Raw genomic sequence first — 57,671 nt, 5'->3', positions numbered from 1 at the left:
AGGAGACGGTCCGGCGGGCCAAGGGGCTGGCCGCCACGGTGGTGGTGGCGGTGCACTGGGGTGTTCCCTGGTGCTATCTGCCCAGCAACCAGGGGCCGTTGGCGGAGTACCAGCAGCCGCTTGGACGGCGGCTTGTCGACGCCGGGGCGGATCTGGTGATCGGACACCATCCGCACTGCCTCCATCCGGTCGAGCGGTACGGGGACGGCCTCATCCTCTACTCGACCGGGAACTTCCTGTTCCATCCCTGCGAGGAGGTGGCTCCCGCCGACCGGCGCCCGCCCTCCCGCTACAAGCAGCGGATGTTCGACCGGCCGTGGTTCGAGAGCGCGGTGTTCGAGGTGGCCCTGGGGGACGGCCCGCCCCGGCTGCGCCTCCATCCGGTCGAGCTCACCGCGGACGGCGAGCCGGTGATTCCCTCGGCCTCGACGGCGCGGCGGATCCTGCGGCAGGTCGAAGAGGTCTCCCAGGAGCTGGCCCCCGCGACGAGGGTCGACGGGGACGGCCGCGTCCGTTTCTGACGACGCCGGTGTCACGCCGGGTGACGGTGGCCACGGGACGGGTCCCCACCGGGGTGGCTGAGCCTGGATGCCCGATCCCATCGGAGAGGAGACAATCGTGGCACGCGTTTCGCGCATCACTCTGGCTCTCACCGCCCTGCTCGGCGTGGCCGTCCTCGGCGCACCGAACGCGGCTTCGGCGGCCGCCCAGGACAACCCGACGGCCTTCAACACCAGGGAACAGTTCCTGGACGCCCACCCCACGCCCATCATGGACAAGGTATGCATCGACCGCCGCATCCAGCTGGCAGCCGGCAACTACGACTGGAAGCAGATTCTGGGGGACGCGAAACGCTTGAACGTGTACCTCGGCGCGGACTGGTACACGTGGGAGGACTGCCTGATCCCGGATGATGGCTTCTATCGTCAGGAGACATCGCTGAACCCCGACAACTCCGACTGGGACACGATCAGGCTCGAGGACAGCGAACGACTGTCGCAGTCCGCCGTCTTCACGTGGGGCTCGTTCCTCGACCCGCTCTGACCAGTCACCGCGCGGTGGCGCGGGGGCAGTCCCGTGGCCCCGGCGCCACCACGGGGTCAGTTGCCGTAGACGCGCTCGGGGTGCACGAAGACCGCGGCGCGCCGCTGCTCGGCCATCACACGGTCGTAGGCCGCCCAGTCGTCGTGGGTGCCGCCCGCGGCGGTGAAGATCTCGCGCAGCAGCAGCCGCAGACGCTCCGGGTCGATCCCGGGGAACGGGTCGTCGGGCCCCGCGGTCTCGGTGCGGCCCTCGACCGCGGCCCAGTTCCATCCGGCGCGGAAGACCACGGTGGCCCGCGGGCGCGCCCGCAGATGGGCGAGTTTGGCGGGACCGTAGGTGACGAAGGCGACCACCTGGTCACCGGAGACCGGATGGCCGACGATCCCGGCGTTGACCACGGATGCCTGGACCGAGCCGTCGGCACGCGTCGTCGACACGACCGCCAAGTGGTGGTCGGCCGCGGCGATGCGGTCCACTTCCTGAAGATCCGTCATCGGGTGCCTTTCTGGGCGGACCGGTTCCTCCACCATGACTCCCCCGGCCCCTACCCGCACCCTGATGCGTCCATGCCGGTGAGCCCCGGGCGGGGCATGGGGGTGTAGCGGGCTCCACCCTCGAAGGGGCGGCCCGCTCTCCCGCGCGGGCCCGGCCGGTCTTCTAGCCTCGTCGGTATGGGTAGGCGAATGCGGCACGCGGCACGGGCCACGGCCCGGCTGGCCCGGCGGGTGGAGGAGCTGGCGGACACCCGGGCTGGTGCCATCGCCTCACACGGTGCCGAACTGCGCCGTATCGAGCGGGAGTTGCACGACGGCACCCAGGCGCGGCTGGTCTCCCTCTCCCTGCGGATCGGACTGGCCAAGCGGGCGTACGACCGGGATCCGACGGCGGCGCGCAGGATGCTGGACGACGCGCAGGACCTGGCCGACGAGGCCCTGGCGGAGCTGCGCCATGTGGTGCGTGGCATGCATCCGCCGGTCCTCACCGACCGTGGTCCGGCCGGGGCGGTACGGGCGCTCGCGGCGAGCAGCGGGCTCGATGTCACCGTGCGGGTGGACGGCCTGGAGGACGGCGCACGGGCACCGGCGGCGGTGGAGGCGGCCGCGTACTTCGTGGTGGCGGAGGCGCTGGCGAACGTGGCCGGGCACAGCGGCTCCGACCGGGCCGAGGTACGGCTGGCCCGTACCCCGAGCGGGATGTGTGTCTCGGTGCGTGACGAGGGACGAGGTGGCGCCGAGGCCGCCGACGGCGGGTCCGGTGCCGGGGAGACGGGTGGCCCGGGACGTGGCCCCGGACATGGCGCCGAACGTGGCCTCGGGCTGCTCGGGATACGCCGCCGGGTCGCCGCGCTCGATGGAACGGTGACGGTGACCAGCCCGCGCGGCGGGCCGACGGTCATCGCGGTGGAGCTGCCCTGCCGGTGGCGAGCGCCGGGAGCGCACATGGCCACCGCCACTACGACTGGCCGGACGCCTCGATCAGGTCGCGCAGCTGGGAGCGGGCGGTGACGCCGAGCTTGGGGAAGCTGCGGTAGAGGTGCGAGCCCACGGTGCGGGGAGAGAGGAAGAGCCGTTCGCCGATCTCGCGGTTGCTCAGGCCCTGCGCGGCCAGGCGGATGATGTGCTGCTGTTGTGGGGACAGCGAGGTGAGGGCGTCGGGGCCGGCGGGGGCGGATTCGACACCGGCGGCGCGCAGTTCGGCCTGGGTGCGGTCGATCCAGGAGGGGGCGCCGAGACGCCGGAAGGTTTCCAGCGCGGTGTTCAGCTGGTGGCGGGCCTCGGTGATGCGGTGGCGGCGGCGCAGCCATTCGGCGTGGTCCAGCAGGATCTGCGCGCGTTCGAACGGCCATTGGCCGCCCCCCGGTTCGGCGAGGGCCGCGGTGAAGTGCGGCTCGGCCCGGGACGGTTCGAGCAGTGCGCGGGCGCGGTGGATCAGGATGCGCATCCGGGGCGAGGGGTCCTCGGCGAGCCGGTCGGCCGTGCGCTCCACGATGGCGGCGGCCTCGGCGCCGTGGCCGGTGCGGACGGCCGCTGCGGCCAGTTCGGCGACCCCCGGGTAGGAGCACGCGTAGTGGACGGGGTCGCCGTCGGCGGTGAACAGCAGGCGGAACTGCTCGTACGCGCCGACATGGTCGCCGTCGGCCACCGCCGCCATGCCCAGCGCCCACCGGGCCCGGACGGCGACGGCCCGGCTGCGGTGCGGGTCGACGAGGGACAGCGCGACCGAGCCCGCGGTACGGGCCTCATCGGTCCGTCCGGTCAGCGCGAGCGCGGCGGCCTCGAGCGACCGTGCGGCGGCGTCGAGATGCGGCAGTCCGGCGCCCGCGGAGTTGGTGTTCACGGCGGCGGTACGGGCCTGCGCCCACCGCCCGTGGTCCAGGTACGACCACCCCGCCGAGCAGCCGAGACCGATGGGCAGGGAGCCGCCCAGCCGCCAGCGGTGGAGGGCGTCGTCGAAGATCCGCACCGCGAGTGCGGTCTCGTCGAGCAGCCAGGCCATGGCGCCGAGCGAGATGAGCCGGGCGGGGTCGCCGTCCGCCCGCTCGACCAGCGCCGGGATCGCCGCCACCCGCTCGGACCGGTGCGCGGTGGGGTCGGTCACCGCGAGCGTCCAGGGATCGTCGTGTGCCCGCGCCTGAACGGTGCGGCGGTATTCCTCGTCGCCCGAGTAGAAGCCCGCCACCGACGCCGAGGAGAGCGCGACCCGGCGCAGCTTGGGGTCCTCCGCCGCCCGCAGCAGCAAGGACATCGCGGTGTCGTGCTCGGTGCTCAGCGTGAGCACCTGGCCCACGCGCAGGGATGCCTCGGCCGACAGCTCCGGGTCGTCGGTGAGCGCGGCGGCCTGCGCGGCGAGCCTCCGCACCCAGTGCGGCTGTCCGGTGGACACCGCGGCGCCCGCCGCGGCCACCAGGCGGCGGGCCCGGTCGCGCCGACCGGGACTCAGCTCGGCGGCCCGCTCCAGCGCGGTGGTGGCGGCGGTGTATCCGCCACGCTCCCGGGCCCTGGCCGCCGACTCCTCCAGCGCGGCGGCGATCTCCTCGTCCGGCCCCTCCGCGGCCGCGGCCAGATGCCAGGCCCGGCGGTCGGGCTCGGCACCGAGCAGCGTGGCGAGGTCGCGGTGCGCCTGACGGCGGGCGGCCAGCGGTACGGAGTGGTAGATGGCGGACCTGATCAGCGGATGCCGGAAGCGGGCCCGCCAGCCGTCGCGGCCACCGCCGGTGATCCGCAGCAGTCCGGCGGCCTCGGCCGGGGCCAGTGCCTCGGCCCGGCCCGTCACCGCCCGGTCGTCCGCCGCCACCAGGAGCAGCGTTTGCCGGGTGGTCTCGGGCAGGGCCTCGAGGTCGGCGGCGAAGACCCGCATCAGGCGATCGGTGGGCGGCAGGAGCTCCCCGTCGGCGGAGCCGGCCGTGTCCGCGCCGCAGGCGCCGTTCGCCCGAGCCAGTTCGATCAGCGCCAGCGGATTTCCGGCGGCCTGGTCGAGGATGCGCAACCGGCGGCTGCCGGTCGGCGGATACGGCTGCCGGTCCAGCAGGAGGCCCGCGGCGGTCGCGTCCAGCGGGTCGAGGTCAAGCAGGGGGAAGCCGGAGAACGGCGCCGTGGCCCCGCCCCGGGCGCCCTCGCCCGCCCGGTCCCTGGCCCCGGCCAGCACGGCGAGGGGTTCGTCGCCGATGCGCCGGGCGGCGAAGGCGAGCAGTTCCAGCGAGCCTGCGTCGATCCACTGAAGGTCGTCGGCGACCACGAGGACGGGCGACTGCCGGGCGAGGTCCGACAGCAGGGTGAGCAGCGCGACCCCGAGCAGCAGCCGATCGGGCGGGCCGCCGCGCCCGGGGTCGTCACGGCCGGTGTCGCCGACCCCGACGCCCCCGGGGCGGACGTCTTCGCACCCGGCGCCCCCGAGGCCGGTGCCGTCGCGCCCACCGCCCCCGAAGCCTCCGTCCCCGGAGCCGGGACTCCCGAAGCCGCCGCCCCCGCCGCCCTCGAAGTCGTCCCCCAGGCCCATGGCCCCCAGCAGCGCCGACCGCTGCCGCCCCGGCAGCCGCGCGGCCTCGGCCAGCACCGGACGCAGCAGCTGATGCAGCCCCGCGAACGTCAGGTTCGCCTCGCTCTCGCTGCCCGTCATCCGCAGCACCCGGCCCCGGTGACGATCCGCCGCGAGGCCGAGCAGGGTGCTCTTGCCCGCGCCCGGTTCACCCGTAAGAATCAGTACACCGCTGGTCAGACCGAGTACGGCCGCGCTCTCGCTCTCCCGCCCGACCATGGTCATCCTTAGACTCTAGTCCGTGGTGCAGTCATCTGACCGATACCGCCGGGCGCCCGCCGGCGCGCAGGCTGGAGACATGGACACCATCACCCTTGGAAACGTCGAGATCACCCGCGTGGTAGAGGTGGCCCCGAGGGGTCTGCCACGTGGCTTCATCTTTCCCGACGTGGCCCCGGAGCACTGGAGCGCGCACGAGAGCTGGCTGGCCCCCGAATTCCTGGATCCGGCCGCCGATGAGATCCGCACGATGATCCAGACCTGGCTGCTCCGCAGCGAGGGCCGGACGATCCTGATCGACACGGGCATCGGCAACGACCGGGAGCGGCCGGGCATGCCGGCCTTCCACCATCTGCACACGAACTACCTCGGGGAGCTGGCCGCGGCCGGGGTCCGCCCGGAGGATGTGGACCTGGTGATCTGCACCCATGTGCACGGGGACCACGTCGGCTGGAACACCTCATGGGCGGACGGTGAGTGGCGGCCGACCTTCCCCAACGCGGAGTACCTGCTCCCCCGCGTCGACTTCGACTACTGGAACCCGGAGAACGGTCACCGGACCCGCTCCGGCCCCCGGATGACGAATGTGTTCGAGGACAGCGTCGCCCCGGTCCACCGGGCCGGGCAGGCCGTGCTGTGGGAGGGCGACCACTACGACGTCGACGCCCGGTTGCGCATCGAGCCCGCCGCCGGCCACACCCCCGGCTCGTCGGTGGTGCGGCTGCGGTCGGGTACGGATCGGGCGGTCTTCGTGGGCGATCTGATGCACAGCCCGCTGCAGATCGTGGAGCCGGACGCCTGTCCCTGTTTCGACGAGGACGAGTCCCGGGCGCGGGTCTCCCGGCGCCGGGTGCTGGGCGAGGCCGCGGACGAGGGGGTGTTGTTGTTCCCCGCGCATTTTCCCGGTGCGAGCGCGGCCGAAGTGCGGCGTGACGGCGAGCGGTTCGCGGTGAAGGAGTGGGCGGCATGGCGATGAGTGTGTTCCGGAACATCCCGTACGCGGCCGGGCCGACCGGTGCCGCGCGATTCGCCGCACCGGCCCCCGTGCCCGGCGTTCCCGCCGCACCTGGCGCCGACGGGTCCGGGCCGACGGCTCCGGCACCCGAGCGGCGGTTCCCGGCGGACCTGAGCCCGCTGATGGGTCCGGGCTGGGTGCGTGGCGAGGACTATCTGACGCTCAACGTCTGGACGCCACGGACCGACGGAGACGCCCCGGTGATGGTCTTCGTGCACGGCGGCGCGTTCCTCTCCGGCACCGGCCAGGCGCCGGCGTACGACGGGACGTCCTTCGCCCGCGACGGCGTGGTCCTGGTCACCCTCAACTACCGCCTCGGCGCCCTGGGTTGGCTCGATCTGCCGGACGCCCCGCGCAACCGGGGCCTGCTGGACGTGCTCGCCGCGCTGCGATGGGTGCATGAGCACATCGCGGACTACGGCGGGGACCCGGACCGGGTCACGGTGTTCGGACAGTCGGCCGGAGGAATGATCATCAGCGCGTTGCTGGTGACGCCCGAGGCCGCCGGGCTGTTCCGGGGCGCCATCAGCCAGAGCGGTGGGCTCCACGCCCTGACCGGCGCGGAGGCGGCGGAGACGACCCGGGCCCTGGCGGACCGGCTGGGCGTTCCGGCCACGGCCGAGGCGTTCGCCGACATCCCCGACGAGCGTCTGGTGTCCGGCCTCGCCGAGGTGCCCGGGGTGGGGCCGAGGCTGTCGCCGCTCGGTGTGGTGCTCGACGGGCTCGACGACACGCCGCCGCCGCATCCGGTGGATCTGCTGGTGGGCACGAACACCCAGGAGTCGCTGCTCTACCAGCGGCCGGAACAGCGCGCGGCCATCGACGCGATCTTCCGCGACGCCCGTGAGCGGCTGGTGTCCCGCTCCGACAAGGCGTTCACCTACGACTTCGACTGGCGGGGTGGGCCATTCGGCGCATGCCACGCCGTGGAGCTCCCGTTCGTCTTCGACACCACCGATCTGCCCGCGCTCCGTACGGCGAACGGACTGCTCGGACCGGACATCCCGCCGTCGCTGGCCGCGGAGATGCACGGGGCGTGGGTGCGCTTCGCCATGAGCGGGGATCCCGGCTGGTCGGGAGCGCACCGGTTCCACTAGGACACACGGGGTGCGGCGGGGTGGCCGTGGCGGCGGTCCGGTGTCCGTTCCGCGCGCGGGTCACGGCCGCCTCGTCGTGCCCCGCAACGGTCGTGGATTCACCACTCGCGGTACTCCCGCCGGCCGTGGCGCGGGGCCGGGCGGCTCGTCCGGGCCCGAGCGGGCTCCTCCTCCGGTGGCCAGACCGGCCAGACCGGCCGGGGCGGTGGTGGCGGGGTCCTGCGCGCACTGTCCGCCTTCTTCTCGTTCCACTCCCCCTCGCCCAGGACGAGCAGCGGATCGAACATGATGATGGTCCCGGCGATCACCAGGAAGATCACCGGGCCGATCAGCATGGGGAGGATGAGCGAAGCGGGCGCCTCGCCGCCCACGGAGGCGCTGAGCACATCGTCCAGCCGCACGCTGACCGCGGCCATGCCCGTGTAGTGCATCCCGGTCACGGCGACCCCCATCACCAGGCTCGACGCCACGCTGGCGCGGAAGCCGTGGATGGTCACGGCGGCCCAGAGGGCGGCGGTCGCGGCCACGACCGCGATCAGGACGGAGAGCAGGACGGTCGGCACGGAGTACTCCAGATGCCCCTGCATGCGCATCGCGGACATCCCGATGTAGTGCATGCCCGCGACGCCGAGTCCGGTGAACACACCGGCCGAGAGCAGCACCCCCGGGGAGGTGCCCCGGTAGCCGACCATGAAGACGCCGATGCCTACGACGACGATCGCCACGACGAGACTGAGAAGGGTGATCGGTATGTCGAAGCCGATCGGGGTCTCCTTCACATGGAACCCCATCATCGCGATGAAGTGCATCGTCCAGATGCCCGAGCCGATCGACGCGGACCCGAGCGCGAGCCAGCCCGCCTTCCAGGAGCGCTGGGTGCGCACCGACCTGGCGGTGCAGCGTAAGCCGAGGGCCGCTCCCAGACAGGCCATGAGGTAGGCCGCCAGCGGGGTGGCGGCCCCGTAGTTGAACCCGTCGATCGTGCCGTACATGTACGTTCCACCCTTTTCGCCGCGGGGATCCTGTGCAGAAACGTTGGGTCACCGGCGAGAGTAGGGCTCGGTCGAGCACGCCACCCACACATTTGGTCACGCATCGGTAAAGGTGTCTCACCGGGCGTGACGGGATGTCACGCGATTCACCTCATGTCCGTTTTCCCCTTTGCCGCAGGTGGGCGGGGTTGTGCCGGGGGCACGTGCCCGGCCCGAGGGTCACCCGGGGGCGGTCCGGGAGCCATCCGCGCCGCCCTCGCCCCGGAGCGTGTACGCCGCGGACGAGTCCGACCGGGCGATTCGCGGACGTCTTCTGGTCGGTTTCCGGAAAGAGCGATCAAAGGACTCCTGTGCTCGCGCGGATGGGCGGATGATGAGAGCGGCATGACGAAGGGGGACGTTTCATGCACGGCAGGGACCTCGCGGCATTACGTGACCGCGCCGAACGGGCCGCGGCCGACGCGCTGGCGTGGATCGCCCCGCCCCCACCCGAGAGCCCGGCGGCCGGCGCCGGTTCGAAGGGCCCCGGTTCGAAGAGCGCCGGTTCCAAGGGCCCCGGTTCGGACGGCTCGTCCGACGGCCCGGCGGCCACGCGAGCGCCCGACGGCACTCGGCCGCCCGCCACCGCCGACCCCGCCCTGCTCGACCAGCGCATCGCCGAACTCGACCACCTGGAATCCGAGTTGGCGGCGGCCGTACCGGACGGGGACGCGCTGCTGTGCACCGTACGCGCCCGGCTCGGCGGACTGTACGCCGAGCGCTATGGGCGCAACCCCACGGACGACGACCGGAGTAGGGGCCTGCGGGTGCTGCGGGCCGCCCGCGCCCCTGAGGCGCTCGAACCACGGGACGAGCGGGCCGCCGCCTTCCACCTGGTGCGGTTGCTGCTGACGCCCGGCATGACGGCCGGATGGGACGGCACGCTGTCCCGTCTCCTGGAGTCCTTCGACATGGGGCGCCGAGTGGCGTTGGGGGACCCTGAGCTCACCGCCGATCTGACCGAGCTGCGCGGTCTGGTGGCCGACCTGGCGCCGACGCTCCCCGAAGACGCCGCCGAATCCCTGTTCTGGGCGGCCGACATCCTCGAGCGGGTGCCCGCCGTCGTGCGCTCCCGGGACCTCGAGCAGATGGCCGACCTGGCCGCGCAGATGGCGCAGCGGCTGCCGGGCCGCAACTCCGATCTGATGCGGGCCCTGAGCGGCCTGGCCGCCGAGTTCTCCGGACCCGGGGAGGCGGGCGAGGCGGGCGAAGGCGCTGCGGCGGAGTTGCTGACGGAGCCCCCCGAGGAGACCGCCCTCACCTTCGCACAGGCCGCCCTCATGCTGGAGCTCGAAGTGCCCGGCACCATCCGGACCGAGGATCTGGAGGCCCTGGTCAATGAGGTGAGCAAGGGACCGGCCGGTGAAGAGGCGGAGACCGCGATGCGCGCCGCGATGAGCCGCATGGCGCACGGCATGCGCACGGGGGACGCCGACCGGCTGGCCGAGGCGGCCGAGTTGATCGACACGGCCGCCGGTGCGGGATCCGGCCGGGTGGACTGGATGGCCGGGGTCATATCGCCCGGACTGCTGGCCGCGGCCAACATCCTGGGCGGCAACCTCACGGACCGCGACCAGGCGCGTGCCCGCCTCGACGCGCTCTTCGGCCCCGCCTCCGCGGTGTTCGAATCCGCACACGCGACCGGGCCCGGCGCGGAGGGGCTGAGGCTGTGCACCCGCAGCATGCACCTGCAGCTGCGTCTCAACGAGGCGCTGGACGAGCGGGACACCGAAACGCTGGAGGACCTGCTGGACGAGCTGCTCGACCTGCTGGAGGAGACCGGCGAGAGCAGCGAATGGCAGTTCCTGGTGCTCTTCCTGCTCGGCCAGGCCCAGTTGAGCCTGGCCACGCTGGACGGCGGGATCCCCGCGCTGCGGGCCGGCGTGGCCTACTTCGAGGAGGCGGTGAACCACCCGAGGCTTCCGACATTCGCCCAGCCCCTCATGGACGCGCAGTGCGCGCCCCTGCTGGCCCTCATCTCCATGATCGAACCGGATCCCGCGCGGGTCTCCGAGGCCGTGGCCAGGGCCCGCCGGGCCCTGGACGGCCCCGCCTCGACCCCCGACCAGCGGGTGTGGATCCGGCAGGGGATCGGGCTGGCACTGCTCACCGTCCACAGGTCGACCGGCGACCGCTCCGACCTGGAGGAGGCGGTCGGGGAGCTGGAACGGGCCAGGGGGGAACTCACCGAGCGCACCAGCCCGGACATCCGGCAGAAGCTGCTGTGGGAGCTGGCCGAGGCGTACCGGCTGCGCGACGACCGGGAGCGCGACGACACGGGAGCGGCCGTCGCCACCGCCCATGCCTCGCTGTGGGTGCTGGCCGAGGACGTCCTGCTGCAACTCGGCGCCGAGCACGGCCTCGAGGTGGCCAGGGCGGGGGCCAGCCGTGGGCTGCTCGCCGCCCACTGGGCCGCCGTGGACGGCCGGATCGAGGAGGCCGTGACGTCGCTGGAGAACGGGCGGGGGCTGGTGCTGCGCGCCGCGGCCGCGGCCGCCGGGGTCCCGGAGCAGCTGGCCGCCCGCGGCGAGGCGGAGCTGGCCGAGCAGTGGCGGACCGCCGTACGGGACCTCCCGGCCCAGGCCGCGCCGGCCGGCGGCGGACTCGCGCCCGGCATCGGCGGCGGCACCCCGGAGGAGGTCCGGAACACGCTCGCGCGGGTCATGCCCTCCGGGGCCGCCCCCGGCGTCGAGATCCCCAGCACGCTGCGCCGCCGCGCGCTGGACGTGCTGCGGCGGGACAGCGGCGAGGCGCCGCTGCGCGGGCTGCTCGGCGCGCCCGGCATCGGGGAGTTGCGGGACGGGCTGCGCGCCACCGGCGCCGATGCCCTGGTGTATCTGGTCCCCGGGCAGGGCACCGCCGATGGCGTGGCCGTCCTGGTGCGGAGCGCCGGCGAGCCGACCGCCCTGCCGCTGCCGGGGCTGGGCACGCTCGGCCGCGAGCCGCTGGAGCGCTATCTGGACGCGGGGGCCCGGCGGTCCGCCATGTCCGAGCAGGGCATGGACGCCCACGCCGAGGCGCATCGCGACTGGGAGACGGCGCTGGAGGCGCTGTGCGACTGGGCGGGCCCGGCCGTCCTCGCCCCCGTCCTGGACACGCTGGACACGCTGGACGCCCGAGCGCAGGACGCCCAAGCGCAGGACGGCGGGCGCGGGAAGGCGGGAGACGGTCGCGGGGAGCGGGAGGCGCCGGTCCGGCTGGTCCTCGTGCCGTGCGGCAACCTCGGTGCCGTGCCGTGGCACGCGGCCCGCCTCCCCCGGCCACGGGCCAACGCGCGGCGCCCGTACACGTACGCCTGCGAGGGCGCGGTCATTTCGTACGCCGCGTCCGGCGGTGAGTTCCTGCGGGCCGCCCGGCGCGGCCGGGTGCCCGCGAGCGAGCGCGCGGTGCTGGTGGCCGACCCCAGCGGGGATCTGACCTGGGCGCAGGACGAGGTGACGGCCCTTCGCACCGCGTACTACACCGAGGCCCTGCTCTACGGCTGGCACGAGGACGCGCCCGGGAACGCGCTGGGCACGCCCGATGACGTGCTCTCCCACCTCCCCGGAGGCCCGGCCGCGCCCGCCGCCTCGCTGCTGCACCTGGTGGTGCACGGCCTGGCCGGGCTGCGGCCCACCGACTCGGCCCTCCACCTGGCCGGCCCGGACACCTCGGACGCCCCCGACCCCGCGGACACCCCGGACCCGGGCAGGCTGACGGTGACGCGCATTCTCGGCGTACCCACCGGGGAACGGGCCGCCACCGGGCCGCTGATCGTGCTCAGCGCCTGCGAGACGGACCTCAGCAGCCGTGACCACGACGAGGCGCTGACCCCGACCACCGCACTGCTGGCGCGCGGCGCCACGGATGTGGTCGGCTCGCGGTGGAAGGTCTCGGACAGCGCCTCCGCCGCGCTGATGGTGGTCTTCCATCACCATCTGACCGTCGCCGGGCTGGCCCCGCCGGACGCCCTGCGCGCCGCCCAGCTGTGGATGCTCGACCACGACCGCCGTCCCGTCCCCGGGCTGACCGGACTCCTGCTGGCCGAGACGCAGAGCGACGCGGGCGGCCTGGTCCGGGCCGTCTCCTGGGCCGGATTCATCCACCAGGGCAACCCCGCTCCCCACGCACCCGTGGAAGGACGACAGTCATGACCACCGACGATCTCCTGGAGCTGCTGCGCCGGCATCTGCCGGAGATCCGCGCCTCGCTCACCGCCGCGCAGTTCAGCGGTTTCCAGGACAGTGTGCTGCGGCTGCGGGCCGCCGAAGACGACGCCAGGGCCATGCGCGGTGCGGTGCGGCAGGTGCGGCTGGCGCTGCTGCCCCTCCCCCGCGAGATGGAACTGCGCAGAAAGCTGGACCAGTTCAGGTCCGGGGGCGCCGCGCCCTCCGCGGTCCTGCCGGACACCGACCGGCTGGCCGAGCTGATCCGGCTGCTGGACTCCGTGAACTGGCCGGCGCTGGACCCCGAGAGCGCCGAGATCGCGCGGGCGGTACGGCAGCGGCTGCTGACCGCCCCCGCGCGGGGCCCGGAGCAGCTCACCGGCACGGCCGCCGAGGATCCCACCGGGGCCGGGCTGATCCGGCTGTCCGATCCCGAACGCGGCGACCGCTACCCGGAGTTCCAGTTCGACCCGGACACCGGTGAGCCACGGCCGGTGGTGCAGCGGATCAACAGAATGCTGCTGTCGGACCAGGACCCGTGGGGGGCCGCGGACTGGTGGCTCGGCGGCAACACCTGGCTGCGCGACGCGCCCGCCGCCCTGGTGGGGCGGGTGCCGGACGCACGGCTGACCGAGGCCGCCGCCGCGCTGATCGGAGACGGCGGATGGTGAGGCAGGCGCCCCCCGAGGGCGCGCGGATGAGCCCGAACCTGTTCGTCCTGAGCGCGGGCACCGAGCTGTGGAGGTGCCATGAAACCGCCTACGCCTGCGCCGAGTTCAACCCGAAGCCCGCGCACTCCTTCTTCGGCGGCAACCGCTTCGACGCCACCACCGAGGACCGGTACCCGTATCTCTACGCGGCCGTGGCACCGACCACCGCCCTCGCCGAGGTGATGCTGCGGGACATGGAGTTCACCGGGCCGGAGGGGCGGCGTCAGGTGCCGTGGGCGCTGGCGGCCCCCCGCTCGCTGTCCAAGGTTCGGGTGACCGAGGACCTGGTCCTGGTACGGCTGGTCGAGGAGGAGGACCTGGCCGCGGTGTTTCAGACCTCCTGGCTGCTGGAGACCGACGAGTACGCGCAGACCCGCGCCTGGGCGAGGGAGATCCGGCGCCAGGTGCCGGACGCCCAGGGGCTGGTGTGGCAGTCGCGGCGGCACCGCCCGCACCCCGCGCTGGTGCTCTTCGGCGACCGCTGCGGGGAGGAGCCGCTGAAGGCGGTGCCCGGCCAGGCCCACAACCTGGGCACGTTCGAGGGGGCGGGCGAGGCCAACCAGCTGCTGGCACCGCTGCGGGCGGTCGTCATTCCGCCCGGTATGCGGGTATGACACAGGCTCTCAGCGCGCGGGGCGGCACGGGGGTCCGCCCCGCGACCCCGCCCGGCACCGGCTCAGCCGGTGCCGGGCTCCGGTCCGTACAGCCGTATGGCGAAGCTGACCCGCAGCCCGAGCCGCAGCTGGTCGCCGTCGCGGACGGGGGTGCGCACACCCGCCGCGATCCGGGCGCCGTTCAGATACGTACCGTTGCGGCTGCCCGCCTCGGGCTCCTCGACCCAGGCGGTGCCGTCCGGCTCCACCGTGATCGAGGCATGATGCCGGGAGACCTTGTTCCAGCCCGCGAACGCGGCGGCGGTCCGCGGCGCCCAGTCCGGGTGGCGGCCAAGGCGCAGCGGTGGGCCCGGCCCGTGGCGGAGCTCCAGACAGGGCTCGGTGCAGACCAGCAGCGCATGGGTGCGCGCACGGCCGCAGGACGCGCAGCGGGTGTCCCGGGGGGCCACCGGCGCACGGCAGTTCCAGCAGGGCGCGGACACCTCGACCCCGGCCGGGGGCGGTGCGGGCCGGGGTTCTGGCCGGGGTTCTGGCTGGGGTTCGGGCCGGGGCCGCGCATCCGGGGCCTCCGCGTCCGCCTTCCCCGCCGCGTCCGCGTCCGCTTCCGCCGGTCCCGCCGGTTCGGCCGCTTCCGCCGGACCCGCCGGTGCTTCCCCCTCCTCGTCGTCCGGCTCGCGCCACCACCCCGCCGGAGCGGCCCCACCGCTCATCGGCCGCCGCCGGGACCGGGACCCGCGGCCCCGGTGCGTACCACCCGCAGGTCCAGGGCCACCGTCCCGTCCGTGGCCGGCCGCACACCGGTGACGGTGACCGCCGTGCCCGCCAGCTGCTCCTGGTCGAACAGCGCCCGTGCCAGCGGGTTGATCAGATGCGTCTCCAGCAGCATGCCGATGCCCCGGCCGCCGTTGTCGACATCCGCCGTGCAGTAGGTGGACAGCGCCTGATGCGCCTCGTCGGAGAGGCGCAGATGCACACCCTGGTCCTCGCGCAGCACCCGCTGGATGTTGCCCACCTGGGAGTCGAAGATCTCGGCGGCCACCTTGGCGTCGATGTAGTCGAAGACCACCACATTGCCGCCGAACCGGTTCATCAGCTCAGGACGGCCGATCCCCTCCACGAAGTGTTCCTTCACATTGGCCAGGATGATCTCCTCCAGCTGGTGGTACGGCATACCGGGCTCGGCCACCCGCCCTTCGCGGCCGCCCTCGCCGGTCCGTTTCCTGACCCCGAGGTTGGAGGTGAAGATCAGCACGCATTCGCTGAAGTACGTGGTGACCCCCTGCCCGTCGGTGAGCCGGCCGTCCTCGAGTACCTGGAGGAACTTGTCCAGCACCCCCTTGTCGGCCTTGTCGATCTCGTCGAACAGCACCACCCGGAAGGGGTCGTTGCGCACCGCCGTGGTCAGCTCGCCACCCGCCTCGTAGCCCACGTAACCCGGCGGTGCGCCGAGCAGCCGGTCCACCGAGTGCGGTGCGGAGAACTCGCTCATGTCGAAGCGCAGACAGGCGTCCTCGGTGCCGAACAGCAGCTTGGCCACCGACTTGGCCAGCTCGGTCTTGCCGGTGCCGGTCGGCCCGGCGAAGAACAGCACACCGCGCGGCCGGCTGCCGGGGTGGGACGCCTGGGCGCCGGAGAGGCCGAGCGCGGCGCGCTTGAGGATGTCGAGGGTCTTGCCGACCGCCTTCTCCTGGCCCTTCACCCGCGCCCGCAGATCCGCCTCGCCCTTCTTGATCTGCTCGCGGATGTAGTCCGCCTGCCACGGGTTGTCCTTGACGCCGAGCTGGTAGACCCGGACCGCGTCCCGCATCTCGGCGAACGACAGCCCGCGGTCGAGCGCCATCCGGGCGCTCTCCCGCATCGCGCGCAGGGTCAGCCCGGCGGTCGCGCGGGCGAAGGTGTCGAGGTCGTGCTCGTCCGGCGGCCGTCGCTTGTCGAGCCGCACCGGCCCGTCGTCCCCGCTGTCCTCGGGCGCGGACGCGGCGGTGTGCTCCTCGGCCAGCAGCTCGGCCATCCGCCGTCTGCTGCCCAGGTCGGGCAGCGGGATGCCGATGGTACGGACCCGTTCGCTGCCCGCCACCAGCCAGGTGGGCAGGTCGCGCTCCCCGTCAGCGAGCCAGATCACGGGGTTGAACAGCCGCCGTCCGCTGCCCGGTGAGGAGATCGGCCGCGCGTCCTCGGCCAGCTTCAGGCAGTTGAGGAAGAAGTCCCGCTCCGCATCGCTGAGCCGGGTGACATCGGTGGGGATCCGGGCGGCGTAGTCGATCAACAGCACCACCCGGTAGGGCTGTTGGCGCTGTGCGGTGTCCGGGCGGGGGCGTCCGTCCGGTGTCTTCTGCTGCCGCCCCTGCTGCTTCCAGCCGGTGACGATGTCACCCAGGGTCCGCTCGGCGTCGGCCAGGTGGACGGGGGTGTCGGCGCGGCGGGCGCGCCCGGGTCTGGTGGCGTCCCGCCCGTGCAGCAGCTCGCGGACCTCCTTGGCCGCGGGGCCCGCGACGACGGTGAAGCCGTCGGCGATGTCGAAGCGGATCAACGCCTCGTACCCCTCCTGCCACAGGGCGTTCCACAGCACCTCGGTGAGGGTGTGGTGGGCGTCGTACGTCCGCTCGGGACCGCCCTCGTCGGGGTCCTTTTCGTGGCGGACGAGGTGGATGTCCCGGATGCTGCCGTGCAGGACGTACTGGGAGTGGACACTGAGCGTGCCGACCAGCTCCTCGGCGAAGGCCGGGAGGCTGCGGTCTCCGCGGTCCGGGGAGGTGGGTGCCTCGGTCATACCTACGTCTCCTGGTCACGGTGGCGGACCTTGGGTCCGGTGCGATGGTCATGGGCGGGGCGGGCCGCCGTGCGCGGGACCGGCCGCGCGGGTGGCTCGTCGAACTGGAACGGCACGCTGAGCCCGGCCCGTTCGGCCAGCTTCCGCAGCTCGCGCAGATGGTCGGGGGCCTCGACGCACCGCTGCCAGTCGAGGTCCAGATCGTCGTCGGTCTCCTCTCCGGGGTCACGCTCGCGGTGCATGGTGGAGACCCGGGCGGTGCCCTCGGCGTCCACGCTGATGCGCAGCCAGTGGTCGTCCCCCCAGCCCGGCGGGGTCCAGTCGATGAACTGCACCGCTCCGGAGGTGGCGTATCCGGCCGTCTCGGGCTCCGACCGCTGGACCGCCGCGCGGATCACCTCCGCGGCGTACATCCGCTGATACGCGTCGACCCGCTTTCCCACACGGGCCGCGACACGGGCGCGCTCGGCCTCCTCCAGCGTCCCGCCCCGGTGCAGGAAGCGCTCCAGGACGGCGATCTCCGCCCCGGCGTCGGGCAGCGGAACGGGGGCGCCGGGGTGGTCTGCGCGGAGGAAGGCGAGCTGCTGCGCGGCCCACTCCTCGGTCTCCTGCCGCCGCTCGGCGTCACGCGAGACCCGCTCGGCGAACCGGGCGGCCTCCCGCAGATGGCGCTTGGCCGCGGCGGGCCGCCGGGCGGCCACCTCCGCGGCGACGGTGACCTTCTCCTCCACCAGCCGGTAGTCGGCCACCGCCACGTTCCGCGGCAGCATGGCCAGCAGATCAGCGCCCAGCCGCAGCACCTCCTCCTCGCCCGGGGCCGCGGTGGCGGCGGGCGGCTGCTGCGGCAGCGCGTCGCGGGCCTCGGTTTCGGTGGCGGCCTCCTCGTACGCCTCCAGGGCCTTGACGCGGCGGGCGCGCAGGGTGGCGTGCCAGCCGGAGTCCGCGGGGTGCGCCCCGGCCACCGGGCGGGCGGCGGCCTCCATGGTGGCCCGTGCGTACGCGGCCTCCGCGTGGCGCAGCCGGCGGTCGGTGTCTGCCAGCCGTCGCCACACCTCGTCCAGGCTCACGCCGGTCAGGGCCAGCGGCGGCGGCAGGTCGGGCGGCTCCGGGGGCCCGTCGGGTCCGGCGGCCGTGGCGGCCCGCCGGATGCGCGCGCGGAGCGTGTCGATGCGGGCGTTGGCCCGGACGGCGGCGAAGGCGGCGTCCCGCCAGCACTCGGCGGCCTGCCGGGCGTCCAACTGCCGCTGCCGCAGCTCGGCCTGGTACTCGGCGGCGCGGATGGCGGCGGCCGCGAGCACCTGCGCCCCGGCCATGGTGGCACGGCCGACGAGCAGCGCCCCGCTGAGCGAGCCGAGGCCGATCAGGGCGGGCACCATCAGGTCGTGCAGCTGGTCCATGGCCGCGTGCAGCGCATGGCCCCCGGCGTGCTGCACGGCGTCGCCGATGTGCTGGCCGACGCCGGTGCCGATGTGGTCCGACAGCCCGGTGCCCTGGACCGTCTGGTGCGGCACTCCGGTGTTCTGGACGGTGTCCTGGACCGTGTTCTGAAACGTGTGCTGGAGGGTCTCGGCGGCCGGAGGCTGTGGGAAGTACACATCCGGCATCACATCGCCGATGCTGGGGATCGCCTGGCCCGAACTCATGTGACACTCCCTGACGTCGGCGGGGCGGCCGCCCTCGGCCGGCCGGGGCGGACCCGGTCGTCCCGGCCCCGCAGCTCCGCCACATAGCGGCGCCAGCACCGCGTCCGGTGCCAGGTCCACCAGAGAAGAACGGCCACCGTGGCGATCGGCCACACCCAGGGGGCATAGGCCACGGTGGCCCACAACAGGGCGATGGCCGGGAGGATCAGCAGGCCCTGGACGGGGAAGCGCGAGCCGGGGCGGCGGATGAACCGGGCCACGGGCAGCGCACGGTCGATCAGCAGCCCGGCCAGGGAACGGTCCGGATGGTAGCCGGGGCTGCCGATGCGATACGCCGTCCACAGCTCCAGCGCCAGCACGGCGGCGGCCGCCGGGACGGCCAGCATCCACGCCGTCAGCACCGCACGCTGGGCGGGCCATCCCACCAGATCGCCGAGGCCGATCACGAAGATCCACGGAAAGACGAGGCCGACGGCTCCGCCGAGGGCCCAGCCGAGCGTGGGCAGCATGTCCTGTCTGCGCACCCACAGCGTGGCCACGTCCATGTCGCGCTCCTGGCGGAGGAGGGCGCGCTCGTCGTTCACCCGGCCCTGCGCCTCCGCGGACTCCTGCTCGGCGAATCCGGCCAGCCACTCGGCCAGTTGCATCCGCACCAGGTCGTCGGGGTCGCGCAGCAACCGGCCGTACCAGGCCACCGGCTGCGGGAACGCCGCCTGGATACGGGCGGTCCGCTCCTGGAGCCTGCGCCGGTGCGCGGTGGGGGCGGCGGCGAGCGAGAGGAGGGCGGCCAGCCGGGAACGGTCGAGCCGGGTGGCGGCGCGCACCTCGGCGCGGCGGTCGCGCAGCCGGGGCGACGCGTGCAGCGCCTCGTCCACGGTGTGCTGCCAGCGGGAGCGGGCCGTCAGCCAGCGCTGCTGCACCTCGGCGAGCCCTTCGCCGCCGGGCCGTGAGTCCAGCAGCGGCAGGATGGTGTGGTCCCGCAGGTCCGCCACGACGGAGAGGGCGAACTCATCGCCGCGCCCGGCCTCCCGCAGCAGATCGCCCAGTCCCGCGTGGTCCAGCGGCACCCCGCGGTAGGAGGCGTCGAGGGTGGGGCCGAGCCAGGAGATCAGCCGCACCATCGTGACCGGCTTGGGCTCACGCGGCGGCGTGGCGGGGTGGTGCGGCTCCAGGAGGCCGAGCAGCGCGGTCAGCTCCTCGGCGTCGCGGCCCGGGGTGCCCTCGAACTGCCGTAGCCAGCGGGTGAATTCACCGCGGCCGCGGCGCCGGGAGAGGAGCTGCCGGGCGGGCCGCCAGTTCTCGCTGAACGCCCTGGCCAGCTGCTTCGGCCGGGTGTAGCGCTCGTCGAGGAAGGCGAACGGCTCGATGTCCGGATCGTCCGCGGGGTCCGAGGCGCCGGGGGCCGCGCCCGTGTCCCAGGGGGCGACCGGCGGCGAGCCGCCCACCAGCCACTGCGCCACCTCGTCGGTGCCCCAGCGGTGGTCGGGGTCGCGGGTGAGCAGCCCCCGGCACAGCAGCCGCAGCCGGTGGTCGGTGACCAGGGACAGATCCGGGGCGCGGGAGCTGATCTCCTCCCGGACGAAGTCGTTGTCGGTGAACCGGATGGGGTGGCGCCCGCCGGCCATCTCGGCCACGATCATGCCGAGTGACCACCAGTCGGCGGGCGGGTGGATCAGCTGGTGGCGCAGCGACGCCTGCGGGGACATGTAGAGGGCGGTGCCGACCCAGCGCTCGTCCCGGGTGTAGCGCTCGGCGGGTTCATGGGCGGAGACGGCGAAGTCCACGAGGACGAGGTCCGGGGCGGCCGGGTCGAGGCTGCCGAGCACGATGTTGGCGGGGCTGAGGTCCCGGTGCACGATGTCCAGCTCGTGCAGGGTGGTGAGGGCCTCGTGCAACTGCCGTACGACGCTGTGGATGAGCGCGGGGTCGGCCGGGCCGGGATTGTCCTGAAGATATCCGGCCAGGTCGGTCTCGCCGTACGAGGGCGCCAGGTCGTACGGATGGCCGTCGGCCCCGGTGTCGCTGGTCTCGGTGAAGTGGGTGAGGTGGCGGCGCGGCCGGTCCCGCAGCGGCTCCCACACCCGGCGGTCCGGGGCGTGGCCGCGGTGGTACCACTTCAGGATGTGGCTGCCACGGTCGTCCTCGACGCGGTAGACGGCCGCCTGGTGCGGATGGTCGGGGCGGCGCAGCACGGCCCTCAGGCGGAACCGGCCGCGCAGCGAGACGGGCAGCGCTCCGGTGTCCCCGCGCAGGTCGCGCCCTCCGTCCGCGGCCTGTGCCGAGGCCGCCGAGGGGATCTCGTCCTCGGTGGGCCCGGCCGCTGTGGCGGCCGCCGACGGGGGCGGCTCCTCGTGTTCGGTGGGCGGCGGCCCGGCGTCGTGCGCGCGCCGCCGCTCTTCGGGCTCCCCGGAGACCCCGTACTCCTCGTCGTCCTCGTATTCCGTGAGGGGCGGTTGCTGGTGCGGATGGGTCACAAAGGTCACCTCGTGAACGGGCAGGCGTTGTCGGATTCATGGCGGCGACGGCGGCGGCCGGGGGCCGCCGGGCCGTGGATCAAGAAAGCGGAACCGCGGAAATCGGAAATCTGTTCCAGCGCGGCGTGAATTACCGGCGGTACAAAGCCCGGCCGGGAACGGCCGCCGGGAGACCGATTTCCTCTTTCTCGGCCGGTCGCTAGCCTGGTGACCATGAGTCAGGAGCCATTTGAGTCAAATTTGCCCACATACGATCAACTCCTGGAAGAACTCAAAAGCATACGCAGGCCCGGACTGCCAGATCTGCGCAGCATCGATCGGCCGGCGCTGCGCGCCGCGGCCGTGGCGGGCGGCTTCTGCGATGGCTCCGACGACGCCCCGGCCGGTATCGAGGCGCTGCTCAAGGAGGCGGTACGGCGCCTCGGCGAACGGGATCTGCTGGGCCAGGCCGCGGCCCACACCTTCGGGCTGCTCCCCGACCGCCGGGGCGCGCCCGCCCATGACCGCCGTAAGACGGCCGCCACCGTGTACGGAGTCACCTCCGAGCGATTCCGCAAGCACCAGGAACCGCAGGTCCTCCAGCAGCTCGCCGAGGCCGTGCTGACCATCCTGCGCGAGCCGCCGACCCCCTCCGGTGGACAGGGCTCGACGGGACGGAGCCCCGGGCCGGGCGCCGGGGCCCGGAATCCCGCCGAACCGGGCCCGGCCGGGCAGAGCACACTCGCGCGCGGCGGCCGGACCGGCCGGACCGTCCGGATCGGCCAGGAGCCTCCGCTGCGGGTCGGCAGTGTGCCGGTGGACGCGCAGAGCACGTTCACCCTCCATGTCTCGCCCATCGAACTGCTGCGGGACATCGAGGTGCTGGTCTCCTCGGAGAACGTCTACCTGGAGATGTCCAAGACCTTCCGCCCCACCGTCTCCGGCGCGCTGCGCCTGGCCGCCGCCGTACGCGACCCCGCCGGGGAGATCGTCGACGATGTGCTCGCCCGCGAACTGGCCGCATGGCTGCGCGCCCACGGCCGCCCGGGGCTGCCGATCCGGCCGGGCACGGTGGTGCCCACCTCGCCGGGAGCGCTCGCCGCGCGCGGTGTCCGGCGGATCTACCACGCCGCGGTGGCCACACCGCTGGACGACACGTACGAGGTCCGCCCGGAGAGCATCGCCCGCGCGGTCGGCGCGTGCTTCGCGCTCGCCCGCGCCGAGCGCGACCGCTACGAGCCCGCCCTGGCCTCCATCTGCTTTCCGCTGCTCGGCGCGGGCCGGGGCGGACTGACACCGGCGGTCAGCGCGACCTGGCTGCGCTGGGCGATCCGCGATGAACTCGCCCGGGACGCCCGCTGGCGGGTGCATCTGGTGGTGCGCAGCCGGGAGATCGCCGAGGCCGTGGGCGCGCTGTGAGCACAGCGGCGGAGGCCACGGCGGCCGGTGCCACAGCGTCCGAGGGCACAGCCGCCCCGGCCACGGCCACCCGGACCACGGCCGCCCGGACCCCAGCGGCCGGGGCCACAGCGGCCGGGGCCACAGCCGCGGGGCCCGCCGCGTCCCTGACCACAGCCGCCGGACCCGACGCACGCCCTGCCGGCCGGGCGACGGCACGCCGTACCGACCGGGCGGCCGCCCACCGCGCCGACCGGGCGGCCGCGCGCCCTGCCGGCCGGCCCACCGCGCCCCGTGCCGACCGGACCGGCGCCCCCGCTCAGGGGCGCCAGCTCGCACCGGTGAGGGCGATCCCCGCCCGTCGCAACCGACGCTCCAGCGCGGCCAGTTCGCCGCGCCGCGGCACTCCGTAGAGCCGCACATCGCCGTCCCCCTCGACCATCTGCAGACGCGGCCCGCTCTCCGTCCGGGCCAGATGTTCCTGGTAACGCGCCCGCCCCCGCGCCGTACGCGGCCGCATGCGCTGGTTCGCCGAGCCGCGCCACGCCAGGGCGGTGGGCTCGGCCACCTGGAAGCGCCCGGTCACCAGCACATCGGCGTGGCGGACGGCGGCGGAGCGCGCCGCGTCGGCTTCCACTTCCTCCTCCTCGTATCCCGTGTACAGGAGGATGTCGATCTCGCGGCCCGCCGCCGGGCCGCCGGGTGCCACCGCCTCCGCGCGGGCCCGCACCGCACCGGCCAGCAGGGCCTCCAGGGCGGTGGGCTGGTCGAGCGGCTCGCCGCCGCTGACCGTCAGCCCGTCGGCGCCCCGGGCCAACGCCTCGCGCCACAGCCCGAGCAGGGACGACACCGTACGGGAGGCGCCGCCCGACGGATCCCAGGTGTGCCGGGACATACAGCCGGCGCAGGCCAGCCCGCACCCCTGGGACCAGATGCCCAGGCGCCGCCCCGGGCCCAGGGTCTCCACCGGAAAGTGCGTCTGACTGATCCGGAGCGTGGGCTCCGCGCACCCTGGAACGTTCTCCACCGACCCATCTCCCATTCCCCCGAGGTCGTGTTCCGAGATTCATGATCAAAGAGGCGTGGCCCCGGAACCGTTCCAGTATGACCCGGCGTCAGGCATCGACGAGGGCGTTCTCCGGTCGACTTCCGGGCGTTTTCAGGATCGTGTCCTATGGGGAGCATTCCCGGGTACGACCTCATCGATACGGTCTGACAGGGAATCGAATCGACAACGACATCGCCATCGTCATCCACATCGACTGCGAGCCCTTTGCGGGAGAAAGCGGAATTCCACTGTCCGCAATGCGGCTGTCCGGAGCGGGAATTCCCGCACCGGGGAAATCGGGGGATCCATTTCATGATCACAACCGACAGTGTCAACGGGGTGGTGCGCCGGGGCAGGCTCGGCCGTACCGCACGCTTCGCGGCCCGATGGCGGGGCAGGCGGGACGGCGCCCGCGGCGTCCCCCGCGTCCCGCTCCCGGCGCCGCCCGAGGAGGCGCGGGGCAAGACACCCCCGCCGCCCATCGAGCCACCGGCTCCCGAGCTGCTGATCACCCCGTATGTGATGGAGGTGCGCACCGGTGTCCGCCGGGCCACCGAGCAGATGCGCGCCGCCCTCATCGGGCGGGAGCACGCCCTGCTCAGCCGGTTGCGCGCGGAATCGGTGCGCGTGGTCACCCAGTACGACGTCCGGGAGGACCCCCGGCCCGCGGCGCTCGCGCGGTACGGCCACTGGATGGGCCAGTGGCGCACCAGCGTGGACCGGTGCCGGTCGCATGCCCACGCCGTCGTCGACCAGGCCAATCAGCGACTGGCCTGCTACTGGGACGCGGTGCGCGAGACCCACCCCCAGCTCTCCCGGCTTCCCCGGCGCCCGCCCGGGGACCGGCTGCCCGGCCGGGTGGAGTTGGACGAGTCCTGGTACCAGCCCGACGTCTGGCTGCTGGCCGACGACGACAGCGCCCGGACAGCCACCTCACGGGCGCTGCACATACTCGAACGGCAGAACACCGACCGCGTCGACGGGAGGACCGCGCGATGACCGTCCAGACCGTCCACGGCCCCGCTCCGGAGCGTCCGGGCGCCCGGCGGCGCCGGAACCGGCGGCGCGCGCTCACCGCCGCGCTGGCGCTCGCCCTGGCCGCGGGCGGCACCGCCTGCGGCTCCGACGAGCCGTCACGCTATGCCCAGACGTGCGGTGTCGTGGTCGACGGCTCCGGCTCGGCGGCCGCCACCCGGACCGGCTTCGACTCGGAGGCCAAGCTCAAGGCCACCCTGCAGACGTTCCTGGCGGACAGGAAGTGCCGCAAGACGTCCTTCGCCCCCATCACCAAGGTGTCCAAGGCGTCCAAGTGCCAGGTCAGCCCGCTGGACCTGGATCCGGACGCCTCGAAGACCGCCGACCGCGAGCGGACCCGCACCACCATGCGCGCGGTGGCCCTCTCCAACGCCCTGAAGCTGCTGCGCTGCGCCCAGAAGGAGGAACCCGGCTCCGATGTGCTCGGGGGCCTGTCGCGCATCGCGCTGTCCAAACCGTCCGGCGCCGACGCGTCGTTCGACGTCCTGGTGGTGAGCGACTTCGACCAGGGCGACACCGACTTCCGGCTGGGGCGGCAGGACCTGTCCACCGCCGCGAGCCGCCGGACCGTCATCGACGGCTTCCTGAAGTCGCACGGCGGGCCGGAGCTGTCCGGCGCCGACATCTACCCGGTGGGCTACGGCATGAAGTACGGCACCGACACCTCCCGGTACGAGCAGTTCAACTCCTTCTGGACGGAGCTTCTGGAGGGGAGGGTGAAGGCACATGTCCACACCACCTACCGCCGGTGACGACGAGGCACCGCGGCGGCTGAGGCTGCGCCGCCGCAGGGCCGACGCCGACCGCGGGCGCCGCGGCGGGCGGACTGCCGCGCGGCGGTTCCCGGACGGGGCGCTGCCGCAGCCCGAGCCCGTCGCCTCGGATGTCATCCGGGCCGGTGACAGCGCCTGGCTGCTGGACCGGGCGCGCAAGCACGGCGCCTCGGCGGCCACGCGCAAGGTCTTCGACCCCTGGGTGCTGGCCGGCCCGGACCGGGTGCCCTACTTCGCCGAACTGGCCAGTCTGCGCAACAAGGTCAGACACCGGTTCGCCGAGGAGCAGGCGCGGGCCGAGGAGGACGGCGCGCTGGAGGCGAGCCGGGTCCGGGCGGCCGCCGGCGCCGCCGGAGTGCGGCTGGAGCGGGCGGGCCGGCGGCGGGCCGCCCTGGAGCAGCAGCAATCGGTGACCACCGACCAGTTGGACCGGCTGGCGCGGCGGGCCGACCGGTGGCAGACCTTCCGCGACACCGTACGGGGCGGTTTCGAGCGCCGGTGGCTGCGCGCCCGTATGCCCGCCGAAGGCAACGAGGCCACCGGTCCCGAACGGCCGGGCGCCACGCGGCGCGAGGACGAGCCGGAGACCACCGGGGGCCACGCCCGCTGGCAGGCGGTGTCCGACCACGATCCGGTGGCGGAGGCGGACGCGGCCCAGCGGGCCCTGTCCACCAGGGCGGCATGGGAGGGCGCGGCGGCGCGCCCCGGTATGCCGCGCTGGATGAAGTTCGGGGTGCTGGCCGCGCTGATCGTGGTCGAACTGCCCGTCTACTACTCGGTGTTCGAGAATCTGCACGGTGTCGGGCGGTTCGCCGATCTGCTCTCCTACAGCCTCATGGTGGCCGTGGCGGTGGCGATGATCCTCGCTCCGCATATCGCGGGCTGGATCCTGCGGCGCCGCTCGGTCACCGGCGGGGTCCGGCTGTCCTCCGTGCCCGCCCTGGCCCTGCTGGGCATATGGGCGTACGGCGCCTGGGCGTTGGGGGACCTACGGGCCAAGGTGGCGTTCCGGGAGGAGCCTCCGCTGGATCTGCCGCCCGATGTGACCGCGGATGTCGGGGACAGCGTGAGCAACCCACCGAGCCTCATCGAGTCCCTGCACCTGGACCCGCACAGCGTGTCCTGGATGTTCGTCGCGCTGCTGCTGCTCTCCGGTGGCATCGCCTTCCTGATCGGGCTGGGCGAGGAGCACCCGTACCTGGCGGCGTACCGGACCACGGCCGAGCGGCTGCGGGAGCTGGAGCAGGACATCGAGACGGATCTCGCCGGCTCCGAGCGCGCCAGGGAGGCCGAGGCCACCGTGGGCGCCCGCGCGGGCGCCCGCCGCGCGGCCCATGAGGAGCGGCTCTACGCGGTCGACGAGCTGTACGAAGCGGCGGCCCACGCCTACCTGGACGGCGTGGCCATGGAGTCCGGCGATCCGGCGGTCACGGAGGCCGCCATGCGGCTGTCCAGCCAGTGGCCGCTGCTGCCGCGGTGAGAACCCGCGGCGCACGGGCCCGCGGCGCGGCGCACCGAGAAGACACACTCAGATCCACGGGGGGTGGCGATGGAGCCGACGGCACCGTCGCAGTACATACTCATCACACAGTGTCTGCAGAACGACTTCTTCCTCAACCTGGACTGCCAGTTGTCCCTGCCGGACAGCGCGGTCTCCAAGCTGCTGCTGGACAGCGAGAGCGGTGCGTCCCTCCGCACGGAGGGCCACCGCCGGGTGCTGTCCGAGGCGGAGCTGCGCCGTTCGCCACTGGCCCGCTTCCTCGACGCCACCGTCGGCTCCCGGATGCGCGGACACGGCGACGGGGTCCTGCATCTGATCAACATCCGTGACTGGCATGTCCCGGGAGAGGCGTACGACCTGGAGCGCAGGCAGTACGGGGCGCATTGCGAGGCCGGCACCTGGGGGGCGGCGTACGTCGACGGGCTCACGGACATGCTGGCCCCGGATCTGCGCGCGCCCGCGGAGGCCGAGGACGGCTGGGGCGGGAAACTCCGTGTCCACCATGTGCGGTCCAACACGCTCTTCGACTTCCAGCACAGCTCCGGCGGACGCCCCGACCTCGGCGAACCGGCGCCACTGACGACGCTGCTGGACGGTCTGCTGGGCGACGGACGGCAGGAGACCACACATGTCGTGGTGGTCGGTGTCCTCACCGACATCAAGGTCCAGCTGCTGCTGACCGGTATCCGCTCCCGCTACGACGTGCGGCAGCTCGTCGTCTCGGACGCGCTCACCGCCAGCAGGACCCTGGAGCGCCATCTGACGGCCCTGGACTTCTGCCAGCGTGTGCTGCACACCGAGGTGATGATCGGTCTCGCGGAGCTGGCCCGTTTCCTGGGCTCGCGGCCGGACGACGACCGGCGGCTCTCCCGTGGCGGGGACGCGGAGTTCGTGGGCTACTCCTCGTACATCCAGGACAAGCAGGGCATCCTGTCCTACGAGGACGCCAGGATGCGGGACTATCGCATCCAGACCGCCGAACGGCTCCGACGAGCGCAGCACACGGTGGGCTTCGCCAGCAAGTTCCTGCTGGGGCTGGGCACATGTCTGCTGGCCGGCGCACTTCTGCTGTCGCTCGTCGGCGTCTTCCTCCCGGACCGTATCGGGTGGCAGAGCCCCGCCGTGCTCGGTGCGCTCGGGGTGGGGCAGATCGTCACGCTGTTCTTCGCCCGGCCGGTCCGATCGGTGCAGGACGCGCTGGCGGAGGAGACCCGCTACCGGATGATCCTGGAGAGCCGCAGTCTGAAGGTGGCCCTGGCCCGCTTCCACATCACCACGGCGGCCGCGCTCCGACGGCATGACGATGTCGAGGGCCAAACCGATGCCCTGGCCCGGCAGTTGGAGATCCTGGAGAAGATGGACACGGCCGATTTCGAACAGCTGAAGCAGCTGGGGGTGGACCCGCGCACCGAACCGCCCGGGGCGGGCCACCCCCGCAGAAGGAGCCGATCACAGGCCTCCTGACCACCTCATGGTGGCTCCGGGTTCAGCGCCTGACACGATGTGAGGGTCAAGGGGCGGCCGGATCAGTCCGGCAGTCCCCTGGCCAGCAGGACGGCGCCGTGCAGTGACGACAGCCCACCCAGTGTCGCAGGCCGGACCGGTGGCAGCGGATGCCCCGGCCGCTCCAGCGCCGCCGTCCGCTCGGCCACCATCGCCACGAGCTCCGGCATCGCCGCGGCGAACCCTCCGCCGACCAGCACGAGCGAGGGATGGACCAGCTCGCACACACCGGTCACGGCCGCGGCCAGCGCCCGGCCACTCTCCCGCAGCGCCGCCACGGCCCACTGCTTTCCATCCCGCACAGCCTCGCGCAGCGCGGTGAAGGCCACCTCCTCGCCCCGCCGCCGCGCCGCCCGGCGCAGGGTCGCCGGACCCGAGGCCGCCGCCTGGACGCAGCCGCGCCGTCCGCAGTCGCACAGCGGGCCGTCGCGGTCCACGACCAGGTGGCCGACCTCGCAGGAGCCGCGGCCGACCCCGGGGACGGGCTTTCCGTTCAGCACGATGCCACCGCCGATCCCGGTTCCGACGCCGAGGTAGAGCAGATCGGGGCAGCCCGCCTCGTGTGCTTCGGCGAGGGCGGCCAGATCGCCGTCGTCGGCGCAGCGCACCTCGGCCGCGCCGAAGAGCGCCGACAGCGCGCCCCGCAGATCCACTCCGGCCCAGCCGGGGCGGCCGGGCCAGGCGGTGACCGCGCCGGTGGCGTCGAGGGTGGCGGGCAGCGCGACCCCGACGCCGGTGAGCCGCTCGGGGTGGCCCGCGCACAGCTCCCTGATGTGCCGCGCCAGCAGTTCCAGGTCGCGAGTGGCGCCGCCGGACGTGATGGCGTCCGTACCGTCCGGCTCGGCCCAGCGGAAGGAGGATTCACGGATGCTCAGGTCGTCGTGTTCGAGGCGCAGCGCCACTTTGGTGCCGCCCACGTCGATTCCCAGATGACTGATGGTCGTCTCCCGGCTCGTCAGCCTTCGCGGTGTGGGGTGACGGCGTGGCGGGCGCTCAGTCCGGCACCTTTTCCAGCAGGGCGCGTGCGGCGAGCCGATAGCCCACGGCGCCGAGCCCGAAGATCACGCCCGCGGCCAGCGGTCCGGTCACCGACTCATGGCGGAACTGCTCACGGGCCCAGACATTCGACAGATGCACTTCTATCCAGGGCCGCGGATAGTTGGCCAGTGCGTCCCTCAGGCCCCATCCGGCCATCATGAGGGCGGCCGGATTGATGATGGCGCCGACCGTGTCGTAGTTCCCCTGAATGGTTTGGATGATCTCCGCTTCACCGTCGAACTGGTAGGAATCCACTTTCCAGCCGCGCTCCGCGACCTCTTCTCCGACCCAGCGCTCGATGTCCTGCAGCGTATCCGTGCCATAGATCTCGGGCTGGCGCTTCCCGAGGATGCCGAGATTCGGTCCGTTCACCAACAACAGCCTGCTCACTGCGCACCTCACCATGTGGGATCGGCTGAATTACAGCGGCTCATCACGGAAGTGCCATTTATAGCACGGCCCCCTTGGCCTCGGCGTGTGAGTTTGACCAACCGCGTTTTTAAGGGGGCTATAGGGGGGCCTTGAGGGGGAATGACGTTTCGCCCGCCGTCCGGTTAGCGTGCTAATGCGTCCGCCGCGGACCTGCCTCCATAACGCATTAAGGGAGTAGGGAAATCATGAGCAATGATGTGCGACTGGGATCCGAGCTGCCCGCATGGCCGAGTTACGGCGACGAGGAGCGCGAGGCCCTGATCCGGGCCCTGGAGCAGGGGCAATGGTGGCGCATCGGGGGCGGTGAGGTCGATGCCTTCGAGGCGGAGTTCGCCGCGGCCCATGGCAGCGAGCACGCCCTGGCGGTCACCAACGGGACGCATGCGCTGGAGCTCGCCCTCGAGGTGCTCGGCGTCGGCGCCGGCTCCGAGGTGATCGTTCCCGCGTTCACCTTCATCTCCTCCTCGCAGGCCGCGCAGCGGCTGGGCGCGGTGGCCATTCCCGTGGACGTGGACCCGGACACGTACTGCATCGATCCGTCGGCGGTCGAGGCGGCCATCGGCCCGAGGACCCGTGCGATCATGCCGGTGCACATGGCGGGTCAGATGTGCGACATGGACGCGCTGGACAAGCTGTCCGCCGACTCGGGGGTGCCGCTGATCCAGGACGCGGCCCACGCCCACGGTGCGCGATGGCGCGGCAAGAGGGTCGGCGAGCTGGGCTCGGTCGCGGCGTTCAGCTTCCAGAACGGCAAGCTGATGACCGCCGGCGAGGGTGGCGCCGTGCTCTTCCCCGACGCCGAGATGTACGAGCAGGGCTTCGTCCGGCACAGCTGTGGACGTCCGCGCACCGACCGCGGCTACTTCCACCGCACCTCGGGCTCCAACTTCCGGCTGAACGAGTTCTCCGCGTCGGTGCTGCGCGCCCAACTCGCCCGTCTGGAGGACCAGATCACCACGCGTGAGCAGCGCTGGCCGGTGCTGGGCCGGCTGCTCGCCGAGATCCCCGGTGTCGTACCGCAGTCGCGCGACGACCGCGGCGACCGCAACCCGCACTATATGGCGATGTTCCGGGTGCCGGGCATCACCGAGGAGCGCCGCGCCAGGGTCGTCGACGTGCTCGTCGAGCGCGGGGTGCCCGCGTTCGTCGCCTTCCGCGCGGTCTACCGTACGGACGCCTTCTGGGAGGCGGCGGCTCCGGATCTGACGGTGGACGAACTCGCCCGCCGCTGCCCGCACTCCGAGGCGCTCACCCGCGACTGCGTATGGCTGCACCACCGGGTGCTGCTGGGCAGCGAGGCGCAGATGCACGAAGTGGCCGCCGTCGTCGCCGACGTGCTCGCGGACGCATGAGCACCCCGCACATCGGCGAGCGGCCGATCCGGACCGCCGTGGTGGGTCTGGGGTGGGCGGCCCGCTCGATCTGGCTGCCCCGGCTGCGCCACAACCCCGCCTTCACCGTGACCGCCGCGGTGGACCCCGACGAGCGCTGCCGCGCGGCCGTGGCGGAGGCCGAGGCGGCGGGCGCGGACCGGATACCGCTGCTGGCGGCGGTCCATGACCTCGATCCCGCCGAGGTGGATCTGGCGGTGGTCGCGGTGCCCAACCATCTGCACTGCGCGGTCGCCGGCGAGCTGCTGATCAAGGGAATTCCGGTGTTCCTGGAGAAGCCGGTGTGCCTGACCTCGGAGGAGGCCGAGCGGCTGGCCGCCGCGGAGCGCTCCGGCGGTGCGGTGCTGCTGGCCGGAAGCGCGGCGCGCTACCGCGCCGATGTGAGCGGGCTGTACCGGATCGCCGCCCGGCTGGGCCGTATCCGCCATGTCGAACTCGCCTGGGTGCGGGCGCGTGGCGTACCCGACCGGGGCGGCTGGTTCACCCAGCGGTCGCTCGCGGGCGGCGGGGCGCTGGTGGACCTGGGCTGGCATCTGTTCGACATCGCCGTTCCGCTGCTGGGCACCGCCGCGTTCCGGCATGCCATCGGCACCGTGTCCTCCGACTTCATCACCCAGCGGTCCTCCAGGGCCGCGTGGCGCGGCGACGACGGCGGCCCGGCGCTCCCCGGCGCCACCGAGGGCGCCACCGATGTCGAGGACACCGCACGCGGGTTCCTCATCACCGAGGACGGCCGTTCCGTGGTGCTGCACGCGAGCTGGGCCTCGCACGAGGAGCTGGACACCACCCGGGTCACGATCGACGGCAGCGGCGGCAGCGCGACCCTGCGCTGCACCTTCGGGTTCAGCCCGAACCGCCTCGAGAGGTCCACCCTGACCCGCACCGTCGACGGTACGACCCGCCCGGTGGCCGTACCCACCGAACCGATCGGCACCGAGTACGACCGGCAGCTCGACATGCTTCCCGCGCAGCTGCGCGATCCGGCGGGGCGGGGGCGGGTGATCGAGGAGGTCCGCCGGACCATCGGCGCCATCGAACGGGTCTACGCCTCCGCCCGGATACCCCGGGAGGTCCGGGAGGCCCGGGAGTCGGCACCGGTGTGAACCGCGCCGGTACCGGTCGCCCCCTCACCGCCTCCTCGGCTCCGCCCTCGCCATCTCCTTACACGGGCCGCGTCTTTCGGTCCGCGTTCTCCGGACCGCATTTCCGGTCCGTATTTCCGGTCCGTATTTCCGGTCCGCGTTTCCGGTCCGCGTTTCTCCGGACCGCATCCGAGATCCGGACCGGCGGTCCGCCGTACCGGCCGTGCCCGCACTACGGGAGTGCTCAATGACCAGCCATCCGATCAGCCACGGCGGCCCGCCCTCCGGGGCGGGTATCCCACCGGTCACCTCGGTGGTCTTCGACCTCGACGGTGTCCTCGTCAACAGCTTCGCGGTGATGCGCGAGGCGTTCACGCTCGCCTACGCCGAGGTCGTCGGCGACGGTGAGCCGCCCTTCGAGGAGTACAACCGCCATCTGGGCCGCTACTTCCCCGACATCATGCGGATCATGGGTCTGCCACTGGAGATGGAGGGCCCGTTCGTCCGCGAGAGCTACCGGCTCGCCCACCTGGTGGAGATCTTCGACGGTGTGCCCGAGCTGCTGTCGGAGCTGCGCCACCGCGGCCTGCGGCTCGCCGTGGCCACCGGGAAGAGCGGCCCGCGGGCGCGCTCGCTGCTCAACACCCTCGGCATCGATGGGCAGTTCGACGTGATCCTCGGCTCCGACGAGGTGGCCCGGCCCAAGCCCGCGCCGGACATCGTGCTGAAGGCGATGGACATCATGGGCGCGGACCCCGACCGGACCGTGATGGTCGGGGACGCGGTGACCGACCTGGCCAGCGCGCGGGGGGCCGGAATCACCGCGGTGGCCGCGATGTGGGGTGAGACCGATGCGAAGACCCTGCTCGCGGCGGAGCCCGATGTGATCCTGCACAAGCCGTCCGAACTGCTGTCGCTGACGATGCCGTAGATCCGTCCGGCCGATCGATGCCTCCGCCCGGGGCCCGGATCCCCGCACAGGACCCGGACCCCGGCTCGCACCTTCCGGGAACTCGGCCGTCCTCCGGAACGACTACCTGGTTCGCCGGCACTCGTCGGCTCATCCATCGATTCGGGGAGTCATTGATGGCAGGTGTGGACCGAAGCCGTCGCAAGCTGCTCCAGACGGCAGCGGCAGGCGGATTGGGCGCAGGGCTGGCGACGTCGTTCGGCGCGGTGGCGCCCGCGCGGGCCGAGGGTGTCGAGGGGACCCGGGCAAGGGAGGGAGCCGAAGGGGGAGCCGAAGGCTCGGTGCGGGTGGCGGTGCTGCTGTACGACGGGTTCACCGCGCTGGACGCCGTCGGGCCGTACGAGGTGCTGTGCCGGGTGCCGGGGGTGACGGTGACCATGGTGGCCGAGCGGGCCGGGCGAGTCCGTACCGACACCGGGGAGCTGGGGCTGGTGGCCGAGCGCTCCCTGGACAGCGTGGCGCGGGCCGATGTGCTGCTGGTACCCGGAGGTGTCGAGCGCGGCACCACTGCGACCATGGCCAACACCGTAGTCCTGGACTGGATCCGCCGTATCCACCGCGGATCCACCTGGACGACCTCGGTATGCACGGGATCGCTGATCCTGGGCGCCGCCGGGCTGCTGCGCGGTGTGCCCGCCACCACGTACTGGGCTTCGCGCCCGTATCTGGCGGACGCGGGTGCCATTTACACGCCGGGGCGGTTCGTCGAAGCCGGGAAGATCCTCACCGGGGCCGGGGTGTCCGCCGGTATCGACATGGGGCTGCATCTCGCCGCCCGTCTCTCCGACGAGCGCACCGCCCAGGCCATGCAGCTCGCCGTGGAGTACGACCCCGACCCGCCCTTCGACACCGGCAGCCCGGAGAAGGCGGGCCCGGAGCTGCAGCAGTTGGCGCTGAAGCTGATCGCGGACGCCGTGCGCTAGCCGCCCGGCCATCCGGGGCGTGGCGTCGGGCGAGGACGGACGTCACGCTCCGGTGGTCGAGCCCGGCCGGACGATCATCAGCACGACGACGATGGCCCAGAGGAGGTTGAAGACCCCGGTGAGCATGGCCAGCCGAGCCGCCACCGCGGAATTCCCCTTCGTGGCCGTGTCCTCGGGCGCGGTGAGCAGGCCCCGCTGGGCCGGGATGATGGCCAGCGCGAGGACGAGCGCGGCGACCGTGGTCAGCACGGTCGACGCGATGAGCCAGACGTCGGTGAGCACATCGAGTTGGGCGGCTGTGGCCAGGCCGAAGAGCGGTACGGCGATACCCGCGAGGGCGTAACCACGGCAGATCCGGTGCAGGAGCGCGGCGACCGCGGTGGCGCGTTGAGGGTCGGGGCCTTCGGACCGCGCCGACGCGGACTGGGCGGACTGGGCGGGCTGGGCAGAGTCGGCAGAGTGGGCGGAGTGGGCGGAGTGGGCCGATGCGGACTGGCGCGCATAGCCCGGGAAGAGCGAGGCGGCCACCGCGATCGGCCCGATCGCCAGGATCCCCGCGAGGACATGTATGGACAGCAACAGCTTGGTCATGGCAAGCCTTCCGACCCGATGAGTTATATGTTGGCTGCCAATACATAGCACGCCTACACCTTCTATAGGTAGGCTGCCTATCTATGAGGGCAGACAGAGTGCGAGGACACCTGGACGGGCTGCTGATGGCCGTTCTCGAACAGGGGCCACTGCACGGGTACGCGATCATCACCGCGGTTCAGCAGCGCAGCGGAGGCGTACTCGACCTGCGCACGGGCACCATCTACCCGGCGTTGAACAAGCTGGAGCGGCTGGGGCTGCTGACCAGCAGCTGGGAGTCGGTCGGCGAACGACGACGGCGCAGCTACCGGCTCACCGACGCGGGACGGAGAAGTCTGGCCGAGGAGCGCACCGCATGGCGGGAGTTCACCGTCGCGATCGGCTCCGTGCTGAACCCGGGGGCAGAGCCCCGGTCCGCCATATGAGCGCCCACGGCCGGCAGACCGGTCCCGTCGAAGCCGATCCCGTCGAGAAGTACATCGCCGACCTGACGGCCGTCCTGCACGGTCCGGCGCGGGCCAAGGCGCGGATGATCGAGGAGATACGCGACGGCCTTACGGAGACGGTGGCGGCGCACATCCACGGCGGAAGCACATCCACCCGGGCGGCGGACGACGCGGTCCGGGAGTTCGGGACGCCGGAGGAAGTCGCGCCCGGCTGTCAGCGGGAGCTGACCATCGCACAGGCGCGGCACACCGCCTGGGCCGTCGCCCTCACTGCCCCCTTCCTCACCGCTTGCTGGTATCTGACCTCGAGCACCGCATCCGGCCAGGACGGTCTGATGCCACGCGCCGCCCAGTTGCTCGCCACCCAGCTGGCCACGGTCGTCGGCGCCATCGCGCTGCTCGCCGCGGCGGCACTGGCCGTCACCGGCACCCTGGCCCGTCGACTGCCCACACCGCCCCGGCTGCCCCTGGCGATCGCCTGGGCCGGTACCACGGCGGGCGTGGCCATGGGGGTCGCCACGCTCACGCTCACCGTCGCGTCCCTCCTGGCCACGGACTGGCCGCTGGTCGCGCTGGCCGGGGCCTTCGCCGCCGTATCACACGCGGTCGTGGCTCCCTCGGCCCGCGCCTGCCGCCGGTGCGCCCGGCTGGTCCGCGTCCTGTAGGGCTCCCGTCTGCAGGAATCGTCCCGTAGGACTCGCGCCCCGCAGGACTCGCGTCCCGTAACGTCACCAGCCGGACAGGCGGTGACGTACGGGGCGCGGCGGGCGGCCACTGAGGCCTGCCACCCGCCGCGCCCCGCGTCATCGCTTGGGCTCAGCCCGCCAACCGCACCGGTTCCGCGGCCTTTTCCGCCGCGGCCAGCAGTGCGTTGATGTCCTCGCGGGCGCGCGCCACACGGGAACGTACGGTGCCGATGGGGCAGCCGGTGGCGGTGGCGGCGTCCGCGTACGGCAGGCCGAGCACCTTGGTGAGGAGGAACATCTCACGGCGCGCCGGGGCGAGCGCCGCCAGCAGATCCATCAGCGCCACCCCCTCGTCGAACCCGGGGAGCCCCACGGGCTGCGCCCGTTCGGCCACCTCCTGCCAGTCGTCCGCGTCCAGGGTGCGGGGACGGGCGGCGGCCATGCGGTAGCGGTCGACGACCACGCGGCGGGCGATCGACAGCAGCCATGTCCGGCCAGACGAGCGGCCCGCGAAGCGCGACAGTCCGGTCAGCGCCCGTAGATACGTTTCCTGGGCGAGATCCTCACAGCCGTGGGGGTCGGCGCTGAGATGGAGTACGAAGCGGCGCACATCGCGGTAGGTGGCGCGGATGAAGTGGTCGACCGCGTCACGGTCGCCGTCGCGGGCGGCCAGGGCCCATTCGGTGACCTGCCGGTCGTTCGCCGTGGCGGCGAAGCCGTGCCCGTGCGCGGCGACGGGCTGCACGGCCCTTCTCGGTGCGGCGGACAGCATGGGGGAAGGCATCGTCAAACGTCCTTCGGAAGGCGGTGAACGGCACACCGGCATGCGCCACCGGCGCGCTTGGGCGCGGCCGGGCGGCGAGAGGCGGGCGGTGCCGACGGATGGGGCCGACGCCGGGCAGGCGCCGGTACTCCGCCCGTCACCGGCGCTCACCCCGGATCGGGGCGGTGCCCCAGATCGGGTCGGGACCCCACATCGGGGCGGGACCCCTGGCAGGGGCAGGGGAAGGACGGGCGGTTCAGCAGACGGCGAACCGCGCCGGTGGCCCTCTGCGGAGAATGACGTGCCGTAGCAGAACTCCGCGCAACCGGCGGGCGATGGCCGGTGCGGACGGCCATGTGGGCAGCGGAGTGGCGCCCGCGCCCAGGATGCGCAGGGCGAGAACGAGCGGGACGAACAGCAGGGCCGCGAGCGCGCGGCCGAGCCGGAAGACGGCCCGCTCACCGCGCCACAGCCACAGCCCGCAGATCAGCGCGGCGACAAGGTGGGCCGTGGCCATGCCCGGCCCGCCCGGACCCGCCCAGGGCCACGGCAGATGGCCCATGGACGGCGTGGCGGTGGACATCGCGTCCGCGCCGTGGTGCATATGACCCATGGCGCCGCCGTTCATCGGGGCGGCACCCATGTCCCGCATCCCCGGCGCCCCGGCGCCCGTGGCACTTCCCTCCACGGGAGCGGCTGTCGCCTCCGCGAACCGGAACGCCATGTGCAGGCCGAGTTGCGCGACCACCGTCGCACCGGTCACGACCAGCGCTCCGCGCTCGCGCCCGGTGACCCACCACGCGGCCGCCGTCGTCCCGGCGAACGCGGCGGCCACGGCCCACACCGGCAAGGTGTCACCGGACATCAGCGTGTGTCCGAGCGCCGTCACCACGACGCACACCGCCGCGAACACGGCGGCTCGTGCGAGGCGGAAGGGTGGCCCGGCGGACATGGCAGCCATGGTGCCAGCCGTGGCCGGTGAGCGTGACGGTGGCTCAATCTTCATCACGCGGATGACAAGCGTGGCCCGTGAATCGCCCCCGCCCGACCCCTGTGAGCCAGCTCACAGAAGATGCTCGGAACTCAGTTACGTGTTCATCCGACGACTCAACCGGCACCGCCAGCAATGCGTCCGCCTCCCGCCGTTGCCCCCGAACCAGGAGTCGTCCATGTCCGCTGAACCCCTCGCCCCGGCCACGGGCGACTCCCCGGACGATGCCACCGACAAGAAGCAACGCTCCCCCACCGGACCCGGCGACGCCGGGCCGAGTGGGTCCGTCCGGGTCGCCCTGCGGCCGCTGGTGCTGCGGCTGCACTTCTACGCGGGCGTTCTGGTCGCGCCGTTCCTGCTGGTCGCGGCCGTGACCGGACTGCTGTACGCCGGATCGTTCCAGGCCGAGAAGCTGGTCTACGGACATGAGCTGAGCGTTCCCGCAGGCGACCGCGAACTGCCCATCTCCCAGCAGGTGGCAGCCGCGCGCAAGGCCCACCCGGAGGGTGAGATCAGCGCCATACGCCCCTCCCCCGAGGACGGCGCCACCACCCGGGTGCTGCTCTCCGGCGTCAAGGGCGTCGATCCCGACCACACGCTGGCCGTCTTCGTCGACCCGTACACCGGGAAGGTGCGCGGGGCGCTGGAGCAGTACGGCTCCACCGGAGCCCTTCCGCTGCGCACCTGGATCGACGAATTCCACCGCGATCTGCACCTCGGGCAGACCGGCCGTCTCTACAGCGAACTCGCGGCCAGCTGGCTGTGGGTCATCGCGCTCGGCGGTGTGGTGCTCTGGCTCAGCCGTCGCCGCAAGAAGCGCACGCTACGGGCGGTCGCCCTGCCCGACCGCGCCGCCACCGGCCGCAAGCGCACCATGTCCTTCCACGGCGCGGTCGGGCTGTGGGTGGCGCTGGGGCTGCTGTTCCTGTCCGCCACCGGTCTGACCTGGTCCACCTACGCGGGGGCCAACGTGGAGGACCTGCGCACCGCCATCGGCCAGACCACCCCGACCGTGTCGGCCACCGTCGGCGGCGGCGAACACGCCGGACACCACATGGGCTCCGGCTCGATGCCGGGGATGGACATGGGCGGTACGGGCGAGAAGGCCGGGCACACTGCCGATGCGGGCCTGGACTCCGTCCTGCGGGCCGCCCGCGCCGAGGATCTGGACAACCCCGTCGAGATCGTCCCGCCCGCCGAGCCGGGCAGTGCGTATGTCGTCAGCCAGATCCAGCGCAGCTGGCCCGAGAAGCAGGACTCGGTGGCCATCGACCCGGCCACGGGTGAGGTGACCGACGTCCAGCGGTTCGCCGACTACCCGGTGCTCGCCAAGCTCACCCGCTGGGGCATCGACCTCCACACCGGAAACCTCTTCGGCATCGTCAACCAGATCGCCCTGGCCGCTCTCGCGCTCGCGCTGATCCTCCTGATCGTCTGGGGCTACCGCATGTGGTGGCAGCGCGGCCGCGCCTCCGCGTTCGGCCGCCCGATCCCGCGCGGCGCGTGGCGGCGGGTGCCGGTGTATGTCCTCCTCCCCCTGGCCGCGGCCATCGCCGTGATCGGCTACTGCCTGCCCCTTCTCGGCATCCCGCTCGCCGCCTTCCTGGCCGTCGACATCGTCATGGGCGAGATCGCCCGCCGACGCGGCACCGCATCCGCCGCCTGAACCGACCGGAGCCGACCGGAGCCGACAGGTCTGCGCCACCGGCTGCCGTTTGCCATCCCGGCAAGAGGGTTTGCCTCGCCACCAGGCAGGCTCGCATGGTGGGCCGTGGAGGTGGTCAAGGTGACCGACGAGCTGAAGAACGCCTACGACGTGGTGGTGATCGGCGGTGGCGCCGCGGGGCTGAGCGGGGCGTTGATGCTGGCTCGGGCGCGGCGCTCGGTGGTGGTGATCGACGCGGGCTCCCCGCGCAACGCCCCGGCCTCGGGGGTGCACGGACTGCTGGCCCGGGACGGGATCCCCCCGGCTGAGCTGGTGGAGCGGGGCCGGACCGAGGTCCGCGGCTACGGCGGTCAGGTGGTGTCCGGCGAGGTGGGCGCCGTGGCCCGGGAGGAGTCCGGGTTCCAGGTGACCCTGACCGACGGCCGGAGCGTCCGCGCGCTCCGGCTGCTGCTGGCCACCGGGCTGGTCGACGAGCTGCCGGACGTCCCCGGGCTGCGGTCCCGGTGGGGCCGGGAGGTGGTGCACTGTCCGTACTGCCACGGCTGGGAGGTCCGCGACCAGGCCATCGGCGTACTGGGGAGCGGGCCGCTGTCGGTGCACCAGGCGATGCTCTTCCGGCAGTGGAGCGAGGATGTCACCTTCTTCGCCCACACCTTGCCGATGCCGACCGGCGAGGAGGCGGAGCAGCTGGCCGCCCGTGGCATCCGCGTGGTGAACGGCGAGGTGGTGTCCGTGGAGATCGTCGAGGACCGCCTCGTCGGGGTGCGCCTGCGCGATGGCGACGTGGTCGAGCGCGAGGCACTGGTCGTCGCGCCCCGGATGGTGGCGCACACCGGCTTCCTGGCGGCGCTCGGGCTGCGGCCGGTGGAACATCCGAGTGGCGCCGGTGAGCACATCCCGTCCGACGCGACCGGCCGCACCGATGTGCCCGGGGTGTGGGTCGCGGGCAATGTCACCGATCTGTCCGCCCAGGTGGGTGCCGCCGCGGCGGCGGGCGCGACCGCGGCCGCCCATATCAACGCGGATCTGATCGCCGAGGAGACCCGACAGGCGGTCGCCGCGGCCCGGGTCCACGGCGAGGTGGCGTTCTCCGCGGAGGTGGAATCGCGGGTCTGCGAAGCGGTGTTGGGCGACCGCCGCCACGGCCTGTGAGGTGCGGCGCACGGCCACCCACCACCGCCGGGCGGTGTCAGTAGACGGTGAGGCCGTAGGCGCTCAGCACCTCCTGGATCGGCTGGTAGTAGGTGGTGCCTCCGGATACGCAGTCCCCGGAGCCGCCCGAGAGAATGCCGATGATCTTGTCACCCGCGTAGAGCGGACCACCGCTGTCGCCCGGTTCGGCGCAGATATTGGTCTGGATCAGGCCGTAGACGATGTCACCGCCGCCGTAGTTGACGGTCGCGTTGAGCGCGGTGACCACACCGCACCGGACACCGGTCGTGGCGCCCCGGCGGCAGACCTGCTGGCCGACGTGGGCGGTGGCGGTCCCGGTGATGTCGACGGTCCCCACGGTCCCGGGGTGCGGAACGGCCGTGTTGGTGTACCGGACGACGCCGTAGTCGTTGCCCGGGAAGCTGGTCCCGGTCGTCGGGCCGACCGGGGTGGTCGTACCGGAGCCGGTGTACCAGGTGGCGTTGCCATCGGCGCAGTGGCCGGCGGTGACGAAGTAGTACGTGGCGCCGCTCTGCACATTGACCCCGGCGGAGCAGCGGACCCCCGTGGAGGAGTAGATCCCGTCGCCGCCGGAGAGGAGGGTCCGCAGCGGGCCGTCGACCCGCTCGACGGTGACGGCGCCGCCGAAGCGCTCGGCCGTGCGGTCGATCCTGGCCAGGTCGGCACCCCGGACCGTGGAGCCGACGAGGACACGCAGCGTTCCGGTGCGCTCGTCCACGGTCCAGGCGGTGCCCGGGACATCCAGGGACGCCACGGCCGAGGCGGCACCGGACACGGACGTTGACGCGGACGGGGACGGGGACGTTGACGGGGACGGGGACGGGGACGGTGCGATGGACGCGGAGGACGTGGCGGTGGACGCGGAGGAAGCGGCCGCACTCGTGCCGACTGTCGCCAGAGTCGCCGTGACGAACAGACCGGACATCGCGGCGATCAACCGGAACCGGCCACGTCTTCTGGTACGGCGTGCTGTTCTCACCCGAACCTCCTTGAAAGGGGCGGTAGTTGGTCCAGCCGCCTCATTGTGCCCGTGGCCGGGCGGACGCGTAACCCACCTCCCCGCGCCATCGCGGACCACCCTTGATCAGAAACACTGATCGATCAAGCGATGCCGCGGACTCCCCGCCGACTACGACGACGAGGATGTTATAAATGCCGATATGAGCAGACATGCTCGTCCGGCCCGGAGGCGGCTGGGGCCCCTGCCGCATCTGCGCAGCGTCGCCGGGCAGGCGTTCATCCTGCAGCTTCTGCTGATCCTGGTTCTGGTGGCCGCCGCGGTGGCGGCCGTCGCCGCGGATGCCCGGGTTCACGGCACGGTCGACGCCCGTCGGCGATCGCTCGCGGTCGCCGAGACCTTCGCGCATGCTCCCGGCACGGCCAGGGCCATGAGCGGCGACGAATCGGCATCGGCACTGGAGTCGCATGCGGAGGCGGCACGGAAGGGCTCCGGCGTCGACAGCGTCGTCGTCTTCGACACTCGTGGCATCCGCCTCACCCACCCCGACCGGCCCTTGATCGGCAAGCGGATCGTCGGGCCCGCCGGGCTGGTCCGGGAGGAACTGCGCGGAAAGGCGATCTCGCAGACCTTCCGGGCCAGCCAGGGCCCGTCCGTCGTCTCGGCGGTCCCCGTCACCGGGGCCGATGGCACCTTCCTCGGCGGAGTGTCGGTCGGGGTCAAGATCCAGAGCGTGCACAGCACGGTGAACCGCCGGCTGCCGATGCTGCTCGGCAGCGCCGCCGGGGCGCTGGCCCTGGCCACGGGCGGGGCGGCGCTGCTGAACAGGCGGGTGCGGCGACAGACCCATGGCCTGGGCACCGCGCAGATGACGCGGATGTACGAACACCATGACGCGGTGTTGCACTCGGTCCGCGAAGGGGTGCTGGTCCTGACGGCGGACAAGCGCCTGCTGCTCGTCAACGACGAGGCCCGGGAGCTGCTCCGGCTGGTTCCGGACGCGGAGGGGCGCCACGTCGGCGCGCTCGGCCTCGAACCCCACCTGACGGAGCTGCTGACGTCGGGACGGTGCGTCACGGACGAGGTGCATCCCTGCGGGGAGCGGCTACTGTCGGTCAACCTGCGGTCCACGGGCCGTGCGGGCGCCCCCGCCGGAAGCGTGGTGACGCTGCGGGACACCACCGCGCTGCGGGTGCTCTCCGACCGGGCGGTGGAGACGAGCGAGCGGCTGAAGCTGCTGTCCGACGCCGGTGTGCGGATCAGTTCCACCCTGGAACTGACGGGTATCGCCGAGAAGCTGGTGGACGTGGCCGTCCCCCGGTTCGCCGACATCGTCGCCGTCGAGTTCCTGGACCCCGTACTGCGCGGCGAGGAGCCCGAGCCGCCGTACGAACCCCTGGCACCGCACCGGACCGCCGTCGGCGGGGCACCCGCCGAAGCCCCCCTCTTCCGCGTGGGAGAGCGGGTCGTCTACGCCCCCTCCACACCGCAGAGCCGGGCCGTACGGACCGGAGCCGCCGTTCTCCTCCAGGCCGATCCGACCGGAGCCCCCGTCCTCCTCCAAGCCGATCCGGCGGGTACCGGCGAGTGGCCGGCCGGGGAGGCCCGGCGCCTCCTCGACCACGGGATCCACTCGCTGATCACCGTCCCGCTGCGGTTCCGCGGTGTCACTCTGGGGCTGGCCACCTTCTGGCGGGCCCGGCACCGTGCGCCGTTCGACGAAACGGATCTGGCGGTCGCCGGGGAGCTCGCCGTGCGCACCGCCGTATGTGTCGACAACGCCCGCCGCTACGCCCGCGAACACGCCATGGTCACCGCCCTCCAGCGCACCCTCCTTCCCGGCGGTCTGCCCGATCAGGATGCCGTACAGGTGGCGGCCCGCTATCTGCCCGCGCCGGGCGGGACGGGCGGAAGCTGGTTCGATGTGATCCCCCTCCCCGGCGCCCGGGTCGCACTGGTCGTCGGGAAGGTGGCCGGGCAGGGTCTGCACGCCGCGGCCACGATGGGCCGGCTGCGCACCGCGGTGCAGAACTTCTCGGCCCGGGACGTGCCCCCGGATGAGCTTCTCTCCCATATGGACGAGCTGGTCGCCCGTCTCGACCTGGAGCATGACGCCGACCCGCACGGCACCCGCATCACGGGCGCCTGCTGCCTGTACGCGATCCACGACTCGGTGTCGGGCCATTGCACCGTGGCCCGAGCCGGTGATCCGGGCCTCGTCCTGGCCCACCCCGACGGCACCGTGGACATCCCCGCGGTGCCGGTCTCCCCGCCCCTGGGCCTGGGCGGGGAGCCCTTCGAGGCGGTCGGCCTCTCACTGCCCGCCGCAAGCCGCCTGGTGCTCTACACCAACGGTCTCCTCGAAGGCCACGACCGAACCGCCGGCACCGGCCTGGACCTGCTGGGCCGCGTCCTCACGGACGAGCCGGACCTCGACCCGGACGAGACCTGCCGGAGCCTGTTCCAGAGCGTCCTTCCACCGCGCCCGAGCGACGATGTCGCCCTGCTGGTGGCCCGCACCCGCCTGCTCGCCCCGGGGAACGTGGCCGAGTGGGAGGTGCCGTCCGACCCGGCGGCGGTCGCCCCGCTGCGCGCCGCCTGTGCCCGCCGGCTACGGGCGTGGGGCCTGGAGGACAGCGTATGCACCGCCGAGCTGATCATCAGCGAATTGATCACCAACGCCCTGCGGTACGGCGCCCCTCCCATGCGCATACGACTGCTGCGCGACCGCAGCCTGATCTGCGAGGTCTCCGACGGCAGCAGCACCGCACCCCATATGCGCCGCGCCGCGACCACCGACGAGGGCGGGCGCGGACTTTTCCTCGTCGCCCAGTTCGCCCAGCGCTGGGGCACCCGCTACACCGCGCACGGCAAGGTCATCTGGGCCGAGACACCCCTGGACGGCCGCTGAACACGGCAGCCCCCGCAGGTCCCGGCAACTCCCCGTAGAGGGAGAGGAGTTGACAATCCCGGCGGACGACCGACGGGGAAGGGCTTGGCTTTCCCCACCCCGGTGATCGAGACTGTGATCATGTACGAGGGACAGGGCCGCCAGGAGTACGTCGTGACGTCCGACCCCGAGGCGGTGTCCCGCGTGCGGGCCTCCCTGCTGCGCACCCTGCCGGTGGCCGCGTGGGCCGGGGTGGGAGGTGCCGCCGTCATCGTCGCGGCCATGGTCCTCCTCCTCGTCACCCTCGGTCCCAGCACCTCCCAGCTCTGGGTGCTGGTGTTCGCCTGGCCGGCGGTGTTCTTCCTCTACGACGCCAGGCGCCGGTTCACCGCCCTACGGCGCCTGAAGCGGACCTGGGCGGTGAAGGACGTATCCCCCGTGGCGATGCACCTCTCCCCCGACGGCCTGCGCTGCACCATCGACGCCGCCCCCGACCCCGTCGTCCTCCCCTGGTCCGCGATCGCCCAGGTGCGGATCACGGGCCAGGGCCTCAGCTCGGTCCGGGTCGACCTCATCCCCGGCGTGTCCGCCACCACCCCCGGAGTCAGCGGCCTGGACCAGCCCGAGGCCCGCATGCGCATGCGCCGCACCTGGAAGGGCCGAACGCGACTGGGTTTCGCCATCTACGCCCTCCGCGAGCCCCTCGGCGACGTCAACCAGGCGCTCGGCCACTTCTCGAACGGGCGCGTCGGCATCCGCTGACGCGACTGCGCGGGGCGCCGGATTCGGGCATCAGTCGCCGGACATGGGGCGCCGGGCACCCGAAACGCCATGTCCGAATCCCGCCAGCTTTCCGTGTCCGAAAGACGCATGCTGGGAGCAGCGCAAGACAGAACGGCGAGAAGAAGAGAGGGACCACAGCCATGACGGTCCACACGACGATCGACAGCCCGCTCGGCGAACTGCTGCTGGTGGGCGAGATGTCCGCCACCGCGACGGGCGGTACCGCACTCGTTTCCCTGTCCGTGCCCGGACAGAAGGGCGGAGCCGTCGTCCAGGACGGCTGGAGCGAGGACGCCGACGCGTTCACCGAGATCGTCTCCCAGCTGCGCTCCTACTTCGACGGCGAGCTCACCCGTTTCGACATCGAGTGCGTCGAGGGCGGTACGGAGTTCCAGCGCAGGGTCTGGAAGGCGCTGGAGTCCATCCCGTACGGCACCACGGTCAGCTACGGCGACATCGCCCGCCAGATCGGCGCCCCGCGCACCGCGGTCCGCTCCGTGGGCACCGCGATCGGCCGCAATCCGCTGCTGGTCGTCCGGCCCTGCCACCGTGTCATCGGCGCCACTGGCGCACTGACCGGTTATGCGGGCGGGCTGGAGCGCAAGGAGCGGCTCCTCGTCCACGAAGGCGCCGTGCAGACGGCCTGAGCGCGGGCCTCGCACCACCGCCGGGCCCCGTACCCACCGCCGGGGCTGTTACCGCACCCTTCCCGGATCCCGGAGAACCCGGAGCACACCGATGAGCACCACGACCGACGCCGCACGCCTCCACCAGCGCGTGGCCGCGGCCGACTGGACACAGCTGGCCGAGGAGCTGGACACCTACGGGTGCGCGCTCACACCACGGCTGCTGACCCCCGCGCAGTGCGCCCGCGTCGCCGGGCTCTATGAGCGGGACGAGCAGTTCCGGAGCACGATCGACATGGCCCGCCACCGCTTCGGCTCCGGCCAGTACCGCTACTTCACCCATGACCTGCCCGAACCGGTCGCCGAGCTGCGCGCCGCGCTCTATCCGCGGCTGCTGACCATCGCCCGTGACTGGGCGGAGCGGCTCGGCCGCCCGGCGCCCTGGCCGGACAGCCTCGAGAAGTGGCTGGCCATGTGCCATGAGGCCGGACAGGGCCGCTCCGCGCAGATCCTGCTGCGCTACGGACCCGGCGACTGGAACGCCCTGCACCGGGATGTGTTCGGCGACATGCTCTTCCCGCTCCAGGTGGTGATCGGGCTGGACGCGTACGGCACGGACTACACGGGCGGGGAGTTCCTGCTGGTCGAGCAGCGGCCCCGGGCCCAGTCCCGGGGCACCACGACCGTCCTCAGGCAGGGCCACGGCCTGATCTTCACCACCCGTGACCGCCCTGTGGCCACCAAGCGCGGCTGGTCGGCCGGGGTCATGCGGCACGGGGTCAGCACGGTGCGGTCCGGGCGGCGCCACGCGCTGGGGCTGGTCTTCCACGACGCCACCTGATGTCTCTCGCCAGTCCTCGTCCGCGGAGAATCCCCGTATGAACGCCCTGATCCCCCGCCCACGTCTCGAGGTGGCCCCCGGCGCCGTTCATGTGCCGGGCTGGCTCAGCCTCGAGCAGCAGCGGGAGCTGGTCATCGCCTGCCGGGGCTGGGCCACCGGCCCGGTCCCGATCCGGCACACCAAGCTGCCGCGCGGGGGCGTCATGTCGGTGCGGACGGTATGCATCGGCTGGCACTGGCAGCCCTATGCGTACACCCGCGACGCCGACGATGTGAACGGCGCCCGGGTCGCCGAATTCCCGGACTGGATGGTCGAGTTGGGCCGTCGTGCCCTGGTCGACGCATACGACGACGAGACGGCCGGTGAGGGTTACGCCCCCGACACCGCACTCATCAACTTCTACGACGCCCAGGCGAAACTCGGCATGCACCAGGACAAGGACGAGCGGTCATCCGCCCCGGTGGTCTCGCTCACCATCGGCGACAGCTGCGTTTTCCGCTTCGGCAACACCGAGACCCGGACCAAGCCGTACACCGACCTCGAACTCGCCTCCGGCGATCTGTTCGTCTTCGGCGGCCCCTCCCGCTACGCGTACCACGCCGTCCCCAAGATCCTTCCGGGAACCGGCGACCCGGCCACCGGACTGAAGTCCGGACGGCTGAACATCACCATGCGGGTCACCGGCCTGGCCGATCCGACGCCGTCCCGCGATCACCCAGCGCCCGCGGGCTGCTGAGCCTCGAACTCGACGGGGAGCGTGGTCAGCGAGCGGATGAACGGGTTCTTGCTGTGGCCGATCTCGGAGGCGGGAACGCCCAGCCGAAGGCCGGGGAACCGCCGGACCAGGCTCTCCAGGGCGATCTGCCCCTCCGCCCTGGCCAGTGGCGCACCGATGCAGTAATGGATGCCATGGCCGAACTGAAGATGCACGGCGGAGTCCCTCGTCAGATCCAGCCGCTCGCCGTCGGTGAAGTGCGCCGGGTCGGAGTGTGCGGCGTCCATGTCCAGGAGCACCTGGTCGCCGGCGCGGATGGGTACGGAGCCGATCTCCACGTCCTCGTTGGCGAAACGTACGACGAGGATGCCCGGCCCGGCGTGCCGGAGCAGCTCCTCCAGGCCGCGCCCGGCCAGCTCGGGGTCCTTGCGCAGCAGCTCCAGCTGGTCCGGCCGGGACAGCAGCGAGAAGACCGCGTTGCTGATGAAGCTGCCGGTCAGCTCGTACCCGGCGATCAGCATCATCCGGGCGGTGGCGACCACCTCGCGGTGGCTGAGCCGGTCGTCCTCGTGTGCGGACATCAGATCGCTGATCAGGTCGTCCTCGGGGGCCTTCCGCCGGGCCTCGGCGAGATCCTCCATATACGCCCACAGCTTGGCGGAGGCGTCCTGGGAGCGCGCGGCGGTGTCCGGGTCCAGCGGGGGCATGAGCATCAGATCGGCCCACTGGTGGAATTCGGTGCGGTCGGCGATGGGCACTCCGAGGAGTTCACAGATCACCTGCATGGGCAGCGGAATGGCCAGCGCGGTGACGAGATCGGCCCGGCCGTCGACGGCGATCCGGTCCAGCAGTGTGTCGGTGATCTCCTGCACCCGCGGCCGCAGGCTCTCCACCCTGCGTGTCGTGAACGCCTTGGCGAGCAGCCTGCGCAGCCGGGTGTGCTGGGGCGGATTGGTGCCGGGCAGCGTGTCCTCGAACAGCCCGCTGACCGGAGTGGTCTGGCCCTGGGAGGCGGCGTAGGCGGCGGCCGGGCTCATGCCGGGGTGTCCGAGACAGTCCCGGACGTCTTCGTAGCGGGAGACGAGCCACGCCGTGGTGCCGTTCATCGTGATCTGCCGCGGCGGGCCGTGTTTGCGCAGCTCCTCGGCGACGGTCTGCGGGTCGAGGATGCGAAGTCCTTCTTCGGGGGTGTCAGCCATGGCGGTACCACGTTCTCCTTCTGCTTCGGTGATGCCGATGCCAATGCCGTGTCGGCGCTGGTGTCAGCTCTGGCTCCGGGCGGGGATGATGTAGTCGGGGTCGGCCGTCCGTGGCGGCTCGCGCCGGGCCATGGCGGCGTCGATGGCGGGCCGGAGCCGGGCCGCCTTCAGCCGTTCGGCGGTCTCGTCGCGCTCCTTGAACTCGGGCATCACCTCGTTGGCGAAGAGCTCCAGCGACGCGCAGATGTGCTCGTGCCGGGTGCCGCCGCCCTGGACGAGGAAGATCGCCTGGTCCAGTCCGGCCTCCTCGTGCAGCCGCAGGAAGTCGCGTATCTGGCGCGGAGTGCCCACCGCGCCCCGGGCCGGATTGCCCAGTGGCATACCGGGCTTGCCGAAGGAGGAGCGGCCCATGCCGTGCTTGTCTCGGCCGCGCTGGAACTCCTCCCACAGCCGGGTGCGGCCCGGTGCCGCGGTGCCGAAGCCCGCGTAGAAGCCGAGGCCGAAGTTGAAGAACTGGACGCCGTCGACTGCGCGTTCCACCGCCGTGGTCTCATCCTCGTGGCAGAACATCGGAATGGTCGCGGCGATGTGGGCATTGACCGCGAACCCGGCGGGCACGCAGTCCGCGGACTCGATGCCCGAGTAGTAGGCGTCGACCCACTTCTTGGTCTCCGCCGGTCCGAAGAAGGAGAAGTTCAGCGCGCCGAGGCCCTTGGTGGCCGCGCTGCGGATCGCGTCCCGGTTTCCGCAGGCCATCCACATCGGCGGATGTGGCTTCTGCCGAGGTTTGGGCAGCACATTGCGGACCGGAGCGGACACGTACTTCCCCTCGCACCCGGCGAAGGGCTCCTCGACGAACATACGGGCGACGGCGTCCACCGCCTCCGCCCACTGGTCCCGTTTGAGGGAGCGCTCCACGCCGAAGCCGCCCAGCTCGGTGGGGGTGGTGGACTCGCCCGTGCCGAAGTCCACGCGCCCGTCGGAGAGCAGATCCAACGTGGCGATCCGCTCGGCCACCCGTGCCGTCGGATTGAACCCCGGGGGCATCAGGGCGACCGCGTGGCCGATGCGGATGCGGCTGGTGCGCTGGCTGACCGCGCCGAGGAACACCTCCGGCGCGGACATGTGCGAGTACTCCTCCAGAAAGTGGTGTTCAGGGCACCACACATGGTCGAAGCCCAGCCGGTCGGCCAGCTCGATCTCCTCCAACATCTCCTTGAACAGGCGGTGTTCGGAGTCCTGGGTCCAGGGGCGGGGCAGCTGGGCCCCGTACAGCAAGCCGAATTTCATGGCGCATCATCACTCTCATCTGCTGGTCGTCGGCGGCAGCGGCACCGGTTCGGTCAGTCGCGACCGTCCCAGTACGTGTCGAGAACCTTCGCGCGCTGTTCCGGATCGACGAGGAGGGTGACCTTCTCATGGCCGTCCTCCACGATCGTGAACATGTTGTTGGTGAGGAAGACCTGCCCCTTGTCGATGGCACGCCTGCGCCGGCGCATCGCCGCCAGGATGGCCGGGCCATTGCCCTCACCGACACCGGCCCAGGCGTCATAGGTCCTGGGCCGGGTGGTGAAGCGGTAGGTGGTGCGCCAGTCGTGGCCCAGGGTCTTGGCCTGCAGCACGAGATAGCCGTCCCGCCGGATCAGCCGGAACGCACAGCCGTACTGCCACTGCACCTCCTCCTCGGACAGACGCAGCGGCTCGGTGAAGCACAGACCGGCATGCCCTACGTCGGCCAGCCACTCCTGCCCCTCGATACGGAGGAGCATCAGCATGTGTTCGGGGTCGGGCGCGAAGGTGTCACCGGGCAGATACGTGCCTCCGCTGATGACGTCCAGGTCATAGCCCAATTCGCGGAGCAACCGGGCGAACAAGGTGTTCAGTTCCAGACACATGCCACCGTCGCCGGTGGGCACGATGGCCGCGAATGCCTTGTCGATATCGATGTCGGCCATGTTCTCCGCGCTGAGGCGGTGGGTGTGGTTGGTGTCGTAGGGGACCGTCATCAGATGACTGCGGTGCAACTGCCGCAGGTTCGGCAGAGTGGGGGCGGGCGGCTGGGAGAACCCCAGTTGCGCCAGGTATGTGTCCGTGCTGAACATGTGCGATCCCTTTCTTGCCGCTTCGGTCGCTGCCGGTCCGGCTGAACCGGGTGTGCTGGGCGGAGTCACTCCCGGGCGGCTCCGGGGGCCGGGGCGGATGATCCGGGGGGAGCGTCCGCGTCCGTCTTCTCCAGTTCGTCCCGCAGTTGCCAGGCCAGCATCCGGAGAGTCGGGTGATCGAAGACAAAGCTGGGAGGCAGCCGCAGCGCGGTGCGCTTGGCCAGGCGATCGCGTAGTTCCACCGCCATCAGTGAGTCCAGGCCGATCTCGGTGAACAGAACGTCGGGGTCGAGGGTGGCGGCCGCCGAGTGTCCCAGAACCCGAGCGGCCTCCTGCTGCACCATGTCCAGCAGAATCCGCTCCCGCTCCTCGGGGGCCGCCCCGGCCAGCCGACCGGTCACCAGGCCCTGATCGGCCGTGGCCCGAGGGGCAGCGGCTCGGCGAGCCGCCGGGGCGAGCCTGTGCAGCAGCGGGTGGACCGCCCCGCGGGCGGCTTGGGCGCGGAGCGCGCCGAGGTCCAGCTTGATGGGGAGGACCGTGGGTCCGTCCGTACGCAGCGCGGTGTCGAACAGTTCCATGCCCTCGGCCGGGGACAAGGGAGCGATACCGCCGCGTGTCATCCGGCGCTGGTCGGCATCGCCGAGGCGGCCGGTCATCCCCGTTCCGGCGGCCTGCTGCCACATGCCCCAGGACAGGGACACGGCGGGCAGCCCCTGGGCCCGGCGCTGATAGGCCAGCGCGTCGAGGTAGGCGTTGGCGGCGGCGTAGTTGCCCTGGCCCGCGTTGCCCAGGGTGCCGGCAGCGGAGGAGAAGAGGACGAAGGCGGAGAGGTCCAGGTCCCGGGTCAGCTCATGCAGATGGAGCGCCCCGTCCACCTTCGGCCGGAACACCGCGTCCATACGCTCCGGAGTCAACGCCGTCAGCACACCGTCATCCAGAACACCGGCCGTATGCACCACCGCCGACAGCGGAGCATCCTCCGGAACGGCATCCACCAGCCCGGCCACTTCATCACGATCGGCCACATCACACGCGACAATCCGTATCCGCGCCCCTGCCCTGACCAGCTCCGCCTCCAACTCGGCGGCACCGACAGCCTCGAGCCCACCCCGACTCGCCAACACCAGACTCCGCACCCCGTGCACGGCCACCAGATGCCGCGCCACCACCGCCCCCAACGCCCCCGTACCACCCGTGATCAACACCGTCCCGCCGGATCCCAGACCACCCGGGGCGGCTTCGGAGACATCCGCGACACGGGTGAGGTGCCGGGCGAAGCAGGTGGAGCCGCGTAGGGCCAGTTGGTGCTGGTCACTGGCGAGCAGTGCGGGTAGCGACGCGGTGGGTACCGTCGCTTCGTCGATGTCGAGGAGGAGAATCCGCCCGGGGTTCTCCGCTTGTGCGGACCCCACCAGGCCCCATACGGCGGCCGCTGCCGGATCGACCGGATCGGCCTCCCGGACGGCGACGGCGCCCCGCGTCACCACGATCAGCCGACTGGACGCCAACGAGGGTTCGGCCAGCCACGCCTGTACGATCCGCAGCACCCGCCCGGTCAGCTCCCGCACATCGGCTGTACCGCCGCCCAGGTCCAGCAGCAGCACGTCCGGCTGGGAAGTCTCCGGGGGCGTGGCCAGCTGGTGTACGTCCTCGGCGCCGCCCACCGATACGGGTTCCACGGTCGTACCGTCCGGTTCCACGGTCGTACCATCCGGCCGAACCGGCAGCTCATCCCATGCGATGCGGAACATCCGGTCCGCCGTGGCCGCCGTGGCCGCCGTGCCGAACTGTTCGGAACCGACCGGACGGGACACCACCGAGCCCACCGAAGCCACGGGGGTGCCGCTCTCATCGGCCAGTTCCAGGGTCATGGTGTTCGGGCCGGACGGTGTCACACGTACCCGCAGCGCTGAGGCCCCGGAGGCATGCAACGCCACCTCGCGATAGGCGAACGGCAGTACGAGCTCCGCATCGGCTTCGTCGCGATCGTGGAAGGCGATGGTGTGCATGGCGGCATCGAGGAGTGCCGGGTGGAGCCCGAACCCCGCCGCCTGAACCCGATGTTCCTCCGGCAGAGCCACTTCCGCGTACACCGCGCCATCCAGCCGCCAGGCCGCCCGCACCCCCTGGAACACCGGCCCATACCGATAGCCGACCTGTTCCAGACCGTCGTACAGGCCCTCCACGTCCCCCGGATCCACCGCCACCGCACCCGCCGGAGGCCACACCGACAACGCTGTGCCGGGAGCGGAGATCTCATCCGCACGGCACAACGTCCCGGTCGCGTGCCGCACCCACGCAGCACCCAGACCGGCATCTTCCGCCCGCGAATACACCCGCACGCCGCGCCGACCGCCCTCATCGGCCTCCGCCACGCTCACCCGCACCTGAACGGCCCCGCCCTCCGCCAACACCAGCGGAGCCTCCATCACCAGCTCCTCCACCCCACCACAACCGACCTCATCACCGGCCCGCACCACCAACTCCACAAACGCCGCACCCGGCAACAACACCGCACCCGCGGCCACATGGTCAGCCAGCCACGGATGAGACCCCAACGACAACCGCGAGGTGAACAACACATCACCCGACCCCGGCACCTCCATCACCGCACCCAACAAAGGATGCTCCACCCCCGCCAGCCCGGCAGACGTCACATCACCGGCTCCACGCCCGTCCCCCACCAACCAGTAATGCTCCCGCTGGAACGCATACGTCGGCAGATCCGAGATATGGGCAGGCAGAACCGTGTTGCCGAACAGGGCACCGAAATCCAGGCGTACGCCTGCCACATGCAGTTGAGCGACGGCGGACATCAGTGCCCGGGGCTCGTCGCCCTCCCGCCGCAACGACGGCACCACAACGGAAGCTTCGGCCAACTCCTCAGGAAGACAGTCCCCGACCATCGCGGACAGCACCGCATCCGGTGCCAACTCCAAGTACGTGCTGACCCCATAGTCGGCGAGCGCCCGTACTCCGTCCGCGAAACGCACGGCGGCACGCACATGCTCCACCCAGTACTCGAGGGAACACACCGCCTCCGTGTCCGCCAGCCGCCCGGTCACGTTGGACACCAGAGGGATCACCGGGGCAGCGAACGACACGTCGGCGATCGCCTCCCGGAACTCCTCCAGCATGGGCTCCATACGTGCGGAGTGGAACGCGTGCGAGACCGCCAAACGCCTCGTCCGACACCCCTGCCCCGACAACTCCTCCGCCACCCGCAACACCGGCTCCTCATCACCGGAGACCACCACCGCCGCAGGACCATTCACCACCGCGATATCCACCCCCGCCACCAACAGCGGACGCACCCGCTCCTCACCCGCACCCACCGCCACCATCGCCCCACCCTCCGGCAACGCCTCCATCAACCGACCCCGCGCCGCCACCAACACCGCCGCATCCTCCAACGACAACACACCCGCCACATACGCCGCCGTCACCTCACCCACCGAATGCCCACCCACCACATCCGGCACCACACCCCACGACTCCACCAACCGGAACAACGCCGCCTCCACCGCGAACAACCCCGCCTGAGCAAACACCGTCCGCTCCAGCAACTCACCGCCCCCGAACACCACCTCCCGCACCGAACCCGACACCCCACCCGCACCCAACTCCCGGTCCAACACCTCACACACCCCATCGAAGACCTCCCGGAACACCGGAAACACCTCATACAACCCACGCCCCATCCCCACCCGCTGACACCCCTGACCAGCGAACAACACCCCCAACCGACCACGCACCACCGAACCCGACACCACCCCCACACCCGACCCACCCCGCACCACCACACCCAACCCCGCCAACGCCTCCTCACGATCCCCCGCCACCACCACCGCACGATCCGACAACCCCGCCCGACCACAACCCAACGCAAAACCGAGTTCGCTCACGTCCAACTGCGGCTCGTCCGCAAGGAAGGACCGCAAGCGTCGCGCCTGGGCCCGCAAGGCCGCGTCACCCCGCCCGGACACCACCAGCGGCACAGGGACGCCCTTCCGCCAGGACATCGCCGGGCCGGTCGGCTCGGTCTGCGCCGGCGCCGCCTGCTCCAGGATGACGTGGGCGTTGGTGCCGCTGACTCCGAACGCGGACACACCAGCCCTGCGCGGACGCCCCGCCACCTCCGGCCACACGCGCTCCTCGGTCAGCAGTTCCACCGCACCCGCCGACCAATCCACCTGCGACGTCGGCTCCTCTACATGCAACGTCCGAGGCGCGATGCCATGCCGCAACGCCAACACCATCTTGATGACCCCGGCCACCCCCGCCGCCGCCTGCGCATGGCCGATGTTGGACTTCAACGACCCCATCAACAGCGGCCGATCACGGTCCTGACCGTACGTGGCCAGCACCGCCTGCGCCTCGATGGGATCGCCCAGTGCCGTTCCCGTGCCATGCGCCTCCACCACATCCACCTCGGCGGCCGACACACCGGCAGTGGCCAATGCCTGCCGGATGACACGCTGCTGCGACGGACCATTCGGGGCGGTCAACCCATTCGACGCACCGTCCTGGTTCACCGCGCTGCCCCGCACCACCGCCAACACCCGATGGCCGTTTCGCTCCGCGTCCGACAGCCGCTCCAGCGCCAACACGCCCACGCCCTCGGCCCACCCCGTACCGTCAGCCGAGGCGGCGAAGGACTTGCACCGGCCATCGATCGACATGCCGCGCTGCCGCGAGAAGGCGATGAAGATACCGGGCGTGGGCATCACCGTGACACCACCGGCCAGGGCGATCGAACACTCACCGGCTCGCAACGCCTGAGCCGCCAGATGCAACGCCACCAGGGACGAGGAGCATGCCGTGTCCACCGCGACCGACGGTCCCTCGAAGCCAAGCGCATAGGACACCCGTCCCGACAGCACGCTTGCCGAGGCGCCGAGGCCCAGCATGCCCTCGAGCTCGGCAGGCACCGGCTCCACACCCGAGCCGTAGTTGTGGTAGGTCACACCGGAGAAGACACCCACGTCCCTGCCCCGCAGGGTGGTCGGGTCTATCCCGGCTCGTTCCAGCGCTTCCCACGAGGTTTCCAGCATCAGACGCTGCTGCGGATCCACGGCCAGCGCCTCACGTGGCGAGATCCCGAAGAAGCCCGCGTCGAACTCCCCGGCATCGTGCAGAAATCCGCCTTGGTGCGCGTAGCTGGTGCCGGGGTGGTCCGGGTCCGGGTGGAACAGGTTCTCCAAGTCCCAGCCACGGTTCACCGGGAAGTCGCTGATCCCGTCCCGGCCCTGAAGCACCAGCTCCCATAGCTCTTCCGGCGTGGAGACTCCTCCCGGCAGTCGACACGCCATGCCCACGATCGCCACCGGCTCGGTCGACACGGCCCTAGGCGCTGATGTCGGCCCCGCTGTCTCCTCCGGGGCCGGGGCCGCCGTGTCCCCGATGAGCTCGTCACGCAGAAAGTCGGCGAGAATCAGGGGCGTGGGGTAGTCAAAGAGCAGGGTGGTCGGCAGAGTCCGGTCGGTGAGTGCGTTCAGACGGTTGCGCAACTGCACGGCGGTGGCCGAGTCGAACCCGATCTGGTTGAACACCACGTCCGGTTCAATGGCGTCCAGCGAGGGATGGCCCAAGATGCCTGCGGTCTCCTGGCGGACGGTCTCCAGCAGGATGCGTTCCTGCTCCTGCGCTGACTCCCCACGAAGGCGGGCGGTCAACGCGCCCGTCTCCTCGGGTAGTTCGGCCATTCCCGGAAGCTGATCGTCTACGGATCCTGCGTCTGCGGGAGCGGCGTTCTTGAGCCAGTAGTGCTGGTGTTGGAAGGCGTAGGTCGGCAGGTCACACGCGGTGTGCGCGGGGACGTTGCCGAGCAGAGCGGTCCAGTTCACGGGGACACCCCGTACGTACACCTCGGCCAGTGAGGTGAGCACACGGCGCATACCACCCTCGTCCCGCCGCAGCGTCCCGCTCACCACAACCGGCCCGGCATCCGCTCGCTCCGCCGCCGCCTCGATGCTCATCGTCAGCACCGGATGCGCACTCACCTCAACGAAGGCCCGGAAACCCTCCTCCAGCAGGCACTCGACGGACGGGGCGAACCGCACCGTGCTCCGCAGATTCCGATACCAGTACCCGGCATCCAACTCGGCAGTGTCCACCCACTCCGCCTCCACCGTGGAGAAGAACGGGACATGTGAAGACACCGGCCGGACCTGCGACAACGACCGCGCCAACTCCTCCTCAACCACCTCCACCTGCGCCGTATGCGAGGCATAATCCACATCGACCCACCGCACCCGCACCCCCGCGCCCTCACACTCCCCCACCAACTCCCGCAACGCCTCCGACTCACCAGCCACCACCACCGACAACGGCCCATTCACCGCCGCCACCTCAACCCGACCCACCCAACGGGACACCAACAACTCCGCCTCCCCCACACCCACACCCAGCGACACCATCCCACCCCCACCCGACAACCCCGCAGCAATCGCCCGACTACGCAACACCACCACCCGCGCCGCATCCTCCAACGACAACCCACCCGCCACACACGCCGCCGCAATCTCCCCCTGCGAATGACCCACCACCGCAGACGGCACCACACCAGCCGCCAACCACACCCGCGCCAACCCCACCATCACCGCAAACGACACCGGCTGCACCACATCCACCCGCTCCAACAACACACCACCCCCCACACCCCGCACCACATCCACCAACGACCACCCCGTCAACGGATCCAACACCCCCGCACACTCAGCCAAACACTCCGCAAACACCTCCGACTCACCCAACAACTCCGCACCCATCCCCACCCACTGCGCCCCCTGACCAGGAAAAACAAACACCACCCCACCCCGAACATCAGCCCTCCCTGCCCCACCGCCCTCCGCCACCGCCACCAACCCCGCCAGCGCCTCCTCCCGATCTCCCGCCACCACCACCGCACGATCCGACAACCCCGCCCGCGACACTGCCAAGGAACCTGCCAGATAACCCAGTTCCACTTCCGGCCGACGCTCCACAAACTCCAGCAACCTCCGCGCCTGCCCCCGCAACCCCGCACCACCACGCCCCGACACCACCAACGGCACCACACCACCCCGAGCCTCCGACACCACCCCGGTCACCACATCGACCACCGCCCCCGGAGCCTCCTCCAAAATCACATGCGCATTCGTCCCACTCACCCCAAACCCCGACACCCCCACCCGACGCGGACGCCCCACCTCAGGCCACACCCGCTCCTCAGCCAGCAACTCCACCGCACCCGCCGACCAATCCACCTCCCGCGAAGGCTCATCCACATGCAACGTCCTCGGCAACACCCCACACCGCAACGCCAACACCATCTTGATCACACCAGCCACACCCGCAGCCGCCTGCGCATGACCAATATTCGACTTCAAC

43 protein-coding genes and 1 pseudogene (2 of these 44 running past the window's edge) are annotated in these 57,671 nt (G+C 72.1%); 26 read left to right on the top strand and 18 right to left on the bottom strand.

What is annotated here, in order from left to right; translation table 11 throughout:
- Positions 1–521, top strand: partial view of a CapA family protein gene (locus J2Z30_RS07210; RefSeq protein WP_052701805.1) — the 3' portion only. Its footprint begins 574 nt before the window's first position; 521 of the gene's 1,095 nt are visible here — the last part of the coding sequence; its start codon lies off the left edge, out of view; the stop codon is at positions 519–521.
- Between the two features lie 97 nt (positions 522–618).
- Positions 619–1,044, top strand: a complete 426-nt coding sequence (locus J2Z30_RS07205) for a hypothetical protein (protein ID WP_044579763.1) — start codon at positions 619–621, stop codon at positions 1,042–1,044.
- 56 nt (positions 1,045–1,100) lie between these two features.
- Here J2Z30_RS07205 and J2Z30_RS07200 read toward each other — a convergent pair whose 3' ends face one another.
- Positions 1,101–1,538: a TIGR03618 family F420-dependent PPOX class oxidoreductase gene (locus J2Z30_RS07200; protein WP_044579761.1), complete on the bottom strand. Its 438-nt coding sequence runs from the start codon at positions 1,536–1,538 to the stop codon at positions 1,101–1,103.
- 213 nt (positions 1,539–1,751) lie between these two features.
- Between J2Z30_RS07200 and J2Z30_RS07195 the strand changes: the two are divergent.
- Positions 1,752–2,465: pseudogene (locus J2Z30_RS07195) on the top strand (sensor histidine kinase); the annotation flags it as partial.
- A gap of 31 nt (positions 2,466–2,496) precedes the next feature.
- Here the strand turns inward: J2Z30_RS07195 and J2Z30_RS07190 are convergent.
- Positions 2,497–5,298: a helix-turn-helix transcriptional regulator gene (locus J2Z30_RS07190; protein ID WP_044579760.1), complete on the bottom strand. Its 2,802-nt coding sequence runs from the start codon at positions 5,296–5,298 to the stop codon at positions 2,497–2,499.
- A gap of 79 nt (positions 5,299–5,377) precedes the next feature.
- Between J2Z30_RS07190 and J2Z30_RS07185 the strand changes: the two genes are divergently transcribed.
- Complete coding sequence (locus J2Z30_RS07185; RefSeq protein WP_044579758.1) at positions 5,378–6,274, top strand: MBL fold metallo-hydrolase; 897 nt, start codon at positions 5,378–5,380, stop codon at positions 6,272–6,274.
- Complete coding sequence (locus tag J2Z30_RS07180; RefSeq protein WP_044579756.1) at positions 6,265–7,410, top strand: carboxylesterase family protein; 1,146 nt, start codon at positions 6,265–6,267, stop codon at positions 7,408–7,410. The genes J2Z30_RS07185 and J2Z30_RS07180 overlap by 10 nt, the downstream gene beginning before the upstream one ends.
- Before the next feature lie 98 nt (positions 7,411–7,508).
- On the opposite strand, the gene J2Z30_RS07175 is transcribed toward J2Z30_RS07180, so the two are convergent.
- Entirely contained in the window at positions 7,509–8,402 is an 894-nt protein-coding gene (locus J2Z30_RS07175; protein WP_044579754.1) for an MHYT domain-containing protein, read from the bottom strand.
- 404 nt (positions 8,403–8,806) lie between these two features.
- Between J2Z30_RS07175 and J2Z30_RS07170 the strand changes: the two genes are divergently transcribed.
- Genes J2Z30_RS07170 through J2Z30_RS07160 form a run of 3 tightly spaced genes read left to right on the top strand, consistent with a single transcriptional unit; the run spans position 8,807 to position 13,910 of the window.
- On the top strand, positions 8,807–12,574 hold the full coding sequence (locus tag J2Z30_RS07170) for a CHAT domain-containing protein (RefSeq protein ID WP_044579752.1): 3,768 nt from the start codon (positions 8,807–8,809) through the stop codon (positions 12,572–12,574).
- Positions 12,571–13,257, top strand: a complete 687-nt coding sequence (locus tag J2Z30_RS07165) for a hypothetical protein (RefSeq protein ID WP_044579751.1) — start codon at positions 12,571–12,573, stop codon at positions 13,255–13,257. The genes J2Z30_RS07170 and J2Z30_RS07165 overlap by 4 nt, the downstream gene beginning before the upstream one ends.
- Positions 13,258–13,283: 26 nt before the next feature.
- Complete coding sequence (locus tag J2Z30_RS07160; protein ID WP_044582400.1) at positions 13,284–13,910, top strand: RES family NAD+ phosphorylase; 627 nt, start codon at positions 13,284–13,286, stop codon at positions 13,908–13,910.
- Positions 13,911–13,972: 62 nt separating this feature from the next.
- On the opposite strand, the gene J2Z30_RS07155 is transcribed toward J2Z30_RS07160, so the two are convergent.
- From J2Z30_RS07155 to J2Z30_RS07140, 4 genes are read right to left on the bottom strand one after another with little or no spacing between them, the layout of a single operon-like run.
- A complete protein-coding gene (locus J2Z30_RS07155) occupies positions 13,973–14,620 on the bottom strand; it encodes an FHA domain-containing protein (RefSeq protein WP_078957118.1) in 648 nt (215 codons plus the stop codon).
- Entirely contained in the window at positions 14,617–16,680 is a 2,064-nt protein-coding gene (locus tag J2Z30_RS07150) for an AAA family ATPase (protein ID WP_044579749.1), read from the bottom strand. The genes J2Z30_RS07155 and J2Z30_RS07150 overlap by 4 nt, the downstream gene beginning before the upstream one ends.
- 2 nt (positions 16,681–16,682) lie before the next feature.
- Positions 16,683–18,323, bottom strand: coding sequence for a hypothetical protein (locus tag J2Z30_RS07145; RefSeq protein ID WP_044579748.1), 1,641 nt, complete (start codon positions 18,321–18,323; stop codon positions 16,683–16,685).
- A complete protein-coding gene (locus tag J2Z30_RS07140) occupies positions 18,320–20,797 on the bottom strand; it encodes a protein kinase domain-containing protein (RefSeq protein WP_044579745.1) in 2,478 nt (825 codons plus the stop codon). Before J2Z30_RS07140 ends, J2Z30_RS07145 begins: the two co-directional genes overlap by 4 nt.
- A 240-nt stretch (positions 20,798–21,037) precedes the next feature.
- Between J2Z30_RS07140 and J2Z30_RS07135 the strand changes: the two genes are divergently transcribed.
- Positions 21,038–22,195, top strand: a complete 1,158-nt coding sequence (locus tag J2Z30_RS07135) for a macro domain-containing protein (RefSeq protein ID WP_245387697.1) — start codon at positions 21,038–21,040, stop codon at positions 22,193–22,195.
- A 298-nt stretch (positions 22,196–22,493) separates the two neighbouring features.
- Here the strand turns inward: J2Z30_RS07135 and J2Z30_RS07130 are convergent, their stop codons facing one another.
- The gene (locus J2Z30_RS07130) at positions 22,494–23,141 is read right to left on the bottom strand and encodes a 4Fe-4S cluster-binding domain-containing protein (protein ID WP_308279816.1); all 648 of its coding nucleotides are present in this window, start codon (positions 23,139–23,141) and stop codon (positions 22,494–22,496) included.
- A gap of 393 nt (positions 23,142–23,534) precedes the next feature.
- Here J2Z30_RS07130 and J2Z30_RS07125 point away from each other — a divergent pair, with 393 nt between their 5' ends.
- The 4 genes from J2Z30_RS07125 (at position 23,535) to J2Z30_RS07110 (ending at position 27,995) form a co-directional block, all read left to right on the top strand.
- Complete coding sequence (locus tag J2Z30_RS07125; protein ID WP_044579742.1) at positions 23,535–24,221, top strand: hypothetical protein; 687 nt, start codon at positions 23,535–23,537, stop codon at positions 24,219–24,221.
- Positions 24,218–25,009, top strand: a complete 792-nt coding sequence (locus tag J2Z30_RS07120; protein ID WP_044579740.1) for a hypothetical protein — start codon at positions 24,218–24,220, stop codon at positions 25,007–25,009. The genes J2Z30_RS07125 and J2Z30_RS07120 overlap by 4 nt, the downstream gene beginning before the upstream one ends.
- Positions 24,984–26,510, top strand: a complete 1,527-nt coding sequence (locus J2Z30_RS07115) for a hypothetical protein (protein ID WP_044579738.1) — start codon at positions 24,984–24,986, stop codon at positions 26,508–26,510. The genes J2Z30_RS07120 and J2Z30_RS07115 overlap by 26 nt, the downstream gene beginning before the upstream one ends.
- Before the next feature lie 69 nt (positions 26,511–26,579).
- Positions 26,580–27,995, top strand: coding sequence for a hypothetical protein (locus J2Z30_RS07110; protein ID WP_044579736.1), 1,416 nt, complete (start codon positions 26,580–26,582; stop codon positions 27,993–27,995).
- Between the two features lie 62 nt (positions 27,996–28,057).
- Here the strand turns inward: J2Z30_RS07110 and J2Z30_RS07105 are convergent, their stop codons facing one another.
- Together J2Z30_RS07105 and J2Z30_RS07100 are read right to left on the bottom strand one after the other, a co-directional pair.
- Positions 28,058–28,951, bottom strand: a complete 894-nt coding sequence (locus J2Z30_RS07105) for an ROK family protein (protein WP_308279814.1) — start codon at positions 28,949–28,951, stop codon at positions 28,058–28,060.
- A gap of 76 nt (positions 28,952–29,027) precedes the next feature.
- Positions 29,028–29,462: a type II 3-dehydroquinate dehydratase gene (locus tag J2Z30_RS07100; protein ID WP_037956014.1), complete on the bottom strand. Its 435-nt coding sequence runs from the start codon at positions 29,460–29,462 to the stop codon at positions 29,028–29,030.
- Positions 29,463–29,689: 227 nt separating this feature from the next.
- On the opposite strand from J2Z30_RS07100, the gene J2Z30_RS07095 reads away from it, so the two are divergent.
- From J2Z30_RS07095 to J2Z30_RS07080, 4 genes are all read left to right on the top strand, one after another.
- On the top strand, positions 29,690–30,856 hold the full coding sequence (locus J2Z30_RS07095) for a DegT/DnrJ/EryC1/StrS family aminotransferase (protein ID WP_044579731.1): 1,167 nt from the start codon (positions 29,690–29,692) through the stop codon (positions 30,854–30,856).
- Positions 30,853–31,998: a Gfo/Idh/MocA family protein gene (locus tag J2Z30_RS07090; RefSeq protein ID WP_044579729.1), complete on the top strand. Its 1,146-nt coding sequence runs from the start codon at positions 30,853–30,855 to the stop codon at positions 31,996–31,998. Before J2Z30_RS07095 ends, J2Z30_RS07090 begins: the two co-directional genes overlap by 4 nt.
- Positions 31,999–32,224: 226 nt before the next feature.
- Positions 32,225–32,908 carry an HAD-IA family hydrolase gene (locus J2Z30_RS07085; RefSeq protein ID WP_209468596.1) on the top strand — a complete coding sequence of 228 codons (684 nt, stop codon included), beginning with the start codon at positions 32,225–32,227 and terminating at the stop codon, positions 32,906–32,908.
- A gap of 155 nt (positions 32,909–33,063) precedes the next feature.
- Positions 33,064–33,870: a DJ-1/PfpI family protein gene (locus tag J2Z30_RS07080; protein ID WP_044579727.1), complete on the top strand. Its 807-nt coding sequence runs from the start codon at positions 33,064–33,066 to the stop codon at positions 33,868–33,870.
- A 42-nt stretch (positions 33,871–33,912) separates the two neighbouring features.
- Here J2Z30_RS07080 and J2Z30_RS07075 read toward each other — a convergent pair whose 3' ends face one another.
- Entirely contained in the window at positions 33,913–34,461 is a 549-nt protein-coding gene (locus tag J2Z30_RS07075; RefSeq protein ID WP_044579725.1) for a hypothetical protein, read from the bottom strand.
- An 83-nt stretch (positions 34,462–34,544) separates the two neighbouring features.
- Between J2Z30_RS07075 and J2Z30_RS07070 the strand changes: the two genes are divergently transcribed.
- Together J2Z30_RS07070 and J2Z30_RS07065 are read left to right on the top strand one after the other, a co-directional pair.
- Entirely contained in the window at positions 34,545–34,886 is a 342-nt protein-coding gene (locus tag J2Z30_RS07070; RefSeq protein WP_078957115.1) for a PadR family transcriptional regulator, read from the top strand.
- The gene (locus J2Z30_RS07065; RefSeq protein ID WP_044579724.1) at positions 34,883–35,572 is read left to right on the top strand and encodes a permease prefix domain 1-containing protein; all 690 of its coding nucleotides are present in this window, start codon (positions 34,883–34,885) and stop codon (positions 35,570–35,572) included. The genes J2Z30_RS07070 and J2Z30_RS07065 overlap by 4 nt, the downstream gene beginning before the upstream one ends.
- Positions 35,573–35,723: 151 nt before the next feature.
- Here J2Z30_RS07065 and J2Z30_RS07060 read toward each other — a convergent pair whose 3' ends face one another.
- Complete coding sequence (locus J2Z30_RS07060; protein ID WP_052701802.1) at positions 35,724–36,377, bottom strand: sigma-70 family RNA polymerase sigma factor; 654 nt, start codon at positions 36,375–36,377, stop codon at positions 35,724–35,726.
- A gap of 235 nt (positions 36,378–36,612) precedes the next feature.
- Positions 36,613–37,308, bottom strand: coding sequence for a hypothetical protein (locus J2Z30_RS07055; RefSeq protein ID WP_044582395.1), 696 nt, complete (start codon positions 37,306–37,308; stop codon positions 36,613–36,615).
- Positions 37,309–37,525: 217 nt separating this feature from the next.
- On the opposite strand from J2Z30_RS07055, the gene J2Z30_RS07050 reads away from it, so the two are divergent.
- A complete protein-coding gene (locus tag J2Z30_RS07050; protein WP_044579721.1) occupies positions 37,526–39,013 on the top strand; it encodes a PepSY-associated TM helix domain-containing protein in 1,488 nt (495 codons plus the stop codon).
- Between the two features lie 120 nt (positions 39,014–39,133).
- Entirely contained in the window at positions 39,134–40,165 is a 1,032-nt protein-coding gene (locus J2Z30_RS07045) for an NAD(P)/FAD-dependent oxidoreductase (RefSeq protein ID WP_209468594.1), read from the top strand.
- 37 nt (positions 40,166–40,202) lie between these two features.
- Here the strand turns inward: J2Z30_RS07045 and J2Z30_RS07040 are convergent, their stop codons facing one another.
- Positions 40,203–41,165, bottom strand: coding sequence for a S1 family peptidase (locus J2Z30_RS07040; protein WP_044579717.1), 963 nt, complete (start codon positions 41,163–41,165; stop codon positions 40,203–40,205).
- A gap of 181 nt (positions 41,166–41,346) precedes the next feature.
- On the opposite strand from J2Z30_RS07040, the gene J2Z30_RS07035 reads away from it, so the two are divergent.
- From J2Z30_RS07035 to J2Z30_RS07015, 5 genes are all read left to right on the top strand, one after another.
- Positions 41,347–44,055: a SpoIIE family protein phosphatase gene (locus J2Z30_RS07035; RefSeq protein ID WP_044579716.1), complete on the top strand. Its 2,709-nt coding sequence runs from the start codon at positions 41,347–41,349 to the stop codon at positions 44,053–44,055.
- 120 nt (positions 44,056–44,175) lie between these two features.
- Complete coding sequence (locus tag J2Z30_RS07030; protein WP_209468593.1) at positions 44,176–44,796, top strand: hypothetical protein; 621 nt, start codon at positions 44,176–44,178, stop codon at positions 44,794–44,796.
- Positions 44,797–44,957: 161 nt separating this feature from the next.
- Entirely contained in the window at positions 44,958–45,464 is a 507-nt protein-coding gene (locus J2Z30_RS07025; protein WP_044579714.1) for a methylated-DNA--[protein]-cysteine S-methyltransferase, read from the top strand.
- 91 nt (positions 45,465–45,555) lie between these two features.
- Entirely contained in the window at positions 45,556–46,284 is a 729-nt protein-coding gene (locus tag J2Z30_RS07020) for a 2OG-Fe(II) oxygenase (RefSeq protein WP_044579713.1), read from the top strand.
- A 37-nt stretch (positions 46,285–46,321) separates the two neighbouring features.
- Positions 46,322–47,020 carry an alpha-ketoglutarate-dependent dioxygenase AlkB family protein gene (locus J2Z30_RS07015; protein WP_044579711.1) on the top strand — a complete coding sequence of 233 codons (699 nt, stop codon included), beginning with the start codon at positions 46,322–46,324 and terminating at the stop codon, positions 47,018–47,020.
- Here J2Z30_RS07015 and J2Z30_RS07010 read toward each other — a convergent pair.
- The 4 genes from J2Z30_RS07010 to J2Z30_RS50800 form a co-directional block, all read right to left on the bottom strand.
- On the bottom strand, positions 46,996–48,198 hold the full coding sequence (locus J2Z30_RS07010) for a cytochrome P450 (protein ID WP_044579710.1): 1,203 nt from the start codon (positions 48,196–48,198) through the stop codon (positions 46,996–46,998). The genes J2Z30_RS07015 and J2Z30_RS07010 overlap by 25 nt on opposite strands.
- A gap of 63 nt (positions 48,199–48,261) precedes the next feature.
- The gene (locus J2Z30_RS07005) at positions 48,262–49,488 is read right to left on the bottom strand and encodes an LLM class flavin-dependent oxidoreductase (protein WP_044579708.1); all 1,227 of its coding nucleotides are present in this window, start codon (positions 49,486–49,488) and stop codon (positions 48,262–48,264) included.
- A gap of 53 nt (positions 49,489–49,541) precedes the next feature.
- Entirely contained in the window at positions 49,542–50,300 is a 759-nt protein-coding gene (locus tag J2Z30_RS07000) for an arylamine N-acetyltransferase family protein (RefSeq protein ID WP_044579706.1), read from the bottom strand.
- A 65-nt stretch (positions 50,301–50,365) separates the two neighbouring features.
- A protein-coding gene (locus J2Z30_RS50800; protein WP_209468592.1) for a type I polyketide synthase crosses the window boundary here: on the bottom strand, positions 50,366–57,671 show its 3' portion. The gene runs 4,349 nt beyond the window's last position; only the last 7,306 of its 11,655 coding nucleotides appear in the window; the start codon falls outside the window, past its right edge; its stop codon occupies positions 50,366–50,368.

The organism is Streptomyces iranensis (genome assembly GCF_017874715.1).
GTDB lineage: Bacteria > Actinomycetota > Actinomycetes > Streptomycetales > Streptomycetaceae > Streptomyces > Streptomyces iranensis.
This window is presented reverse-complemented; position numbering and strand designations above follow the sequence as displayed.

Coding starts and splice junctions, on each gene's coding strand:
- J2Z30_RS07120 (WP_044579740.1), top strand. CDS start 24,218: ATGACCGTCCAGACCGTCCACGGCCCCGCTCCGGAGCGTCCGGGCGCC.
- J2Z30_RS07010 (WP_044579710.1), bottom strand. CDS start 48,198: ATGGCTGACACCCCCGAAGAAGGACTTCGCATCCTCGACCCGCAGACC.
- J2Z30_RS07060 (WP_052701802.1), bottom strand. CDS start 36,377: ATGCCTTCCCCCATGCTGTCCGCCGCACCGAGAAGGGCCGTGCAGCCC.
- J2Z30_RS07050 (WP_044579721.1), top strand. CDS start 37,526: ATGTCCGCTGAACCCCTCGCCCCGGCCACGGGCGACTCCCCGGACGAT.
- J2Z30_RS07080 (WP_044579727.1), top strand. CDS start 33,064: ATGGCAGGTGTGGACCGAAGCCGTCGCAAGCTGCTCCAGACGGCAGCG.
- J2Z30_RS07070 (WP_078957115.1), top strand. CDS start 34,545: ATGAGGGCAGACAGAGTGCGAGGACACCTGGACGGGCTGCTGATGGCC.
- J2Z30_RS07095 (WP_044579731.1), top strand. CDS start 29,690: ATGAGCAATGATGTGCGACTGGGATCCGAGCTGCCCGCATGGCCGAGT.
- J2Z30_RS07005 (WP_044579708.1), bottom strand. CDS start 49,488: ATGAAATTCGGCTTGCTGTACGGGGCCCAGCTGCCCCGCCCCTGGACC.
- J2Z30_RS07185 (WP_044579758.1), top strand. CDS start 5,378: ATGGACACCATCACCCTTGGAAACGTCGAGATCACCCGCGTGGTAGAG.
- J2Z30_RS07190 (WP_044579760.1), bottom strand. CDS start 5,298: ATGGTCGGGCGGGAGAGCGAGAGCGCGGCCGTACTCGGTCTGACCAGC.
- J2Z30_RS07110 (WP_044579736.1), top strand. CDS start 26,580: ATGGAGCCGACGGCACCGTCGCAGTACATACTCATCACACAGTGTCTG.
- J2Z30_RS07175 (WP_044579754.1), bottom strand. CDS start 8,402: ATGTACGGCACGATCGACGGGTTCAACTACGGGGCCGCCACCCCGCTG.
- J2Z30_RS07065 (WP_044579724.1), top strand. CDS start 34,883: ATGAGCGCCCACGGCCGGCAGACCGGTCCCGTCGAAGCCGATCCCGTC.
- J2Z30_RS07170 (WP_044579752.1), top strand. CDS start 8,807: ATGCACGGCAGGGACCTCGCGGCATTACGTGACCGCGCCGAACGGGCC.
- J2Z30_RS07035 (WP_044579716.1), top strand. CDS start 41,347: ATGAGCAGACATGCTCGTCCGGCCCGGAGGCGGCTGGGGCCCCTGCCG.
- J2Z30_RS07000 (WP_044579706.1), bottom strand. CDS start 50,300: ATGTTCAGCACGGACACATACCTGGCGCAACTGGGGTTCTCCCAGCCG.
- J2Z30_RS07180 (WP_044579756.1), top strand. CDS start 6,265: ATGGCGATGAGTGTGTTCCGGAACATCCCGTACGCGGCCGGGCCGACC.
- J2Z30_RS07160 (WP_044582400.1), top strand. CDS start 13,284: ATGAGCCCGAACCTGTTCGTCCTGAGCGCGGGCACCGAGCTGTGGAGG.
- J2Z30_RS07125 (WP_044579742.1), top strand. CDS start 23,535: ATGATCACAACCGACAGTGTCAACGGGGTGGTGCGCCGGGGCAGGCTC.
- J2Z30_RS07030 (WP_209468593.1), top strand. CDS start 44,176: ATGTACGAGGGACAGGGCCGCCAGGAGTACGTCGTGACGTCCGACCCC.
- J2Z30_RS07055 (WP_044582395.1), bottom strand. CDS start 37,308: ATGTCCGCCGGGCCACCCTTCCGCCTCGCACGAGCCGCCGTGTTCGCG.
- J2Z30_RS07145 (WP_044579748.1), bottom strand. CDS start 18,323: ATGAGTTCGGGCCAGGCGATCCCCAGCATCGGCGATGTGATGCCGGAT.
- J2Z30_RS07075 (WP_044579725.1), bottom strand. CDS start 34,461: ATGACCAAGCTGTTGCTGTCCATACATGTCCTCGCGGGGATCCTGGCG.
- J2Z30_RS07115 (WP_044579738.1), top strand. CDS start 24,984: ATGTCCACACCACCTACCGCCGGTGACGACGAGGCACCGCGGCGGCTG.
- J2Z30_RS07150 (WP_044579749.1), bottom strand. CDS start 16,680: ATGACCGAGGCACCCACCTCCCCGGACCGCGGAGACCGCAGCCTCCCG.
- J2Z30_RS07165 (WP_044579751.1), top strand. CDS start 12,571: ATGACCACCGACGATCTCCTGGAGCTGCTGCGCCGGCATCTGCCGGAG.
- J2Z30_RS07025 (WP_044579714.1), top strand. CDS start 44,958: ATGACGGTCCACACGACGATCGACAGCCCGCTCGGCGAACTGCTGCTG.
- J2Z30_RS07085 (WP_209468596.1), top strand. CDS start 32,225: ATGACCAGCCATCCGATCAGCCACGGCGGCCCGCCCTCCGGGGCGGGT.
- J2Z30_RS07200 (WP_044579761.1), bottom strand. CDS start 1,538: ATGACGGATCTTCAGGAAGTGGACCGCATCGCCGCGGCCGACCACCAC.
- J2Z30_RS07020 (WP_044579713.1), top strand. CDS start 45,556: ATGAGCACCACGACCGACGCCGCACGCCTCCACCAGCGCGTGGCCGCG.
- J2Z30_RS07155 (WP_078957118.1), bottom strand. CDS start 14,620: ATGAGCGGTGGGGCCGCTCCGGCGGGGTGGTGGCGCGAGCCGGACGAC.
- J2Z30_RS07015 (WP_044579711.1), top strand. CDS start 46,322: ATGAACGCCCTGATCCCCCGCCCACGTCTCGAGGTGGCCCCCGGCGCC.
- J2Z30_RS07090 (WP_044579729.1), top strand. CDS start 30,853: ATGAGCACCCCGCACATCGGCGAGCGGCCGATCCGGACCGCCGTGGTG.